Consider the following 56,510-nt stretch of genomic DNA (forward strand, 5'->3'; position numbering starts at 1 on the left):
ATAGGGATGCCCTTCCCACTTGTGAAAGCAGGATTGCCAGTATTCAAAGGTCCTGAGGTCATTCGGCGTCCCCCAGCCCAGATAGGCCTCCACTTCAAACAAGCGACAGTTCAGACCCAGGGCCAGCGCGTCATTGAGGCAGGCATCCAGATAAAATTCGCCGTTGACGCGGCCGTCCCGTTGCATCAGACGCTCCACGCAGCGCTTGACGTCCTGGGCGCGGCGAAAGGTGAAGGTCCCCAGCACCAGTGGATCCGTGGCCGGGTCGGCCAAGGGCACCTTCACGGACACCGAACGGACACGACCTGCCTCAGCCTCTATCCAGCCGAACATCTGGGGATGGCGGGCCGCATAGGGGTACCCTCGGATCGCCCAGACGATCACATCCACCTCAGGATCCGCACACAAGGCCTCGAACTGGCCGGCATCGTAGACCATGCCATGGTCGCAGGCGCCAAAGGTGATCGGCCCCTCGAGAGGACCTTGGGCGGCCTCGAGGGCTTCCAGCCCCAGCAGGGCCGAGCACGCCTGCCCTTCCGTCACCCCCGCGAGCGTTTCCAGATGCGCGCCGGGATACTGGCGCAACAGCTCAGCCGACACCGCTTCACAGCCTGGCATGTCGGCCCGCAGAACGAAGGCGTACCGGCGAGCCGGCGGCAGCGAGGCGGTGGCCTGCAAGACCATCGGGCGTCCCGACACCGGAATGAGGGGCTTGGGGAGCGGGTAGCCTTCGTCAGCAAAGCGTTGCCCCAAACCGGCCATCGGCACCACCACACTTCCCCGCGGCACACCCTGGCCGCGAGGTGAAGCCACCAGCGCGCGAAACGCCTCCGACCACGTCCGGTACTCAGCGACATCCTCCGGCGTTCCCCACTGCATGAAGTGTTGCAGGGGGTACACGGCCACGGGTTGACCGCTCGCGAGCAGGGGCTTGTAAGCCAGACTCACATAATACTCACCGGAAACGGCCAAACCCTGCGCCACGGTTTCCTGAAAGGCCTGACGCATCAAGGCCGCAGAGGCAAAGTAATAGGTTCCACTCGAGGCATATTCCGCCATGCGGTCGGAGGTAAAGGGCTGCTTCTCCTGGATGTCCTCGACCCAACCGTCCGATTCCCGCACGTAGGCATAGTTGGTGGTACCCAGCGAATGGGGGTGGAAGCCGCGATAAGCCGGGATCGCCCCGGCACACGCCGTCTCCTGCACGAACGCCTGGAAATGCGCCCAGTTCCAGTAACAGGTGAAGTCGCAGTAATTCACGACGACCGGCTGTTCAGGCTTCAGGAGGTGTTCCACCTGCTGCACGGCATGAACGGGGCCCCGTTTGTGGGGCGCGATCCCGATCACCCGCCCGGTCGGACACCATTGGCGCAAGGTCGCCTCGAGCCCATAGGTGGGGTCATCGAGGTGGTCCTGATTGCAAATGAAGAGGAAGTCCGTCTCGCCCGGGAACATCGCGATGACGTGCGCGATGATCGGCTTGCCTTCCAGCTCGATCAGGGGCTTGGGCCGCGCATAGCCCGCACGGCGAAAACGCTCGCCAAAGCCTGACATGGGGATCACGATTTGCACGCTGGGGACACCCTCTCGGATGAGGACAGAACGCCTCTCTGGGCAGCGGTCTCGAAGTTCTCGTGGTCTGACGGAAGGGGCGTCGTGGGTTTGCGGCCTCAGCCGCCCTGCGACGGCCCAAGCTTTCCCGGAAAAACGCTCACCCCAGTGTAGCGTAAGTCCGGAGAGAGCTTCCGGCAGAGGCAATCGCTTGCCGACGGAGCCGATGTGCTCTGCCACGCCAGCGATCGGCCAATCCCAGGACGCCTTCCGGGGAAGCGATCACCGGTTCCGGTAGCGGGTGCTCAGGTGATCGATGTGGAGCCGAATGCACAGCAGACGTGGAGGCGGGGTACATTCGCCCACAGCACATACTTCTATCGACATATACGTGAGGCCCCTCATGACCCATCGCCGCACGCTCCCCGCGCTCCTCCTCGCCACCGCCCTCGTAGGCTGCAGCACGACGTTCGCGGGCACCACCCCGACGCCGGGCACGGCGGCCGGGCCTCTTGGCGCCACCACCTCGGCCGCGTTGCCGGCCGGCGGCCCGCTGGTGGGCTCGGCCGTCCCGGGTGCGGGGGGGGCTGGTGGCGGGCAGGCCCCGGCGGCCGACGCCCCGCTGCCGCCGGAGCTCGCGGACCACACGTGGGGGCGGGTGCGGGGCTTCGCGCGGCTGATGGAAGGCGAGCCCTTCGGCGGCGCCACGATCAGCGGCTTCGACCTGGGGTCCAACGAGCCCGTCACGATCCGCGCCACGGCGGATCTCGAGACCGGCGCGGCCAGGCCGACACCCCCCGTGACGGACGCGGACGGGAACTTCGACCTCATCGTGCAGGACCCCGGCGTCGGGAAGGTCGTGCGGCTCGTGATGACGCGCGGGGAGGAGCGCCTGATCACGGTGACGGACCCCTGGCCCGCCGAGCCGTCCCGGGTGGGCTACCGGCTGCAGCTCCGCAGGTCCCGGGTCGAGAACCTGAACGGTCCGATCAAGGTCGCCAAGGACGAGAACGGCAAGCCGGTTTTTATTGGACGGGGCGCGTACAACGAGGGGATGGGGAATCAAGTCGCGGAATCAGTAGGGACCTTTCTCCGGCTCAGGCAGGTGTATGCGATGGCCGACCTCGAGCTCTCCCTCAACGGCCTGTCGGCAATGGGGGCCATGAAGCTGCAGTTGCAACGCCCCGAGCAGGAGATCCAGGCGGGCATTAGCCGGCTGAGGTGGTGGACGTTCGAGGACCTGGAGCAGACGTTCGAGAAGCTGAAGGCGGGTGGGTCACTCTCCGAGGCGGACAGGGGCTTCATCAAGACGACCATGCTCAGCGCCCCGGATGCGCGCGGCCTGCTGCGGGCGGACAAGGTGGAGGACTTCCGCAAAGCGATGTCGCTGCTCGGCAAATTCGGCAAGCGCGACGCGCTGGTGACCGAGGAGCTGAAGGTCCTCGCAGCGATGAACCTCGTCGGCCGCCTCAAAACCCCCATCGCCGTCGAAGCCAAGGACTTTCCGCTCGACCGGGTCGCCATCAGCCTCGCCGGGGTGCTGACCTTCACGGGGCAGACCAACCCCGTGCGGATCTGGGGACCCCTCATGAGCCACTTCATCCCGACGCCAACGCTCTCCAGCGGCGGCAGCCGGACCGCCACGAGCAGCGGACAGGGAGGCGGCACGGGCCTCACACCCTCCCCTTCGGTGAGCCTGCAAGGGGGCCAACGACTGGCCTTCTTGCGACAGCCGATCGGCGGGGCGCAGCTGGTGGTAACCCGTAGTGCTGCGGCTCCCGAAGAGACCATTCTGGTCGCCCTGACGGGGGGGACGCCTCAGGCCTCTGGCGTGCTGGACCTGATTCCTTCTTCTGGAAGTGGTTGGAACGTTGCTCAGACCTTGAGCGGCAGTCGGACCTTGTACGTTGCGAGCGGCAGCAGTGCTGGACTTGCCTTTTACGAACCTGATAGTCAGGCCAGTGGCCTCATTTTCCCCAATGGAGGCTATGCGCTGGCGGCCGACAGCACGCGTCTGTACGCTGCGAAAACCGGCTTTACCCAGCCTGTCCGCTGGATCAGTCAGGCCAATCATGCCGCGAGCAGCGTGCTGCAGGTGGCTGGCGCGAATTGGTTGATGACCAATCCGACCGCGATGACCGTGTTCGACCCGGCCGTGGATGGCGTGCCGGTCTCCTCGGCGTCACCCACTCTTTTTATCGGAACCGACCCCTCGAACGCCGGAGGTGCGATTTTCTCAGCCCAGGATGGCGCCGCCACCGCTGTCCGGCTGGCGAGCGGATTGGGCGTGATTGAAGGCCTGGCCTACGCCTCGCCCGTTCTATACGTCAACCGAGGAGGCAATCAAACCATCGTGGCCATCAACGTGAACACCGGGGCCTCCTCGGTGGTGGTATCGGCTTCCGGTGGCTCCAGCTTCGTGCAGGTTCCAGGACTGGGCTATCCCTTCGGGCTGACCTTGGATGACGATGGGGACCGCCTCTTCTTCCTGAAATCCACCGGGGTTCACGAGGTCGACCTCACTGGCTTTACCCGACCCTAGGCGTCACCCGTTGAAGCCTCACGCCTGCGACCGCGGCGGGGCCGGTTTGAACGTGGGCACAGCAGGCCTCTCACGGGTATGTGACCCCCATGACCACCGACGACCATGCCTGGAAGCAACTGCTCGACCCCCAGGGCCAGTTCCCTGCCGAGGCCCTGACGGGGCTGGAGCAGCGCGCCCGCGAGGCCCTGATGGCCTGCGGCGAGGTGGCGCTGGCGCAGACGGGCGAGGCCGCCGTCGACGGGCGCCGGCCGTTCGAGGCGGCGTTCTGGGCGCGGCTGCCGCGCTGGCGGACGCGGGACGTGTTCCAGGCCGACGTGCCCGTGGGGCTCGATTGGGGCGGCGAGGAGCTGGCCTTCCTCTCGCTCGTGGTGACGGAGGAGGCGCTGGAGGTGCGGCTGCCGGCGATCGCCTGGACCACGGGCTACGGCGGCCCTGCCCTGGTCGCGAGCCTGTGGCGCCGGGAGGCGTTCTCCCAGCTGCGCAGCGCTGCCCTGCGGGCGCTGCTGGCGCAGGGCTTCGAGGCCCTGCGCGCCCGGCACGTGCTCTGCAGCCGCTGCGGCGAAGGCTTCGGGCCGGGGCGCTGCCTCACGGTGGGGGCCGAGGTGGTCTGCCACGGGTGCGCGGAGCAAGACCTCGGCGTGGTGTTCTGAGGGCAGGCGCCCCGGCAGCCCCGGTCGGGCTCGCGGCCCCAATCCACCAAAAAGCCCCCCACCCGGAAAGCCAGGTGATCTGCGTGCGACACTTGAGGCCCTACGACCGGAATCAGGTAACCTGAATGAGGGGCCGCTGACCCCGGAGAGCGCCTACCTGCTGGCGTGCATCAAGGTTTGGGACGAGCAGCCGGAAAAGCCAGAAGCGGACATGCGCCAGGTCGGCCTCCAGCTGGCGGCTGATGCGGTCCGGGATGACAGCGGGCCTCGGTAGTTCAGTTGGATAGATGGTGTCCGCCCTTAGAATGATGTCGGGGATTCGAGACTCTCCCGGAGCGCCTGATGAGAAGCCGGTTTCCAGCGATGGCTGGAAACCGGCCTTTTCTTTCGGCATCCCTGGGGCATCCTTTGCGGTGCGGGTGACTTACCCTTGCTCGTCCTGAGAGACTAGCCTCAGCGCTGCCCGTGGGGTACACCAAGCCCGGCAGGCATTGACCGCCGGACGATGCGAGAAGCAGGAGGCACCTCGATGCGTGAGACTCAGCCAGAAGGTTCGGACGAGAGCGACGAGGTCGCGGACGCGGACAGCGTGCTGAAAAAGCTCAAAAAGGTTTGGGCCCAAGGCCTCACCGCGCCCTCACCTGAGGACGAAGGCCCGCTGTGGGTGGACCCCGACATGCCGGTCTGGGGGAACATCGACCCGGACGAGGTGAGCTGACCCAGCGGAGACCCTGCACCGGAGGACCGCAGCGATGAGCGAGCAGCCAACCTACCCGAAACCCGAAACAACGCTCACCCCAGTGTAGCGTAAGTCCGGAGAGAGCTTCCGGCAGAGGCAATCGCTTGCTGACGGAGCCGATGTGCTCTGCCACGCCAGCGATCGGCCAATCCCAGGACGTCTTCGGGGGAAGCGATCACCGGTTCCGGTAGCGGTTGCTCAGGTGATCGATGTGGAGCCGAATGCACAGCAGACGATGATGCAGGCAGCACGGTGGCCGTGGTGAAGCCTGACACCGGCGAGGTCCGTCACCCCTGCGGTCGTGGCGGGGCCGGGCGCCGATCGAGCCCACTGACCGTCGGCGTCGCCAGCGTCCACTCGAGGTCGTCCACGAGGTGAAGCAGGGCCGTCGCCTCCCAGACCCGGTTGCGCCGCCCGATCGAGACCTGCTTGAGGACCCCTGCCGCGCTCAGGTCGTTGAGGGCGCCGCGCACCGCCACCGCGCTCGCACCGACGAGGGCCTGGGCCGCCTCGGCGTTCAGCACGGGGTGGGCGGGCAGCAGCTGGATGAGGCGCTCAGCCGCGGAGTCGCTGCGGGGGTGGCCGAGGGCCTTCCGCCAGCGGCCCTGCAGCGCGAGCAGGTCGGCGTTGAGGCGCTTGGCGTGCTCGGTCGCGGCGTGGAGCGTGCGCAGGAAGGTCCGGCACCAGGCCAGCGCGTCGCCAGCCCGGAAGGCCGTCAGGCCTTCGACGTAACGCGTGGCGTTGGTAGCCAGCACCAGGCTCACGGGCGGCACGAAGTGGGGCGTCAGGCCGCGGCGACGCAGCACGGTGTGGATCAATGCGCGGCCGACCCGGCCGTTGCCGTCGGCGAACGGGTGGATCGTCTCGAACTGCGCGTGCGCCACCGCCGCCTGGACGATCGCGGGCAGGTCCTCGCGGGCCAGGAAGTCGCACAGGTCCGCCAGCAGGGGCTCCACCTCGCCCTCGGGCGGCGGGATGAACTCGGCGTGCGCCGGGCTGTGCGACGAGCCCCCGATCCAGTTCTGAGTCGTGCGGAGGCGGCCGGCAACCTCCCGGTCCTCGGTGCCTTCGAGCAGCTGGCGGTGGATGCGCAGCAGGTCCGCCACCTCGATGCGGACCGTCCGCGAGCCGAGCTGGATGGCGGCCTCCATCGCGGCGATGTTGCCCATCACCGAGCGGGCCAGCGCGTCGCCCTGCGCGGGCGCGAGTTCCGAGCGCGCGAGGCGCCGCTGCGAGAGCTGCAACCCCTCGATGCGGCTGGAGCCGATGCTCTCCGCCCTTAGCAGCTGACGGCTCAGGGCCTCGAGGCCGCTCACCACCACGAGGTCCTGCAGCTGGGCGACCGCCTGCACCGTCGCCTCCAGCTCCTGCGCCAGGTCCAGCGGCAGCGCCAGCGTGAAGCCCGCCACCGGGTCGGGGACGTAGGCCTCGTAACGGAAGCCGCGGGCCGCCCGGTGCTGCTCACCCAGGCTCAGGTCTGGCTCCCACCAGCGTGACTCGAAGCGCGGCATCGACAAGCTCTCCCCGGCAGCGCCGTGCGAGGTCCGAGGGGCGTAACCTTTCGCACAGGGCTCCATAAGAAACTATACCCGATAAGCCAATGTATAGAGGCCGATACGAAAGCCTGCCCCCGAGGGCTGCGCAGGACCGAGGGGTCCGCCACGCGCCTCCGTGGGGTATGAAGCGGGTGGCCCGTGCCCACAGGACAACAGCTGCCTATGCCCGCCTTGCACCAAGAAATCCACTTCGAGACCGAGATCTGCGCGCGGCCGAGCTGATGAACGCGATCATGGACGCGCTCCAGGAGCACACCGCCATGAGCAAGTAGGCCCTCGCCTCCGAGCAGGTCCGCGGCAAGCTGCTCGGCGTGCTGCTCGGGCAGGGGCAGCTCTGGGAGGAGCTGCGGGCGCGTTCTGGGGCGCCTGCGCCGGAGGGTCGGGTGATGGAACTGCCACGGGCCCCTTACAACGGAGCCCTAGCGGCCGAGGCCCCGGAGGCGTGGGCGGGGCGATCGCCGGAGGGCTGAGGCGCTCGCCCTCGGCACCCCGCCCGGCCGGATTTGTTACCCATAGTCATTATGAGCCAAAAAGCCCCCCACCCGGAAAGCCAGGTGGGGGGCCAAAGTGCCCGAGGCCGGAGTCGAACCGGCATGCCTTGCGGCGGTCGATTTTGAGTCGACTGCGTCTGCCATTCCGCCACTCGGGCAGCGGAAGCCGATTCTAGCGCATTCCCGGATGGGCGGCAAGCCGCCCGCCTGGCGCAGCGCCTCCGTCAGGTTTTGACGAAGAACAGCTCGCGATCGAGCTTGGGAAAGAACTCCCGCAGCACCGGATGCTGGTGCCAGACGCCGAGCAGGTTGGCGAGATACTCCATCTGCTCCGCGAGGGGCTCGAACTTGCCCCCCTTGCGCACGTCCGTCACCTGGTCTCGCAGATGACCGTAAAGTTCCACCGCACTACCGGCCAACTGCGCGGCGCGCGGATCATCTTTGAGACGCTGCGCGAGCAGGCGTTCTCGCCGCGATTGGGTGCTGAAGATATCCAGCAAGGCTGCCCCGATCGCAGGACGCTGCATGTCGACGGTGCGCTTGAGCGCCTCCATGCCGGGCGCCAGGTAGCGCAGCACCTGTTCCCCTTGCTGCAGCGTCGCCTGACGCAACTGCTGATGCCGCAGGGCGGCATCGCCGCCGGAGAGCAACTGGGTCCCCCGCGCCTGCAAATGTCCGGTGGCGGCCCTCGCCTGAGGCGACGGCGCGGCCTCCGGAGGCGGAAACATCTGGGCGAGCAGCGAGTCCTGGCGGAACTCGACGTGCAAATTGGTCAGGGGATAAAACTTGCGCTTGACCTCCTCCAGGGTATGCGGGCCCGCCACCCCTTCGCGCATCTGCACGCGCGCGTCGGTGACGGCCTGGCGGGCTTCATGAAACCGGAAAATCGCCACCTGGATCTGCTGCGCGACACTGGCATTGACCACCACCAGCTTCTCGAGATACGCAATGATCTTTTTGCCTTGGGGCGACACGGCGTGCTTGAACGCCCAGTTCTCGACGCCCGGAATCGGCAATCCGGCACTTTGAACCGAATGCACCAGCAACTCAACGCGCTGTTCGAGCACGTGGATGTGCTTGCCGACCCGGGCCACCGTGGTTTCCACCACGGACTGCATGGCAGGGTCGTCCCATTGCAAGGCGTCACTCTGGCGCCCCCCCCCTGGCGAGGGCTTGCGCAGAGGCTGGGTGCCTGAGGGCAGCGCCTGGGTGTTCAGCTTGAGCTGATCACCGCTGCGTTTGGATTTGTCCTCGCTCACGATCGGTTCCCGGCTGGCGTGTCCCCAGGATCAGGGGAGGGGCTCCCCGTCAGGTCCTGCTCCCGCTTCATACCCGCTGACAGGTCCTCTGCCTCAGGGCGGCCAGGCGCCCCCGACGTGCCCAGGATCACGCACCTGGTGTGTCGGGGGTCCTCGCCGGGCCGCCCCGATCGCGCGCACCATGGGAAACCCTGAAAGGTGTTTTGCCCGCATGTCCCACCCGCGTCCCATCCGCCCAGGCAAGAGCTGGCGCTCCCTGGAATCCAACCTGCCCGTCCGGCCCCCTGGGCCTCCCCGGACAGCATCGTCCCGTCCGCCTCATCATTTTGCCTGGATGGCCAGCTGGCTACCAGCCGGGCAACAGCCCGAAAACGCGCTCACGGGTTAAAAATCAAGGTTCCCAGGCTGCGATTCACCGCCCCGACGTGGCCCGGCAACGCCAGCGCCTCCCCCCCGTAGGTAATGGCATACAGGCGAGACGCCTGGAAAAACAGCCAGGTGTCGGCTGCCCAGCTCCCTTGCCGCTGGGCCACCTTCACCGTCTGGACGCCAAAACGGGCTTCAACCCGAGCACCGGGGCCATAGGTCGCGGCTTCCAACATCAGGAACTGGCGCGCGCGCGCCGCCCGCTGATCCGCGCGATAGCGTTCCAGTTCGGGCACCTCCCGCCAGACCATCAACAAGGTGGGCGGCTGCTCACTGGTCCGGCGATCGCCCGCCGCGGGAGGCGGCCCGAACAGGGCGCGAAACTCCCCGTGGTCATCTCCTTCATCGAGCAAGATGAACCCCACGGGGGGCACGAATTCGAAGGTGCCGTCCATGCCCTTGAAGTATCCGGGGCGGGCGTTTCGCGCCCGCGGGCGCGTGCCGGAACTGGCCGGCTGAGCCGCCAACCAGGGGGTGCGCGGGGGCGGCGTGGCGGTCGCGCGGATCACCCGCCGCGGGTTCGGCGCAGACAGCAGAGGCTCCGGCGGAAGCACGAGGCCCCCCGCGGACGCCCCCGCTGGTCCTGCCGGGGGTAACGCGGCGCTGACGGGAACAGGCGGGCTGGTAGGGGTCGGGCTGGCTGGCTGGGGGCGCGAGAACGCAGCGGTCGGTGCCGCTGAAGGCAGGGCCACCCGGGCGGCCGAGGGAAGCGAGGAGGCCGCGACGCTCGCTGGGGGCGACCCGGGGCTGGTGGTCGGGGAGGAGTCGGACGGCGGCGGAGGCGCTGACATCCGCAGGCTTGGAGCGGGTGAAGATGACCCGGCCGGCAGCGGCGACCCGGGCAGCAGAGGAGCGAATTTCCCCAGAGGCCTCGCGACGCCTCGGGGCGACTCCAAGGACGGGGAGGCGACGACCGGGGGGGCGGACCGCGCCATGGCGGGCGCCTGGGGCCCGGAGCGGGGGGGCACCACCTGAGCCGAAGGCGAAGGCGAGGCAAGCGTCACTCCCAGCGAAGGGGTCGCGCGCGGCAGCCCCGCGCGCGGATCCGATTCGAGCGGCGGCGGGGAGGGAGGCGGACTCAGCCTGTCGTTCGACCCGGGTAGCGGGAGCCGTCCGGCCGCCACGTCACCAAAGGAGGCCAGCCACATCTCCGCATCCCGTCCAAAAGGCCCCTGAGGGTCGAGTTCCTGGACCCGATGCCAGGCGACGGCTGACTCTGCATATTGCCCCAGGCGCCACGTCACCAGCGCGATGTAATAGTGGGCCTCGCGATCGCCAGGCCGGATCTCCACGAGCTGCCGCAAGCGTTGCAAGGCACTCTCGTAGTGAGCGCTACGATAGTCCGAACGAATCTCCTGCCAGGCCGGGTCATCGCTGGCGCGGGCGGAGCGTCCGAAGAAGGAAAGGGCCAGCACGAGGGCACAGGTGGCCACGCAGACGCGCCGAGGCATCCGGATCAACATGCCCCTATGTTACGCAGTGTCTTGCCTGCACGCAATTCGCGCAAGGCCGAAGAGGGGAAGGTTCGCCAGGGTAGATAAGGAAGGCGTGCCCGCGGGAAGGAGGCCAGGGCCAGCCTGCCCGCGCATGAAGCGCCCCCGGAAGGAGTCCCGTGCCGGCCCACCCGCGTCTGTACTGGCAAACCCGTGCGACCTCGAACGCGAGTTCCGAGGCCCTGCGCCAGGCCCTCGGCCTTCCGCCGTTGCTGGCCACGGTGCTGGCTGCCCGCGGCTGGCAGCCGGGCGCAGCCGTCGACGCCTTTCTGGCGGAGGCGGAGGAAGCGGAACCTGACTACACGGCCCTGCCCGGAATGGCCTTGGCCGTCGCTCGGCTGCGCGAGGCGATTCTGGCGGAGGAGTCGATCACGGTCTGCGGCGATTACGACATCGACGGGATCACGGCCACGGCCCTGTTGCTTCAAGCGTTGCGGCAACACGGCGCGCGGGTCGATTATCACCTGCCCCAACGCAACACGGACGGTTACGGCCTCACCACGGCGGCGCTCGACGCGCTGGCCGCGGCGGGTTCTCAAGTGCTGGTGACCGTGGACAGCGGCACCACGGCCCTGGAGGAACTGGCCCACGCGCGCGCGCTCGGGCTTGCCGTGATCGTGACGGACCATCACCTTCCGGGGCCTCGACTGCCGCCAGCCGTGGCCATCGTCAACCCCCATCTGGCAGACGCCCCTGGTGTGCTGGCCCCCCTCTCGGGCGTGGGGCTGGCCTATGCCCTCGCGCGCGCGCTCGACGCGGCGCACCCGGTGGACGGCGCCGACGCCAGGGACCTGCAAGACCTGGTGGTGCTGGGCACCTTGAGCGACCAGGCGCCCCTGTCGCAGGAAAATCGGCGGCTGGTGAAGCTCGGACTCGAACGCATTCGTCGCGCGCCGCGTCCGGGCATCGCGGCGCTGGCACGGGTGGCGAAGTGCAACCTCAAACAACGCTACATCGCCGAGCAGCTGTCCCAACGCGTGATCCCCCGACTGAATGCGGCGGGTCGCATGGCGCACCCGCGCCTGGCGCTCGAATTGCTGTTGAATGAGGACGAAGCCAGCTCCAGCGAAATGGCGCAACATCTGGAGCGACTCAACCACGAGCGCCGCACGCTCTCGCTGGTGATCGAAAGTGAGGTGCAGGCGTTGATCTCCTTGAACGAATTGCCCCGCGGGCCGGCCGTGGTGCTGCACAATGCGCACTGGCACCACGGCGTGCTGGGCATCGTCGCGTCGCGGGTGGCGGGTCGAGAAAATCGGCCGACCCTGCTGCTGGCCCCCGAAAATGGTGGCACCTGGCGTGGCTCCGGGCGCAGCCCGGCTCATTTCGATCTGCACGCCGCCCTGAGCCGCGTTCAGCAGCACGTGGTGCGTTTCGGCGGACACGGTCAGGCCGTCGGCGTCAGTGTTCGCGAGGCGGACATGGCGGCGTTCGTGACGGCGCTTCAGGCCGAGGTTCAGGCCATGATGGGGGATGCGGCCTACGCCCCGAAAGTCTGGAAAGTGGATGCGGAGGTGCCGCTCGGCTGGCTCAGTTACGAGACCGTCGCCGAACTGGATCGCCTGGAGCCGACCGGGCCGGAAAACCCCGCACCGCTCTTCGTGGCCAGACACCTGAGGGTCGTCCGACAGGAGCGTCGAGGCCCGGAGAACGAGCATCTGTGGCTCGAACTCGCCGATGACACGGGCACGCTGCCGGCGATCGCCTTTGGGCGCGGCGGCCAGTACCCGCTCGAAACGCCCCACCTCGACGCCGTGTTCGTGCCCCTGGCCGAACGCTGGCAGGGGCGCAACCGTCTGACCCTCAAGATTCTCGATCTCTGCCCTTCCCCCAACCAAGCTGGATGAAAGGAGTGGCCATGCCCACCCCCACCTCGCTCGATCTCGAGACCTACGTGCGCGACATTCCGGATTTTCCGCAACCCGGCATTGTCTTCAAGGACATCTCGCCCTTGCTCAGGGATGCCGAGGCCTTCCAGAGCGCCATCGACCGGCTGGTCGCGCATTACCGCCCCCTGGCGATCGACTACGTGGTCGGCATCGAAAGCCGGGGCTTTCTGGTGGGGGCGCCCCTGGCCTATCACCTGGGCAAGGGCTTCATCCCGGTGCGCAAGCCCGGGAAACTCCCCTATCAGACCGAAAAGATCGACTACACGCTGGAATATGGGTCGGGCTCGCTGGAGATCCACGCCGATGCCCTGAAAGCGGGGCATCGGGTCCTGATCATCGATGATCTGCTGGCCACCGGCGGCACCGTGGCGGCCACGCGGGCGCTGATCGAGCGGATGGGGGGCCAGGTGGCGGCGGCTGGTTTCCTGATCGAGCTGGCCTTTCTGGCCGGGCGCGACAGACTCCCCGGCCTGGACGTCCATGCGTTGCTGACTTACTGAAGGCGAAAAAAGGCCGATTTTCCAGCCGGCCGGCCTGGGCCGTGGGGCATCCCGGCGATCGCACCGCCCCCGTTCCGGCATCGAATCAGGCTTGCTGGGGAAGAATAGGGTGTGACCATCCAGTCTGATACGATGGAATCGATGACGCCCCCCGACGCAGCGAGAGGCAAGCGGGCAAGCGCCTCTCGCCGCCACGCCAGGCGGCCGTCCGACGCGGGACGACCCCCTACCCCCAGCGCTGTGGGTCCAGGCGAGGCAACCAGGCCCAGACACGGCGACCCCCATGGCGCAAAAGTCTTCGGTCGATACTGACGGCCTGTTCAAAGCCATTGGCACCTACCTCCCAGCGGAGGACCAGGGCCTGGTCCGGCGTGCCTTCGCGCTAGCGGAACAGCTCCACGCGGGCCAAACCCGCAAATCGGGTGAGCCCTACGTCATGCACCCGGTCGAGGTGGCCAAGATTCTGGCGGGCCTCGAAGCAGATGGCGCCACCGTGGCGGCCGGGCTGCTGCACGATGTGCTCGAAGATTGCCACATCGACGCCGAAGAACTGCGCAAACAGTTCGGTTCCGAAGTGTGTCGGCTGGTCGAAGGCGTCACCAAGCTCGGCAAGATTTCCTTCTCCAGCAAGGAAGAACGGCAGGCGGAGAATTTCCGCCGCATGTTCCTGGCGATGGGCAACGACATCCGGGTAATCCTGCTGAAGCTGGCGGACCGCCTGCACAACATGCGCACGCTGGCGCACATGAAGGAAGAAAAGCAGCACGAGATTGCCCGCGAAACGCTGGAAATCTTCGCGCCGCTGGCGCATCGTCTCGGTCTCGGACGTATCAAGGCCGAGCTGGAAGATTGGTCCCTGCGCTACCTTCACCCGGAGGAGTACTACAAGCTGGCCCAGCTGGTGGCGGCCAAACGCGAGGAACGCGAGGCGATCATCGCGCGCATCGTGGGCGACCTGCAGGGAGAACTCAGCAAGCTGGAGATTCCCTGCAAGCTGTCGGGGCGCCCCAAGCACTTCTACAGCATCTGGCAGAAGATGGTGCAGCAGAAGAAAGAGTTCACGGACCTCTATGACATCACGGCCGTGCGCGTGCTGGTGGACTCGCTGAAGGAGTGTTACGAGACATTGGGCGTGGTCCACTCGCTCTGGAAGCCCATTCCAGGCCGCTTCAAGGACTACATCGCCATGCCGAAGTCCAACATGTACCAGTCGCTGCACACCGCGGTGATCGGTCCCAAGGGCAGCCCGGTCGAGATCCAGATCCGCACCTTCGAGATGCACCGCGTGGCCGAATACGGCATTGCCGCGCACTGGCGCTACAAGGAAGGCAGCCGCGCGATCGGAGACGCGGACCAGAAGCTCACGTGGTTGCGCCAGATGCTCGACTGGCAAAACGACCTGAAAGACGCGCACGAATACCTCAACACGGTCAAGGAGGACCTGTTCGCCGACGAGGTCTTCGTGTTCAGCCCCCGCGGGGACGTGATCGATCTGCCGCGCGGCGCCACCCCGATCGACTTTGCCTACCGGATTCACACCGACGTCGGGCACCGCTGCGTGGGCGCAAAGGTCAACGGACGGATCGTCACGCTGGACACCCATCTGCGCAACGGGGACATCGTCGAGGTGATCAACAGCAAGACGCCCCACCCCAGCCGCGACTGGCTCAAGATTGCCGCCACCACCTCGGCCAAGAACCGCATCCGGCAGTGGTACAAGAAGGAGCACCGCGACGAGAACATCCAGCTGGGCCGGGAGGGCCTTGAGCGCGAAGTGGGCCGTGCCGGCCTGGAACAGCTGCTCAAGAGCGATCGGGCGCTCGAGACGGCCCAGAAGTTCAACATGACCACCGTGGATGACATGCTCGCGGCGATCGGCTACGGCGAACTGGGCGTGACCCAGGTGCTCAACCGGCTGAAGCCGGAGGCCCCGCCGCCCAACCTCCCCCCCGAAGCGCCCAAAGAAGCACCGCGGCAGAAAGGAGGCGGCAAGGAAAAGAACACCATCCTGATCGACGGCAGCGACTCGATGCTGGTCAACCTGGCCCGCTGCTGCATGCCTCTGCCTGGCGAACCCGTGCGCGGGGCCGTCACGCGTGGGCGAGGCATCACGGTGCATGCCGCCGAGTGTCCGAACCTGGCACAGGTCGATCCGGGTCGGATCGTGCAAGTCGAGTGGGCGCCTTCCGCCTCCGGCAGCACCTACCCGGTGGAGATCGAGATTGAATTGATGGATCGCGTGGGCCTGCTCAAAGATGTTTCCGCCAAGATCGCGGACATCAAAACCAACATCCGGGCGGCCCGCATCCGCACCTTGCGAAACAAATCTGCGATCATCAACCTGGTCATCGACATCAGCGACATGAACCACCTGCAGCGGGTGCTGGCGACCGTCTCCAAAATCAGCGACGTGGTGCGGGCCAACCGGGTCACCAAGATGCGCCAGCCGCCCAGCCGCTCCCCCAAGGCGACTCCGTGATGACAACCATCCTGCTGGTCTCGACCAACCCTGGCAAGCTCGATGAGCTCCGCAGTCTCTTTGAGACGGACGAGAAGGCCGAGTCACGCTGGCAGTTCGCGCTGACCCCTTACCCGCTGGAAGTAGACGAAACCGGCGCAACCTTCATCGAAAATGCAACACTCAAAGCACAAGCGGGAGCCAAAACCTTCAATCAACCTTGCCTGGCGGATGACTCTGGTCTTTGCGTGGAAGCACTCGGCGGGAGACCCGGGATACACTCTGCGCGCTATGCCGCCACCCCCGAAGCCCGCATTGCCCGTCTGCTGGATGAACTGGCGGGCACGTCCCAACGGCAGGCCGCCTTCGTCTGCGCCATGGCGCTGGCCTGGCCGGATGGGCGCCTGATCACGGTCGAAGGCCGCTGCGAGGGGACCATCCTGATAGCGCCCTGCGGCACCGGGGGCTTCGGCTATGACCCGATTTTTTTTCATGCCCCCTCCGGGCGAACCTTCGCGGAGTTGTCCAAGGCCGAGAAGAACCGTTTCAGCCACCGGGCCCAGGCGGCCGCCGCCCTGAAAACGGCCCTGGCAGGCTCCGCCATCGGATAGCGTCGCTCAGGATGAACCCGGCCAGCCTCGCGACCCTGAAGGCCGATCGCTGCGTCGATCGTCGTGCCGGAAGTCCGCACGCGCCCGAGCGCCGCGATGAGGTACTGGCGCGTGAAAGCAAGCGCGCGGATTCGCCGGAATCGCCTGACCTACCGGTTTTATTTTAATGTAAAGTTAATCTGAAAAACCTCCGAAATTAAGCACCCTCGGGCCCAGGCCTCCCGATAGTGATGATAGGACGACGCTGTGTCGCCCGGTTGTTCACCTGACGTGACCCCTCGGAGGCCACCATGACCACCCCGATCGCTGCACGCACCACGGTCGCCCCCGTGTCTCTGCCGCCCCGCTCCGCTCGTCCGGCGGACCCCCACGGCGGGACGGCGACGGTCAACACGACGGATACCTATGCCAAGCAGAACGCCGCGCATTACAACGGCCGCTATCCGGGCTATCCGGCGCAGCCCGGATACGGCTACCCGGCGCCCCCGGTCTATGGTTACCCGACCCAGCCCGGCTACGGCTACCCGGGATATCCCGGCTATCCTGGATATCCGATGGATCTCGGGCAGAGCTTCGAGCAACTGTTCCGCGGCTTGAAGGAACTGTTCCGGTAACCGGCTAGCGTGACGGTTCATCGGCCGACCGCCCCACCAAGGGGCGGTTTTGCGCTGAAGCGTCGAGTCCAGCGCGAGGCGCGGGGCGCCCCGAGGCTCCGCCATAACACGCTTATTTAGCCTGGTGTTAACCAAAATATTATGATAGGCTGGAGGGTGAGGGGTCGTGTGATCCCGACCCGAGGATCGACCAGGTGGCTGTTCTGCCCCGCTCCACGCCCCTTTTGCTGATGGCCCTCGTGGGCCTGACAGCGTGTGGTCTTCCCCCGCGAGCCGATTCTCCCGCCACGGTATCGCCGCGCCTGGCGACCCGCGTGCGCGGCCTCACCAAGGCACTGCCGAGTCTCGATCGCCCCGTGAGTGCCTGTCGGGTGCTGGCCTTCGCCCACCAGCAGGCGCTGGCGTTCGACGAGGCCGCTCGCTTCCAGTCCCTGGCGGGCACGCACATCACGGCCCTGGGTGTTCCTGGCCCGGGTGGCCACTGGACCCTGCGGTATCTGAGCGCTCCCAGCGGCAGCCCCTCCCCCAGCCAAGCAGGGGCCTCCTATCGCGCCATCACCTTGCGGATCCATGAGTCCGGCCAGGCAGAACTTGAAGCCGCCTGGCTGGACGGTTTGCCGCTGGGCTTGGCCCTGTTCGACAGCCCGATTCCTCGCATCGATAGTCAATCGGCGATCGCCCACGCCCGCACGCTGCGCCCCACGCAACCCCTTGATGCCCACTTCCGCCTCACGCTCGCGGGCAGCCTGAATGCGCACCACTTCCGCGAGCTGGCCTGGCATGTGCAGACCCTGCGGCAGGACGGCTTGGAGCCGCCCGTCGTCTTCAACGCCAGCACGGGCGATAGCCTGCGCTGATCACGCGGGCCCCTCCCGCCCGCGCGAGCCAGACGGGGCAATCCCATCCGCCTGCCAGAGCAAATAGCGGACGACATCCGTCTGACTGAGCAACCCCACCAGGCGTTCGTGCTCCAGCACCGGTAAACGCCCCGTGCCCGCGCCGGCGAGCAGCGGCAAGGCCTGTTTGGCCGCCATGTGCGGGTGCAGGGCAGGCAGCGCCGCCAAGGGGGACATGACGTCGGCCACCCGCACCTCGGGCCAGCGCGCTCGGGGCACCTGCAGCACGGCATCGCGGTCCAGCAGGCCCAGCGGGGTTTGCCCGGCCACCACGGGATAACTGTTGAACGGATACGGCAAGAAATACGTCTCCACGGCCTCGCGCAGGCTGAGGTCCGGAGCGACGGTCAGGGGCGTGGCGTTCATCAGCCGGGCCACCGAGATGTGGTCCAGGGCGCGTGACACGAGCACCTCCGCATAGGCCGCCTGTGCCGCCTGATCGATCAGCCAGCCGAGGGTGACGAGCCAGGCACCGGCCAGCCATTCGCCTCCCAGCAAGCGAAAGAAGCCGATCGCCATCAACAGCCAGGCAAAGGCTCGGCCCACCCCGGAAGCCCAGCGCGTCGCACGCACCAGGTCACCGCTGGCCCCCCACAGCGCCGCGCGCAGGACCCGCCCCCCGTCCATCGGAAAACCGGGCAGCAGGTTGAAAGCGGCCAGAGTTACATTGGCCACGGCCAGCCAGAAACTCCCCTCGACCAGGGCCGCAGGGGCCGGCCAGGCGGCACAGAGCGCGGAGACGGCGAGCCAGACGATGGCCAGCACCACGCTGAGCACGGGCCCGGCCACGGCAATCCAGAACTCTTCCCGCGGCGTGCGCATCTCGGCCAGCGCCTCGGAGACGCCGCCGAACAGGAACAGGCGAATGCGGGCCACGGGCAGGCCGAAGTGACGGCTGACCAGCGCGTGGGCCAGCTCGTGCAGCACGAGCCCCGCAAAGAAACACAGCGCCAGCAGCCCACCAAACACCATGGACAGGGCCGTCGGCCAATTCGGCTGCCAGCCTGGCACGGCGTGCAGGCCCAGTCCCAGCGACACCAGGGCGAAAATGAACAGCCAGCTCGGGCTCAACCAGATGGGAATGCCCGCCAGCCGCCCCAGACACCAACCACGCTCACCATCCATCGCATCACGTCCTCACCGGCGAGCATGAGCTGCGATGGGCGGACGTGACAACACTCAGGCAGCGTCAGCGCCGCCCTCGATACATCCGGGTGGGGAGTCGCCGCGCTCAGATGGGGCGCAGGTCGAGCGTCACGTCGGGCGTATGGGGCACTTCCGGCGCGCGCAAGGTCAAGCCACGCACCAGCCGGGCAAGCAAACCGCGGGCCCCCACTGCGGCGGAACGGGTGGGCGAGAGGGCCGCGAGTTGCGCTTGCATGGCCGCCCGCTCGGCACGCAGCGTCACCACCTCTTGCTCCAACCGCGCCAGGCGACGCGCCGCCTCGGCATGTTCGTGTTGCAAGGCGTTCCACAAGGGCCGCACGACCGACATCACTTCCGTGACCCGCTCGTTGGACAGCGACACCCGAGCGGGTTCGGTGACCGGCTGCGGATTGGCCGGCAGCAGGGGCTCGATAAAGCGACGGATGGTGGCATAGGAGTGTTCCTCCTCGCGCATCATCTTGATGGTTTCGAGAATTCCCAGCGCATCAGCCGGGAAGTAGCGCGTCCCGTCCGATTCCACCCAGGAAGGCACGGGCAAGCGAACGGCCCAATTCTTCACCTGCGACGACTTGATGCCCAGACATTGGGCAACCTGATCGCTGGTCAAGGTGGTCGTGTCTGACATCGAGCCCTCCGAAGCGAGGCAAGGAAAGGTGGGGACGGCGGTGAAAAGTTCCGCGCCTCAATCTAACATAACATACCCGTCCAGGCCCAGCGTGTGTGCCACGCACCAAACGCCTCAGGCCTGCAGCCAAGGGCCGCGCTACAGGCCCGCGTCCTCGGGGGGCACATAGAGTTGCAGCGTGAATTCACGACCTGCCAAAAAGGCGTGCCCGATGCGCGTGCCCACATTGAACGTGGGGGTCCAGACCTGGTCCACGCTCCCCTCCGCAGGCTCTCCCTGCGCCGCCAGACGCGCCCTCAGCATTCCCAGCCACCAGTCGAGACGCGCCCCCGAGGCCGTGCCGGGACCAGGCGGCATGTAAGTCGCCACGAATCGGTCAATCACGCGCACACTCGACTGCCGACGCATCCAGGCTTCGGTATGACCCGAGACGTCCTCGACAAACGCGGTCAGCGGCAGCGCGGGCCAGGCCCCCGACGGCGAGGTCCTCCGGCTGGCCCCCCGGGCACGCGCCAGGTCTGTCACCAGTTGAAGCTGGCTCCCGGTGTCCGGCAACGCCTCCAACTGCAGACGCACCAGGCCGTCCGAGGTTCGACAACGGTACAACCCGGGCCCTGCAGGCGACAATTCGATGCCCAGACGCGACGACACTTGCCGGGCATGGCGGGTCAAGCGAGCAGGATCCGGGGCCGGAGGGCGTTCAGCGGGAGACGTCGCCGAGACGGGCTGACTCGCCTCGCGCTCGCGGCTGACGTTCAGGAACAAGCCGGCCACAGCCGCTGCCGCACGCGCGCCCCAGGAAGGGGGAGGGGAGGTGGGTCGGACGAGGGGACGAGGACGGGCCGCCCCCTGCCCGGACGCCTGCGGAGGGGGCGACATCGAACGGCGCGTGGGCATGAAACCAGGCTCAAGGTCCCGCTCGCCTGCCACCTGGCCTGGGGACCCCGCCGCCTGAACCTGTTCAGGAGGCGGGGGTGAAGCCGGCATGACCTGGCGGCCGTGGTCCTGAGGGGCCCGATGCGCCGGGCCGGGGGGTGGGTGCGCCTCGTGTGACGCCCCCTCGGCTGGGTCCGCGTGACTCCCCGCAGGCGCCGGTTCGCCCCGATGGTCCGACGGGGGCGCCGGCGCCACGTGTGGTGCGGACGCCTTGGCGTGCTGCCCCGGTTCCCCGGATGGGAGCAGCGAATGAGGCGCGCGCGACGCATGGGGTGATGGAGAGGCGGCTCGGAGGCTCGCGACCCGCGTGCCCCACCAGCCCTGAAGAACGCTCCAGGCGCGCAACAAGGGGCGCTCAGCAACGGGAGGAGGCGTGGAACGGCCCCTTGGTGGGGCCGAGGCGTGAGAGCGAAAGCCAGGTGGCAGCGAACCGTGAGCAGGCTGGGGCGTGTGAGGCGCTTGGACGGCCTGATGAGCAACGGCTGGGTGGCCGGCCTCCGCCGCCGCGTGACCACCGGCCGAATGGCCACCCTCCGCCGCCGCGTGACCACCGGCCGAATGGCCACCCTCCGCCGCGTGCGCGCGAGCGTCCTTGGGGGGAGAACCCGCCCCGTGGGAAGCCGCCTCCCCCCCATGCTCGGCCACCGCAGCCACCGCAGGACCGGCGGCCTCCAGCGCCGCTCGACTTTCGTAATGGTCGTAGGCCATGACGCCGATCAGCAGCAGGGGCAGCGGCAACATGGCCCCAACCAGCGTGAGAACCGCCCGCCGATGCGCGAGAGCCTCCGGAGACACGATTCGATGCGAACGTACCGTCCCGATCGTCCAGCCTGCGCCCCGCTTCTTGCGCCGTTTGACCAGGGCCTTCCGGCTCAGGGCAGGAGAAGGTGCGGGGGAGGCGGGCGACGCCTCCGGCGGAGCATCCTGATTTTCCTCACTCACGGGGGTCCACTCAAAGCATAGGGGCAACGGTCAACGCCCCCATCATACCCAAGGAGCACGGGTCGGCCGCCCAGTAATCAATATAACAATTATTATCTTAAACAACCCAAGCCAGGCACCCGCGCTGAAGGCGCAAGGGCGCCCGGCAGGCCTTGTTCCGGCGGAGCCTGGCAGGACAGCCGAAGGCCGGGTCCGCCGGGGCAAGTGGCTCGTGGTAAACTAAGCCCCACTGGCCCACACACCACAGGTGACCCTGCCACCGACCAGGGCCGAGAGAGGACCGTGATGCCCCTGACCCGAGACACCATCTTGGCCTGGCCCAAGGCGGATCTGCACTGCCATCTCGATGGGTCCCTGCGCCTGGATACGCTGATTGAACTGGCGCGCGCCCAAGGCAAAGCCGCCGAACTCCCGACGGACGATCGGGACGAACTGCAACGGATCCTCGAAGCGATCGACGATTCGCATTCCCTGGCCGATTACCTGGTCTGGTTCAAATACACGATCATGGTGATGCAGGATGCCGCCAGCCTGCGTCGCGTGGCCTATGAACTGGTCGAGGACGCCGCGCGGGAAAACGTGCTCTACATCGAGGTCAGATATGCCCCCATCGAGCACATGCGGGGTGGACTTAGCCTCCAAGCCGTCAACGAAGCGGTCCTCTCCGGCCTACGCGATGCGGAGAGAGACACAGGCACCAAGGCGCGGGTCATCATCTGCGGATTGCGGGACCGTTTCGAGTCGGAGTCCTTCCGTCTGGCAGAGCTGGCCGTTGCGTATAAAAACGAGGGTGTCGTGGCCTTCGATTTGGCAGGCGGCGAGGCTGGAAACCCAGCCAAGCTGCACGTCCACGCCTTCGCCCACGCACGCGACAAGAATCTGAACATCACCTGCCACGCAGGGGAGGCTTGGGGCCCGGAGAGTATCCATCAAGCGATCAGTGACTGCGGCGCACATCGCATCGGTCATGGTGTCACGCTGAGAGATGACAAGGATCTCCTCCAGTACGTCATCGACCATCGCATCCCGCTGGAGATGTGCCCTACCAGTAACGTGCAAACCCGAGTCGTTCCCAGCTTCGCGGAGCATCCCATCCAGTTCTATGCGCGGCATCAGGTGCGCCTGACGGTCAACACCGACAACCGGTTGTTCTCCAGGACCACCAGCACGGAGGAACTCTGGCGCTTGCACCAGCACCTCGGCTTTGACGAGAAAACCTTGAAGTGGATCGTGCTCAACGGCTTCAAGAGCGCCTTCCTGCCATATGCGGAACGCCAGGAGCTGATGAACCGGGTCTTGCCAGTCCTGGATGTGAGTCGCTACACCTTGGAACCTCCTGCGCACTGAGCCATGGCCTGGGTCCTGATTCTCACGTGTGCGGTCTCGGCCCTGGTGGGTGCCACCGCCGTGCGACTACTGGTTGGCAATAAATTAGCACAGAGAGAACATACGCGGAACGTAGAATCCGAGCGGCTTATCTCCTGGCTATCAGGGCGTCAGCCGGGAATCTGGGATCACGACGAATTGCGCAATCGGGTGGGTGAGGTGGCCTCTCGCTACTGGTCAGCCGACACGCCTGCTGCGCTGCGCCAGCTTCAGCAATGGGTGCATCCGTCGATGGTGGAGGCGCAACTGGCTCGCTGGCCGGAGGGGGCCCAGCGACGCGACGGGAGGGTCGAACTGATCACGCCGCCCGCCTTCGTCCATGTGGTGGAAGGCGCTCCGTCCGGCGATCGCCTGATTGCCCGCTTGGAAGCGCGCATCGCCCAGGACTTTTTCGATGCCCAGGGTCGCTGCATCCGCACCGAACGTCACCCGCCCGAGTTTTCTTACCACCACTGGCGCCACATCGATGGCCAGGGATGGCAACTGGAGGGCATCACGGCGCACTTTCCGCGCGGGGAGGCGCCCCCCTCTTCAGTGGCATGCGGATTGGCCGCGGTCGCGCAGGAGGATGCCTGAAACCTGAACGACCATTCAGTCAGGGAAGCGTTCTCAAGACCCTTTTTAGACGCCCCTGATTATCTGACCCGTTTCCCTACCCCAGATGGCCATTCGCCGTGTTATCCGGAGAGAACCCCAGCCTGGATTGCCAGATTCCGCGCCGTGGCGCGAAATCTCCGCAAACACACCCTTCCATATAATCAACATTATCTGGTTCTCGTCGTTTCCGAGATTTCTCCCAGGCAGGGCAGGGGGCCTGAAGCTCAGCGAGCGCCACGCGTGGTCGTGCGCCAAGCACCAAGGCCTTCCGGAATCCAATCGCTTGCGCCGGCGGCACGGGAAGAAGCCTGCGCGGTGCGCGCAGGCCGGAGAGAATCGCGTTCGCCTTATTTCAGGCCAACGGGCGGTCGTTATCGACGTCGTCCACGCCGGCGATCAAGGGGGCTTGCCCCGTGACCATCAGGCTGACCGTGCCCTGTGGATGCTCGATGGTCAGGCTGCCATCCGCGCCCTGACGAATGGAGGCCGGCTTGCCATCCGGATCGCGCAAGGTCAGTTCTCCGGGCTTGGAGGCGATCACCTTCAGTTTGCCGCCAAACACCTTCTGGCGAGGTTGACCATCCGCCCCCAGCTCGTTCAGGTTGATCATCACGGTGCCGTCCTTGCGGGTCTCCGCGCGCAGCCCGTAGGTGCGCCGGAACATCCCGAACATGGCCGACCCCTTGGCGATCAGGTCGAGCACCTGGGGGGTGGATTCGCGGATGGCCGCGGTGCCGTCAATGTCGAAGCCCATCACCGAGGTGCCCGGCGCCAGCCGGAGGCGGGTGCCCGCCGGCAAACCGGTCAGAGGAATCGTCGGCTTGCCCGGGGTCGGTGCGGCCGGCAGGGACGTGACGCCCGGCTGAGGTGCGGCGGTGGGCGCAGGCTGAGCCGCCGCCGGAACTGCGGGCGCAGGCCCCGCGACGGGGGGCGAGAGCGGCCAGGAGGGCGCCGGTGGTGCCGCCTGTGGCCACATCTGGGGCACCGGCTGCTGAGGCATCCACGTGCCAGGCTGTGGGGATGGCCAGCCAAATGACGGCGCGGGAGAAGGAATCTGAGGGGTGACAGCCGGAGCCGGCATCGGCGCAGGGAGATAGACCTGCGGCGGTGGAACCGGCAGCGGCGGAGGGGGCGGAGGAGGCGCGGCCGCAGGCAGCGGGGCCGGCATGCCCGGCCAGCCCGGGACAGCCGACTGGCTGGCCTGCTGCAGCAGCAACGACAGCTGCGCCTCCAAGGCGACCAGTTCCGCCAACGCTTGCTGCAGTTGCGCCACCATGCGTGGGTCCGCCTGGTTCGGGACGCCCGGCTGGGCCGATGGCGCCTGCCAGGCCGGACTCATGGCCGGCGCGGGGGCGGCGTTCCAGGTCGGCTGGGGCCAACCCGGCTGGGCCACCGGCACGCCATAGGGCGACGGCGCCGTGGCCACGGCAGGAGCCGCCTGCGGCGGGGGAGCGGAGAAGGCCAGCTGGTCGGGCGTATAGACAGGCGCGGGGGCAGTTGGCCAGGGCGCGGGGGCGCCCGGGGCACTCGCCACGGCAGGGCGCGACAGGGACTGGAAGAAGTTGGCGATGGCGTGAATGCCCATGGCGGCGTGTCCTCGGTTGGTGTGGCGGATGCAGTCGGTGCAGGAGGGTTATCGCCTTCGCGGGGCCGCAGTCGCTATAAATCAGATTAAGTTCCTCTGAAGAAAGCACTAAAAAAGCGAGGCGCGTCTCAGAGGTGGCCGCGTCGCTCAGTCGCCGAGCACGCCTTTCAAGCCCCGGCTGATCAGACCGGGAATGCCGGTGGCCGACCAGAGCGATTGCGCCAGGCCATAGCCCAGCAAGCCCCCGAGGAGGCCCACCACGGCGGCCATCACGCCCGTCACGCTGAAGGCTCCGACCAGCAGGCCAGCCAGGACCGCCGCGCCGGCCCCGCCCACGAAGGCTCCCACGGTGTCGTTGGTGAAGCGTGACACGGCGGTGCCCGCCCCGACCCGGCCCTGCATCAGGTCCAGGCCGTTCGCCACCCCCGAGGCGATCGCCTGCACCAGGGCAGCCCGCTGCATCAAGGGCATGGCCTTGTTCAGACTCCCCGCCAGGCTGCGCAGCGCAGGCGCCTTCAAGCCGGTATAGATGGCATTGTAAAGGCTGGTCAGGCCGCGGACGTCGACCACCAGGCCCCCTCTGGGTGAATCGTCACTGGCACGCAGAGAGGGCGACCCGAGCCGCGCATCCACCGGCATGGGGGAGGCAGGCATCGGCCCGGGAGGCATCGGCAGCACCGCAGCCGGCGGCAGCGGCACGGGCGGCAAGGGTGGCGCAGCCAGGGGAGTAGGGGCCAGCTGGGTCATCCGCGCGTCCTCCGATTGTGCCGCTGGGGCATCACGATGGGGGGTCCGTCTCCATGGTCGGCGCGATCAGGGCCGCGCTTGCCCTGTGGTGGTCGCCAGAGAGATAAGGACTCATTAATAGACGAGAAAGATTGTTTTAAAGCGGGAGCATGGTGGCAGTCCTCGCTTGCTCGGACTACCATGGGACGTGCGCCATACCCTCCTCGGCTTTGGGATTGCCTCTCTGCTATGGTCTACGGCCCCTGCGCCAGGCCAGGGGGCACCCGCGCAAGTGAGTGAGGTCGACACCGCCTACATGGACGACCTGCACGACCCGGCTCGTGCCCGGCGATTGCCGCTCAAGGCCTATTTCCCTCGGGGAAGCCGAAGCACGCATCCCCTGGTGATCTTCAGCCACGGATACGCGACCAATCGCCTGATCAACACGGTTGCCCGCGAGGCTTTCAGGCATCTCGGGACTCACCTGGCAGCCCGCGGCTACGTGGTGATTCACCTGCAGCACCCCGATCGCGTCCCGGGCATCCCCGAAGCGGAGCGTCCCCGTGACGTGAGCTTCTTGCTGGATGCCCTGGCCGCCCAACGCTTTCCCCTGCCGGGCTTTGGAGGCCAGATCGACCTGCGACGCGTGGGGCACGCGGGGCACTCGGCAGGCGCCCACACCGCCTTTGCCCTGGCGGGTGCCCGCATCGATCTGCCAGGGGGGCCCGGAACGAGCCTGCTGGATCCGCGCATCCGGGCGATCGCACCGATCTCGGCGCGCGGCAGCGGAGAAGTCGGTGGTCCGCGCGGGGTCTCCACCCCAGCAGATGCCTGGCGCAGCGTCCAAACCCCGGTGTTCATGACCGTGGGAGAAGCGGAACTCGGCTTCGATGCCTTTGGCCAGCCTCGCCCGCCAAGCTGGCGTCTGGAACCGTGGGAAGCATTGCCGAATGGTGACAAATACCTCGCGGTGCTCCCGGAAGCCGGGCACTCAGACTTCGACCATCACGGCAGACTCCCCGCCAGTGCGATTCGCACGCGCAGCATGGCCTATGTGCGGGAAAACATCGCCGCCTTTTTCGACGTGTATCTCAAGGGAGAAGATGCCTTGCGGGTCAAATTGGGGGAATTCGCCCGGCCTACCGGCGCCCGCGTGGCGCAGAAATAGCCCCCACGCATCGCGAACCTCCTCTGGGCGGGCAGCGCCCAGACGTCCGGGGGGCCCGCCCCCGCTGGTCCCTCAGCGCGTCACGATCACTTCCTTGAGCTGTGACGTCCCATTGTCCACCACGTACAGACGCCCATCGGGCGAGACCGCGACGCCCATCGGGTTGCGGACCGAATCCCGTTGAAGACCGGAGCCGACCCCCGCCAGAATATGGGCCCGGCCATCGCGGGTGATCAGGCGAACGCGCCCCTCGATCACGGGCACATCGGCCAGCACATCCGTGTTACCGCCCATCTGGGCCGCGCCCTCAGCGGCCCGCGTTCCCACCTCTCCGATGTAGAGGCGCCCTTCGCTGTCGCAGGCCAGACCAACCGGCAAGAGCAGTGAAGCGGCCGTGGCGGCGACATCCGACTCCGTTTCGGCGCTGCCGTCTCGGACCTTGCCCAAGGTAGCGAGCAACCCTGAGCCCGCATAGTGCGTGATCACGCCAGCGGGGTCGATGCGCCAGACCCGGGCCGAGGCCGGCTCGGCCAGAAACAAGTTGCCGTCCTTGTCATATGCGAGGCCAGCCAGACGGGAGAGGGCCACGTCACGGGCCTGCTTGCCATTGCGGGGATCCCCCGCCAAGGTCTGCAGCGGATTGGGCCAGCTACCCGTGAAGGAGCCCGCCAGCCACGTCAGGGTGCCGTCCGGCTCGATCCGCCAGATCTGAGCGCGTTCAATCGAGGTGCTGCCCGCAGAAAACACCGGGCGACCTTGGCGGTCGACGGTCACAGAGAGCAGGTCGGCGAATTTGACCTGGCTGGCCAGCAGGGGGATGCCCTCGGCGGGAGGTGCCTTCAGTTCCGTGTTACCAGCCCCCGTCAGGACAGTCAAACGTCCGTCGGGCGTACGTTTGCGCAGGCGCCGTCCGTACGCCTCGCAGATGAACACATCATCCCCATAGGCCGCCACGCTGGTAGGTCCATCGAGACGCTCCGAGGTGGGGGGCTCAGCGCTGGTCGGGTCCACGGCCGCCACCTCGCCACCGGCGATCAGCGAAAGTTGTCCGTTTTCGAGACGCCGTACGGTGTTCCCGCCAATCTCCGTGAGGACAATCCGACCGCTGGAATCCACCGCAATCCCGCCCGGGAGGTTCAGCACCGACTCAACAGCCAAGGACTTGCCCGGCGGCGCCAGTGATCCGGCCCAGATGGACACCTTGCCGCCTTCGATGGCCCGCACCAGACCATTCTGGCTATCCGCGACCAGGATCGTCTCTCCCAGGCGCGCCAGGCCGGCTGGCAGCTTGAACCGCGCCTTCTCGATCAGCACGGTCTCACGGTCCAAACCGGCCGTGTCGGCCCCCGCAAAAACACTCACCTGTCCTTTCCGGGTGACAAGCCGAAGACGCTGGGGGCCGACCCCATCCGAACTTCCATCCGAGATGAGGGCATTCCCGTCCGGGAGGGCCAGTAAGCCACACGGCCAGCTGGCAGCCACGCGATAGACCCCCTCCCATGGCTCGCCAGCCGCACGGCGCAACCACAGGACTCCATCACTCCCGACCGCCCACAACGCCCCGTCTGGGGCCTCATCCAGGCAGCGGAAATAGAAACTGCTCGTGCCCGGCCAGGGCACCGCCTCAGCGGTCGTCTTGTTGGTGGCGGGGTCGTAACGCAGCAGGCGAGGGGATCTCCGCTTCGCCTCATCCGGCAATCCAACCAGCAAGGTGCCATCCCGACTGGCCGCCAGCACGCGCGGAAGATCGCGAGTCGGGCGGAAGTCACGCGTGAGTTCAGCGATCGCCGGCAATTCCACGACCTCTTGCCCATCGAACGACAAGCGCAGTACGGCATTGCTCAGCAAGTCGGCCGCGTACAGCTGGTTCCCGACCACCGCCAGGTCCGACAGATACTTGGAGCCCCAGCGTCGCTCCGTGGGGCTGCAGGGTCCCAACAAGTTGGAGACGGAACCATCAGGCTTGTATCGCCGCAAGATACCCGTGTATCGCTCCGCCACGAACACCGAGCCGTCTGGCGCCGCCGCCAGCAAGACCGGTTGCTGCAGGGCCAGCTTGGTTCGTTCAACGCCATCGGTATTGCAGCTGCTGACGCCGGCCAGGGTCATGACCCGCCGCACCGCTTCAAGTGCCCCCTGAATCGGGCCGCTCTCCTTCTTCAGGCGCTCGGCCTCGCTGGCCAGCGTTTCCGGTTTCCAGTCGCCTTTCGCGCCGGCCCAGTCCTCTCCCAGCTTGTCCTTGATCACCTCCCGCGCCACGTCCGCCACCTGAGAGGTCAGGCGGTCCACGGCTTGCACCCGCTGGTCGGGCGTCTGGGTCGCCAGAATGGTGGTGTCGATCCAGCTCGACAGCAGGGTCGCCAGCGGGTCCACGGAGACCTTTTCGCGACTGGCCAGGTCCCGCGGGCGAAAGGCGGAGATCCCCAGATTGCCTTCTTCATCACCCGGCAGCGGGACAAAATACGACAGCCCACGGAAGGCCAGATAGCGCTCGAACAGAAAGCGGCCCTCGGCATCGGTCGTGGTCGTGATGGGCTGGCCGTCGGCTCCGACCACGAACCGCCCGGCCCCGTCGCGCACATAGACCGGGACGCCCGCCGCCGGCACCAGGCGCTCGGATTGCAGGCGATAGGCCGCTCCCTTGCCCAGCAAGCCGGCCGGCGCGCGCACCTCGCCCATCATGGCACCCACCTGACCATTCACCAGGTTCATGCCGCCCGCTGCGATCAGGTTCGAACCGCCCTGTTCGACCATGTTCATGCCACCTGCCGCGATCAGGTTCATCCCACCCGCGGCAATCAAGTTCGACCCGCTGCCTGCGGTCATGTTCATGCCACCCGCTGCGATCAGGTTCGAACCGCCACCTGCCGTCATGTTCATGCCGCCCGCCGCAATCAGGTTCGAACCGCCGCCTGCGGTCATGTTCATGCCGCCCGCCGCGATCAGGGTGGCTCCGTCCAGCCCGATCAGGGTGGCCCCATCCAACCCGATCAGGTGGGCCCCGTCCGGCGACACGCGCGCCTTGTCGCTCACTTCCAGGACCGTCCCCTGCTCCAGCCCCACCTTCTGCGATGGCTTGAGGGCGCGCTGGGGCTTGCCGTCCACGGCGCGAATGACGGCTGAGCCTGTTTCCGGCACCGGCGCGGACGCCAGCGGCTTGGCCACGCCGGCCCCCGCGTTGCGCGTGGCGCCGGGGCTTCGAGCAGGGGGCGCCTTCGTATTGGCGAGCTGACAGCCGCACAAGGCCAGCAGCAGCAAGCTCACTCCCCATCCGCCTCGCACCCTGGCCATCGGTCTCCCTCGTCGCAGCTGCCCCAGTGAGACATACCCAAAAGCGATCGCCGATTCTGTCTACCCTGCAAGCAGGCGCTGGCTGTTACACGCTGCAGTGGCGCGGGTATTCCTCGCACATCCGCTTCCTCATTTGTTGTACGGAAACGCCCGATGACGCACGAACGCTTGGCTGTCCTCGATTTCGGCAGCCAGTACACGCCCCTGATCGCCCGTCGCCTGCGGGAGCTGGGGGTCCTGGCCGAGATCTTTCCAGCCGACGTGTCGCCCGAGCGTCTGGTCGGTGCTGGTTTGAAGGGCGTGATTCTCTCCGGAGGCCCTGCCAGCGTCACCGAGCCGGACTCGCCGCGTCCGGCGGAGGGCCTGCTGGCCGTGGACGTTCCGGTGCTCGGCGTGTGTTACGGCATGCAGTTGCTCAACCAGCTCGGCGGAGGCCGCGTGGTGCCTGGCGCCACGCGCGAGTATGGCCGCGCCGAACTGACGGAGGCCAGCGGCCCGTTGTTTGATGGCCTGTCGGCTCACCCGACAGTCTGGATGAGCCACGGCGATCGCCTGGACGACCTGGCCCCTGGCTGGCGCGTGGCTGCCCGCACCAACCACGGGATCGTGGCGGCGATCGCCCACGAAACACTGCCGCGCCACGCCGTGCAATTCCATCCTGAGGTCACGCACACGCCGGAAGGGCGTCAGATCCTGTCGAACTTCGTCTTCGGGGTGTGCGGCTGCCGCGGAGACTGGAGTGTGCAAGCGTATATGGAGGAGAGCATCGCGGAGGTGCGCGCCCAGGTCGGCCAGGCTCCCGTGATCGTGCTGGTCTCGGGCGGCGTCGACTCCACCGTGACGGCCGCCCTGCTGGCCCGGGCCCTGCCTCCGGAACAGGTCTTTCCGATTCACATCGACTCAGGCCTGATGCGGGCCGGCGAGAGTGAGGCGGTGGCTACCTTCCTGCGCGAAGCGGGCCTGGTGAACCTGCGCGTGGTCCACGCCCAGCCACGCTTCCTGGAGGCCCTTTCGGGCGTTGCGGACCCTGAGGAGAAGCGGCGGCGCATCGGGGACGTGTTCATCGAGGTCCAGAACGCCGAACTGGCGCAACTGGGCTTCGATGCGGAATCCGCCTTCCTGGCGCAAGGCACGCTCTACACGGACATGATCGAATCAGGCGCTTCCGGTGCCCATACCGCCACCATCAAGACCCACCACAACGTGGGCACGCCGCTGGTTCGCGCCATGCGGGAAGCCGGCCGTCTGGTGGAACCCTGTCGGGGCATCTTCAAGGACGAGGTGCGGGCGCTGGGCCTGCTACTGGGGCTCCCGCGCGAACTGGTCATGCGCCATCCCTTTCCGGGGCCGGGCCTGGCCATCCGGGTGCTCGGGGCGATCACGCCGGAACGACTGGCGATCGTCCGGGAAGCAGACCGCATCTATCTCGAAGAGATCCGGCGAGCCGGTCTTTACGACGCCATCTGGCAGGCCTTCGCCGCGCTGCTGCCGGTCCACGCGGTGGGCGTGCAGGGCGATGGGCGCACGGTGGGCGAGGTGGTGGCCCTGCGGGCGGTGGACTCCGTCGACGGGATGACGGCAGACTTCCATCCGGTGCCCTTCGAGGTGCTGGGGCGCGCCGCCTCGCGCATCGTGAATGAGATCCGCGGCGTGACCCGGGTGGTCTTCGATGTGACCAGCAAGCCGCCCGCCACGATCGAGTGGGAATGACCCCGAAAGGAACACCGATGAACTCGCCATTTGCGCTGCCCCTGGACGAAGGGCTGACCTTCGACGACGTCCTGCTGGTGCCCGGTTATGCCGATTTCTTGCCGGAATCCGCCGACATGAGCACACGCCTCTGCCGGGGAATTCGCCTGGCCGTGCCCCTCGTGTCGGCCGCCATGGACACGGTGACCGAATCGGAGATGGCCTGCGCCATGGCAAGCCTGGGGGGCCTCGGCATCATCCACCGCAACATGACGATCGAACGCCAGGCGGCTGAGGTGGCCGCGGTCAAGGCCGAGGCGGGCGCGCCGAACGCCGCCGCCACTCGCGATGCCGCGGGACGCCTGCGCGTCGGCGCGGCCGTGGGCGCGGGCGACGGACCACAAGGCTTCCGGGCCCGGGCGGAAGCCCTGGTGGCGGCCGGCGCGGACGTGCTGTGCATCGACACTGCCCACGGCCACAGTCGCAACGTCGTGGAGGCCTTGCGGGCGCTGAAGGCCGCCTACCCGCAGGTGCCCGTGATCGTGGGGAACATTGCCACACCGGAGGCGGCCAGCTTGCTGATCGAAGCAGGCGCGGACGCGCTCAAGGTGGGCATCGGGCCTGGCAGCATCTGCACCACACGCGTGGTGGCAGGGGTCGGCGTGCCGCAGTTGTCGGCCATCCGGGCGGTGGTGTCGGTCAGCCGGGCCGCCGACGTACCGGTGATCGCGGACGGCGGGATTCGTTACAGCGGGGACATCACCAAGGCGATCGCCAGTGGCGCCGACACGGTGATGATCGGCAGCCTGTTCGCCCGTACGCTGGAATCACCGGGCGCCCAGGTCAATCTGAACGGACGCGCCTTCAAGGTTTATCGCGGCATGGGCTCACTGGGCGCGCTGCAGCATGAAGACAACGATCGCTATGGCAAGCAGCGCAGCGACGGCGGGGTCGTGCCGGAAGGCATTGAAGGCATGGTGCCGCTCGCGGGCAGCGTCCACGAAGTGGCGTTTCAGTTGCTCGGAGGCCTGACCAAGGGAATGGGTTACTGTGGCCTGGCCAGCATTCCCGCCCTGCAATCGGGAGCCCGCTTCATCCGCGTCACGGGCGCCAGCGTGCGGGAAAGCCATCCCCACGACGTGATGATCACCAAGGAAGCCCCCAATTACAGTCGCGCCCCGGCCTGATCGCGGCGCTCCGTCATCGCCGGCCCGCATCCATCTCATCGCGGCGATAAAGCCGCGCGGCGGACAGCCTCCCGCGTGGAAGGTCAGCTCCTTGCGGCTTCGCCGGAGGGGGAAGCAGGCAGCACCCAGTGGTCCCGTGCCGCGGGCAGCCGACCTGCCAGCCAGTGCCCGAGTTGCCAGTACAGGGGCGCCGCGCGTGCACACAGGCTCGGTGAGGCGATCGGCTCACCTGCCGTCACGGCCCGCACCACCTCGAAGGCTGGCTTCGGCGTGCCATCCGCCCGCACGAGGCCAAAATGATCCTCGAGGGCCAGAAGCCCCGTCCCGCCGTGGGGCTGACGCGAGTCGAGCAATTCGTACACATTGACCCACGTCGCGGAAGGCTGGCTCAGCCCTTCAGCGCCCAACGACTCGGCCACGTGGGGCAGGGCGGCGGCGTACCAGTCCGCCATGCGGGCCTCGCCGCGGGCCCCCTCCGGAAAGAAGCCCCAAGGGCCGAGCCTTGGCGCGTGGGGCGCGCTGGAATAGCCCAGTTCGCCAATGGCAATCTGCTTGCCGTACCAGGCGCTGGCCGGCTCCCGCACCCGGCGGGCCACCTCGTCGAGGCAGGCCCACTCGATCGGACCGGTGCCGGGATGCCAGGTGTCGGGATAGTGATCGAGGGCCACCATGTCGATGGCATCGCCGGCGCGCGTCAGCAGCTGATCGGTGAAGGCGAACCAGTCCAACCAGGAGGCTCCGCCTGGCCAGAACGGTAGCAGCGTCACCAGCGGATTACAGGCCACCGCCGCCGTATCGGGAAAGGTCTGCCGGGCCACGCGAAACATGGCCACCAGCAGGTCCCAGGCCACCTCGCGCGGCCATTGCCAGGCGCCGAACCGCGGGCCGTGAAACAGGACGGCATCGCCCTTGAGAGCCGCCAGGTAGTTGTTCGGCTCGTTCCAGACCTGAACCACCTCGAGGGCCCCCGGCAAGCGCGCGACCAGCAGGCGACAAAAGGCCTCCCAGGCCGCCACGAAGCGCTCCGGCTGGCGCGCCGCTTGGGCCATGGCCCAGCGCGGCGGGTGATACAACACGCCATAGAGGGCCAGACCCCGTGCGGCCGCGTCCTGAAAGAAGGCGCGGTACCAGTCGAGCGCCGCTTCCGAAACCGCCTCCGGCGTCGGCATGAGCCAGGCCCAGTCCACGTCGACGCGCAGGCCCTGCACCCCCAGGCGTTCGACCAGGGCCAGGGCATCGTCCTGGCGGCGCTGTAATTCGCGAATGTCCTGACGGGGACACAGGCGGAGCGGGTTCAGATTGATGGACCAGCGGATGGATGAAGAAGAGGTCACGCTGGCGACATACCCCCCGAAGAATGGCACCACGCGCTTCAAGCGGGCCTTTTATACCAGGTCAGAGCGGCTCGCTCCCGCCGCTCAGGCGTGCTAGAATCCCCGGCATGTGGCGCCCTTGGACCCTGATCGCAGGTGTGGCGATCGCCTGTTTGCCCCCGCTCAGCTCGCCGGCCTGGAGTCAGACGTCAGGGCCGGAGGCGCGTGAGCTGGCCCAGCGTCTGGAGCGCCTGATCGCCCGTTCTGCCCCACCCGAGGCGCACGTGGGCGTGAGCATTCGACGCCTGGGCAGCGGTCAGGTGATCTACGAACGCGAGGCGCAAAAGCTCTTCACGCCCGCCTCCGTGCAAAAAATTGCCACGGCCGGTGCGGCCCTCAGCTTGCTGGGGCTCAATCGCCGCTTCGTGACCCGCCTGCAGACGCCTGCCCCGCTCGAGCGAGGGGTATTGCAAGGGGATGTGTTCCTGCGTGGCGAAGGGGACCCGATGCTGGAACCCCAGGATCTGAGCCGTCTGGCCGCTCAGCTCAGTGCCGCCGGCGTCAAGGAGATCGACGGCGATGTGGTGGGAGACGCCAGCGTGTTCGCGCCGGAAAGCCGCGGTCCCGCCGGCTGGTCCTGGGACGACCTCGAAAATGGCTACGCCGCGACCGTGAGCGGTTTATCGCTGCACCGCAACGCGCTGGACGTGCTGGTCACCCCCGGCGGACGCGTCGGCGAGGGCGTGCGCTTGCGGCTGATGCCGCGCAGCACTTACATGCAGGTCCTCAATCGCGCCACCACCTTGCCGGCGGGCGAGCAGGGCATGCTGGGGATCGAATTGCAGCCGGGAGCGCCCACGGCCTGGGGCGAGATCTTGATGGTGCGAGGCGGCTTGCCGGCCGGCACCCAGGAGGAACGCAACCAGCTGGCCGTCCAGGAACCCGCCCGCCTCGCGACCCACGTCTTTCGCGAAGCCCTGATCCAGCAAGGGGTGAGGGTACGGGGCCAGGCCAAGCTGGGCACCACGCCGCCCGGCAGTCGGACCCTGGGCAGCGTGGAGTCGCCGCCCCTGGCCGACATCACCAGCGAGATGCTGCGCACCAGCGACAACCTGCTGGCCGAGACGCTCCTGCTGCAGCTGGGCGCCAAGGTCCGCGGCACGCCCGGCACCTGGGACAAGGGACTGGCTGAACTGCGCGCCTACCTGGACCAGGTCGGCTGGCAAGCCAATTCTTATCGGATCGCCGACGGATCGGGGCTGTCTCGCTACAATGCGTGGTCGCCCGCTCATCTGGCGCGTTTGCTGAACCATCTGCCGACCCAACGCCAGAGCTATCCCGCTGTCCTGGTCGGGCTGCCCATCTCCGGCATCAACGGCACCCTCGCGCAACGCCTGAACCAGCCGGCCCTGCGCGGACGCTTGCGCGCCAAAACCGGCACCATGAGCGGCGTATCCAGTTTGGCGGGCTACCTGGAAGCGCGCGACGGCCAGCAGGTGGTGCTGGCCATCATGACCAACGGGTTCGTGGGTTCTCCGAGCAAGCTGCGAGAACTCCAGGACCAGATCGTGGCCACCGTCGCCGATCCCGACACGCCGGAAGCTCCCTGACCGGGTTCGAAGCTCGGAGCGGGGCGACGCAAGGGTTCAGCGCGTGGTGGCCAGGGCCGCCATGAGCTCGGCCATCCCGTCGGAAATACGAGCGCCCTGACCCAACGAGGCTCCCCCCCCCCGCTTCCACGCGAAGGCGAAGCCCGCTGGCATCAGATTGAACTGCACACGACACAAGGCCAGCAACTGACCATCCGCGGCCGTCGTCACCTGGGTTTGATTCGCACGCCCCCCATCGAAGATGGCCACCGCGCCCTTGCCGACCACTTCGATGCCACGCTGGGGCGCGATCACCAGCGCGGTCCCAGCATCGACCCCCACCCCGATGAACTCCGGCTGAGCGGCCACGGCGGCCAGCAGACGACCCTGGCGCTGCTTTTCGCAATAGTGGTGGTCCACCACCAGGCGCTGCAAGAATCCCAGCCCCTGATCGAGCTTCACCAAGCCGGCCCGAGGATGGACATCCGCCAGTCCGTGGGCATCTTCGTTCCGTTCAGCACCGGCCGTCGGGGCAGGCGGCACCCAGTTTCCTGGCGACATCACGCGGGCCGCCAGCAACGCGGCCCCGCCGCTCACGCCAGCCAGACTGGCGCCCGCACGATAGGCCTGCAGCAGGTCTGACTCCAGGGCGCTGCCGCTGAGCAGGGCGTGCAGGCGATGCGGATCGTCCCCCACCAGCAAGATGCCCGTGCTATTCGCCACCCGGGCGCGCAGGGCCGCCTGCTCGAGCTGCTGCCGATCCTTGAGCACCAGCACCGACACATCCCGAGCACCCCAGGCCTGCAGAATGCGGCGGTAGGAGACCGCCCCGCGGGCACGTGGCAGGCTCTCCCCCGCCAGGATCGTGATGCGGGCATCCACGCCTCCGGCGTAGAAAGCGAAGCGCGCCATGACCTCCGCGTCGGGCGGGGTTCTGCGCTGCTCCCCGCCGATGAGGATCAACCGACCTTTGACCTTGGGCAAGCCTGGCTCTCCAATGGCTGACGGGCCATCCGGGCCGCGTTCCACCGCCCCAGCGGGCGGACTCGCCTGCCATCATAACAGGCCGGGGCCCCTTGGAACATCTCGCCCCAGCTGCCCCGAGGGGCTCATACCAGGCTCAATGCAAGAGGCGTACACGGTGCCAGGGCCAGACCCCCACCCGCGCCAATCCCGTCACACGAGCCTGAGGAACTGGACCGAACACCCGACTGTCGGTGCTGTTGCGTGGATCGTCGCCCATCACGAACAGGTGGTCCAGCGGCACGGTCCCGCCCGGCATGCCCAGCGCATTCCAGTCCGGCTCCTGGCCGGGCAGTTCCCCGGACGAGGCCGCGAGGAGAACCGGCCGATCGTCCACCCACAAACGGCCCTGACGCAGGGCCAAACGCTCGCCAGGCAGGGCCACGACGCGTTTCACCATCTCGCCGGCGAGATGGGCTTCCGGTGGCGCGGCAAAGACCACGATGTCCCCGTGCGCCAGGCCGCCCCAGCGTGGCGTGAACTTGTCGATCACGAGGCGATCGCCCACCTCCAACGTGGGTCGCATCGAAGGGGTCGGCACGAGGCGCACGTCCACCAGCCAGGCGCGACAGCCGTAACCGAGCAAGGCACCCGCCAGAAACAGCCAGATGCATTCCCGCACCCGGGCGCGCTCCTCGCCGGGCGGAGCCACCGCGGGCACGCGCCTCGGTGCCTGGTCAACGCCCCATGGCACGCAGGGTCTCATCCAGCGCCAGCAAGTGGGGCTGAAAGCGCGTATGGACGGCCACCTGTTCCTTGAGACGCTCGAACTGGTCTCGCGTGGCCTTGAGATCACGCGTCCGCTGCGCCCGAGCAAACAGTCCGTTCAGCGACTTGCCCAGGAGCAGTTCCGGGTCCCCGTCCCAGGCGCCCTCGGCGGCGCCGGCGGCGGCTCGGCCTTGATGCAATTCCAGCAGCAAGGCGTGGTAGGTGGTGCCGAAGTGTCCCGCGATCGTGCCGACGCGCTGCCAGCCCTCGTCTTCAGAAATGCGCACCGGTTGACGCCCTTGGCCGCTACGCCACTTCATCTCGGCGGCAGCCCTGAGGGGTTCGATCACGCCCGCGTGACGCGCCGAGAAGGTTTGGGTCTCCCCCAAGGCAAGCGGCTCTGGCTCCAGCACGCCATCGTTCCGACGGGCCACGTCGGGGTTAGGAGGGGCCGCCGGCGACCAGGCCGGCGACACGGCGGCCACAGGAGCTGCCTGGGGCGGGGTCGCTCCCGCTGACCCAGGCGGCATCGCATATCCAGGTGCCACTGGCGGCGCAGCGGGAACGTATGAGGCAGGCGGAGCCACGACAGGTTGAGGCGCCGGCACGACCGTCAGGCCATTCCGAAAATAATCTTCCAGCCGGATCGCCCGGCCGGCCAGGGCGTCTTCCAGCACGCCACGCGACACGCCCCCCGCCACGTGCGTGGCCAGCACCATCGGCGTGATGCCAAAGGCCGTGCTGACGCTGGGGTTGGCCCCACGGGACAGCAGCAAGGCCGCGGTGGGCGTGTGCCCCTGCTGCAACGCCCACATCAGCGGGGTGTAGCCCCACCGGTCCACCACGTTGGGCTGGGCATGACGGGCCAACAGGTATTCCACAACGGGCGCGCGCCCGAACTGGGCGGCCCAGGTCAACGCGGTGTAGCCCTCGGCATCCCGCGCGTTCAGGTCAGCCCCATTGGCAATCAGGGCCCGAACCTGGTTGACATCCCCGTGCGCCGCGGCGGCAGCCAGATCTGCGTTGAGCCGCTGGTTGGAGAAAGGGTTGCGGCTGCTGTCGGACACGGCCTGAAGGTAGGCCTGGTTGCTCATCAGCGCGGATGTGGGCTGCCACCAGGGCACATTCAGGGGCATCCCCTCCCAGCGCGGCTGGCTCCAGGCATCCGGCAGCGGCATGTAGCCGCCAGGCAGCAGTCGGGCAGGGCGCGCCGTGTGCGGTTGAATCCAGGCGCCCATGGGATAGTCCGCCAGGCCACGATTCCAGGCGGACATGGAGATCCAGGGCAAAGGCTTGCGGGCCTTGGTCAACCGCCATTCCGCGCCGCTCTGATAGTGCGTGTCCCACACATGGTCGTCCGGGAAATACGCCCAGGCCGGGGGCGCCAGCCACACCCAGGCTGCGCCGAGCACCATCACGCGAAGGGGCCACTGAACCATCGTGAAACAACCTCGTCAAGCTGACCGCTACCTGGCACCCCCAGACGTTTTTACCCACCGAGCGTGCCTCCGTCACATACCAGGCGGACGCGGTATCCTCCGATGCACGCGCCCCATTTCGAACAGGGGCCGGCCACGCCAACAAACCAGCGTGCCTTGCAGCGGGTCAGGCGCCAGCCTAGATTGGTGTCCCTGGAGGGCGCATGGTCACTCATCCGATCACCAGCCTGGTCGGCCTCATCTGGCTGGCCCAGCTCCCGTTCAAGCAGCCGCAAGCCTGGCTCCATCCGGCCATCGACGGCCGGGTCACGCGCACGGAGTGGGCCCTGGCAGGCTCCGTGTTTGCACCTGATCAGGCGCGTCCAGGCCTGCATGCGATCTTGTACGGATACAGCGGCGATCGCCTGTGTTTCGCCTTGTTGCACGACCCGGCCCCCCTCCAGGCCAGCATCATCCTCTCCGGGCCCCTGGGCGTTCAACGTGTGGAGCGCATTGAAAGCGGGAGTTTCGCGCTGGTGCCCACCGCTCCCGACTCAAGGCAGGATGCGCTGCAGGCCGCCGAGGGGCGTGGCGTGACCGAGTTCGCCGTGACCTGGCAAGCGCTGGGGGCCCACCCCGGCGATCGCCTCCGTTTATTCGTTCAGAGCGCCGTGACCTCATTCCCCAGTCCGGCCCTCGAATTGTGCGTCCCGCGCGCCCCCGCGGGGGAGCGTCCAACGGAAAATCAAGATCCTGAAACCCATCGCCCCTGCCCTTGACAAGCGCCGGACACAGGGCTAATGTGTTTATATATTCAAACATTTGAATATATGAAACCACCAATGGTTCTCCCCGCCGGCCGGAGGATGCCATGCCCGCCAGACGATTCGTCGCCAAGGAAGTCAGCACCCTGCTGGGCGTGCTCGCGCACCCGGCGCGACTGCTGATCATTGAAGAGCTGGGCTTACAGGAATGCGACGTGAAAGGGCTGGCAGAGATTCTGCAGCTGCCATCATCGGGTGTGAGCCAGCACCTGGCCCTGTTGCGCGCCCATCGTCTGGTCGCGGAGCGTCGAGACGGCCGCCGCGTCCTCTATCGCCTGCAACGTCCGGAACTCGCCAGCTGGCTGACGGATGGCCTGGAGTTCCTGGCCGAATCGGATGAGGACCACGGAGTGAGGCGCCAGCTGGTCGACGCCGCTCGGGCCCACTGGCAAGGGGTGGCCACCGATGGCTGAGGCCCTTCGCTGGCTGCGAGCCACCAGCTGGCTGCTGTGCGCGCTGGTGATGCTGGGCACGGGCTGCAACACCTGGCCGCCCGGGCAGCGCGTCCCCCTGGCCGCCGTGGAACTGATGGGCGAGGAAGAAGCCGCGCCGGGAGTCAGAGAACCCTCTGCCCTGGTCATGGTGGCGCGCAAGCGCGCAGCGGACCCCTGCCGCTCCAGGCGGGTCCCCCCGGCCCAGGCCTGGGCCCCCGCCCCTGACCTGATTCCTGTACCGCCCCCGCTGCGCGCGGCCACCGCGCGGGCCCCCCCTCCTGCCTGCAGCTGACCCTCGCAACCGGACGGCCCTCCTGACGCGGCCCGCCGGTCTCCCCTCGTCGTTGCAGGGCCCGCCCAGCGGGCCATGATTTGGAGGTTTCCACCATGGAAAAATTGATTCGCGGTGTCCACACCTTTCAGCAAGAAGTGTTCAGCACCCAGCAGGATCTGTTCTCGCGCCTGGCCCGGCACCAGGCGCCCGAAACGTTGTTCATCACCTGTGCCGACTCCCGCATCGTGCCCAATATGCTCACCATGACGGACCCCGGCGAACTGTTCATCCTGCGCAACGCGGGCAACATCGTGCCCCCGCACGGGGCGGCGCGGGGCGGGGAGGGCGCGACGGTCGAGTATGCCGTGTCGGCACTCGGCGTCAAGGACATCATCGTCTGCGGGCACTCGCAGTGTGGGGCCATGAAGGGCCTGCTGAACCCGAAGTCGACCGAGAGCCTGCCGGCGGTTCACGACTGGCTGGGCCACGCCGCGGCGACGCGTCGCATCGTGGAGGAGAACTATGCCGACGTGGTGGACGAAGAACAGCGCCTGAAGGCCTGCATCAAGGAAAACGTGCTGGTCCAGCTGGAAAACCTGCGCACGCTGCCCTCGGTGGCCGCGCGGCTGGCCCGCGGTGATCTGCACCTGCACGCCTGGGTCTACGAGATCGAAACGGGGCAGGTCTTCGCCTACAACCCGGGCGATCGCCTGTTCCATCCGCTCTCGCTGGAGGTGCCCACCATTCGCGAGCCCCGCGCGGCTGGCCGTGTGATTTGAGGCGCCCGTCCATGACCACCCAACCTTTTTCGGTCCACTGGCGGGACGCGCTGCCCAAAGACGCGCTGGCCTCGCTGGTGGTGTTTCTCGTGGCCTTGCCCCTCTGCATGGGCGTGGCGATCGCCTCGGGGGTGCCGCCCGCTGCAGGCCTCATCACCGGCATCATCGGCGGCATCGTGGTCGGTCTGCTGGCCGGCAGCCCCTTGCAAGTCAGCGGGCCTGCCGCCGGGCTGACCGTGCTGGTCTTTGAAATCGTGCAACAGCACGGCCTCGCCATGCTCGGCGTGATCGTGCTGGCAGCCGGTGTGCTGCAAGCCGGCGCAGGCGCCCTGAGGATCGGCCGCTGGTTCTCCGCCATCTCCCCGGCGGTCGTGAACGGGATGCTAGCCGGCATCGGCGCGCTGATCATCGCGGCCCAGGTACACGTGATGGTCGATGACGGCCCGCGCGGCAGCGGGCTGGCCAACCTGGTGGCCATCCCCGAAGCCATCTGGAAGGGCATCGTGCCACTCGACGGCAGTTCCCATCACCAGGCCGCGGCCGTCGGCGTGGCCACGATGCTGGTCATGCTGGCCTGGGGCTATGTCCCGAAATCCCTGCGCCAGGTCCCGCCCGCGCTCGTGGGTGTGGTATTTGCCACCAGCGTGGCCGCCTGGTTCAAGCTGCCAATCAAGTACGTCGACCTGCCCGAGAACCTCTGGGGCTCGATCCAGTTCGTCGGCCTGAGCCAGCTCGGCACGCTGCTGCAGGGCCCGATTCTGGCCTCGGTGGTGGCGGTGGCGGTGATCGCCAGCGCGGAGAGCCTGCTCACGGCCACCGCCGTGGACCGCTTGCACAGTGGCCCGCGGCACGACCCGGACCGCGAATTGCTGGCCCAAGGGCTCGGCAACGCGCTGTGCGGCATGCTCGGCGCCTTGCCGATGACCGGGGTGATCGTGCGTTCCTCGGCCAACGTCCAGGCTGGGGCGCAAACCCGCGTCTCGACCATCCTGCACGGCACCTGGATCCTGCTGTTCGTGGCACTGGCGCCCTGGCTGCTGGAGCGCGTGCCGCTGACGGCCCTGGCGGCCTTGCTGGTCTACACCGGCTTCAAGCTGGTCTCGCCCGCCACCGTGAAAACGCTGGCCGCCCACGGGCGCAGCGAGGTGGCTGTTTACTTCGTGACGCTCGGGGCGATCGTCGCCACCAACCTGCTGGAGGGCATCCTGATCGGCCTGGGCGTGGCCCTGGTGCGCCAGTTGTGGGTGCTGTCTCACCTGGAGGTGACGGTGGAGGCGGACCCGTCCGGCGACGGCTTGCGCGTTCGCCTGCAGGGGGCGGCCACCTTTCTGGCGATTCCACAACTCCAGAAGGCACTGGCCACGATTCCAGCGGGCACGCGGGTGGTGATCGACGGCGCCGAATTGCGCCACATTGACCACGCCTGCCTGGAATTCTTCGGTGGCTGGGAGCAATCGCATGCACCAACCGGCGGCAAGGTGGAATTCGATTGGGACGGATTGCGGCGCCTGCAGTCGCTCAGTCGCCCGAGTGCCACGCCGCAGGCGGTTGCGACCGGCAAGCTGGGATAAGCGCGTTCGCGGATCCTGATCAGGGCCTGCACGTTCGCGTGCAGGCCCTTTTTTGCGTGGGTATCATGCGACCGTGCCTTGCGTCGAGAATCGTCCAGTTCACCCGTCCGCGGGGCCTGCCACGCTCACGGACCCCGCCCCTGCGTCGCTGCCTCGCACGGCCTTGACGGCCTTCCTGCTGACGCTGGCGATGACTGTGGCCCCCCCGGCCTGGGCCTGGCAAACGTCGCCATCCGCCAGCGACGGCCGCCAGGAAGAGGCCATCCAGACCCGTGTCAAGCAAGCCGGCGCCCGGCTGGGCGACGCGGCCTTTCAGCGGCTGTTGAAGGGCTTGAATGTTCAGCATCGCGGCCACTGGTTGCGTCGCAGTGGCTGGGTGGTGGCGACCCACATTCATCCTGCGCCAGCCGAGCTGGTGACGGTGCATGTCTCGAATCGCCACGACCGGCCAGGCGTGACCTGGACCGCCTACATGCGCGAAGGCTACGGGCTGGCCCCTGGCGATCACCTGGAATGGGAAGGGCGCATCCGACGGATCGATCCGACCGGCGACGTTCGCCTGGAACGGGAACGCATCGTGCAATGGACGCCGAATCAGCGCTCACGCTACCTCGACTTCAGCGATCCGATGAACTGGCGGGGCTACCCGCAACCGGTCAGCTGGATCACGCGCGGCTTGGCCGCGCGCCCCCTGTTGCGGCAGGTCGAAGCGGTGGTTCCGCCCGATGCCCTGCAAGACTATGTCGCTCGCGAGGCCTTTGTCCGGCTCTGGGTCAGCCCGGCCGGTCACGTCTCCCGCGCCGCCATCGTGCAATCCAGCGGCCGCATGGACGTCGATCGCGCCGTGCTGGAGGCCGTGGGAGCCTGGCGCTTCGCCCCCTGGCCACACGGGGGACCTGGCTACGACCAGGTGGATGACGTCTGGGTTCCGATTCAGACGCGCTGAAATCCTGCCGAGCAGTTGGGCGTCCAAATATTTGACGCATCAAACTATTCTGGCGAGAATATATCCGCTTCATCGGTCCGCGGGGTCCAGGGCCCGAGGTAGCCCCGGAGGTCATGCCGTCCCATGCGCGCTCGTTTTCTCTCACTGGCTCTTCTGGCCACGCTCGGCATCCACACGGTGGCCTGCCACTCCGGCTCGCCGGACGCTCAGGCCTCGCCCTCTCCGGCGCCCTCGGGAGCCGCCCGAGGCGGCTTTTTCGCCTTTTTCAAAAAGGCCTCGGCGCCGCCCAGTGAAGCGCCCGCCGTCCTGACGGTGGAAACCCAGGCGGTCACCAAGCGCCAGCTCCCACAGCAACTGGAAGTGACGGGGTCGGTGACGGCCTGGGAACCCATGCCGGTCAGTGCAGCGGCCAGCGGGTTACGCGTGACGGAGATCCGGGCGGAAGAAGGCCAGCTGGTTGAAAAGGGTCAGCTGCTCGCGCGCCTGGATGACGCGACGCTGCGGGCCCAGGTGGCGGCAGCGGAGGCCCGCGCCAGCATCGCAGGCGCTCAGCTGGAAAAAATGCGGCACCCGACGCGCCGGCAGGATCTGCTGGCCGCTGAGGCCGCCGTGGTGCAAGCAGAGGCCGCTGCCCGCCAGGCCCAAGACGCCTACCAGCGCACCCAGGAACTGGCCCAGGAAGGCGCCGTCACCCCCATGGAGCTGATTGGCCGCCAGACGGCGGCCGAGTCCGCCCGGGCCGCCGCGGACCAGGCCCGGGCGCGGCTGTCGCTGGCGCGCGAGGGCTCGCGCGGCGAAGACCTGATCATCGCAGCCGGCCAGGCCGCCGAGGCGCGGGCCACGCTGGCCCAGATGCAGGCCTTGCTGGCGCAGACCCAGGTCCGGGCGCCCGAAGCGGGTCGCATCATCAAAAAGGACGTGCGGCTCGGCGACGTCTCAGCGCCCGGCAAGGCCTTCTTCCAGATCGTGCGAGCCGGTCGCCTCGAAGTGGAAGCGCAGATTCCAGAGACCGATCTGGACCGGGTCAAGCCGGGGCAAACCGCGGTGGTGAGTTCGGACGCCCGGACCGACTGGAAAGCAATCGGCCACGTGCGCGAGATCAGCCCGGCGATTGACCCGGGCAATCGCCAGGCCACGGTTCAGCTGGACATCCCGGCCAGTGCGGGCCTGCGCGTCGGCATGTTCGTGCGGGCGACGCTGGAACTGGGCAAGGTCGCCTCTCTGGCGGTGCCGGCGTCGGCCGTGGTCACCAAGGAATCGGGCAGCGAGGTGTTCGTGCTGGACGGCAAGTACGCCCGAAGCCGAACGGTCGTGCCGGGCCTGCGGGCTGACGGCTGGGTCGCCATCACCTCGGGCTTGGAAGCGGGAGAACAGGTCGTGACCTCGGGCGTCGGTTTCCTCAAGGACGGCGACAAGGTCGACCTGCCGCCCGCCCGAACCTCCCACGGGCCGGCCGCTGCGGGCCCGCTCCGCAAGGCCTCTCGCTGACCCACGATCCGACCTCGCCTGCCTGAGGCGAGGTCAAGGAGCCGCGCGTGAACATCTCGGCCTGGGCCATCAAGCGCCCGATCCCCGTCATCCTGCTGTTCCTCTTTCTGACCATCCTCGGGCTGGGCAGCTACTTCCGACTGGGCATCAACGACAACCCGGATGTCGATTTTCCCTTGATCGTGGTCGGCATCACCCAGGCGGGCGCCTCGCCCGCCGAACTCGAAACCGAGGTCACGCGCAAGGTCGAGGACGCCCTGGTGGGCATCTCGGGCCTCGATCACACCACCTCGACCGTGACCGAAGGACTCTCGACCACCGTCTGCGAATTCAAGATCGGCACCAAAACCGATGTCGCCATGAACGACGTGCGCGACGCCATCACCAAGATTCGCCAGACCCTGCCGGCCGACATCAACGAACCCTCGATCACCCACCCCAATTTCAGCGGTGAGCCCTTCATCACCTACACCGTCGCCTCCACGCGACGCCCGGTGGCGGAAATCTCCCGCATGATCGACGAGGAGATCACGCGTGCGCTGCTGGCCGTGCCGGGCGTCAGCCAGGTGCGCCGCAGCGGCGGCCTCACCCGCGAGGTTCGCATCGATCTGGTGCCGGCCCGCCTGCGCGCAGTGGGCCTGACGGTGGAGACCGTCAACGCGCAACTGCGCAGCCTGAACCTCAACCTGCCGGGCGGGCGGGCCGAGGCCGGCAGCCAGGAACAGTCGATTCGGACCCTGGGCTCGGCCCCCAGCGTCGAGACGCTGCGGTCCTTCCCGATCACCCTGGCCAACGGTCAGACCGTGCCCCTGTCGACCCTCGGCACGGTGACTGACGGCTATGCCGAGGTGCGCCAGAAGGCCTTCCTGGATGGACAGCCCTGTGTGGCCTTCTCGGTGGTCCGCTCGCAGGGCTCCGCGCTGGTTCAGACCGAAGAGGCCACCCGCAAGGCGGTGGAAGCCCTGCGCGAAAGCCTGCCGTCGGACGTCAAGGTCGAACTGGTGCGCACCATGGCCGACTACACGCGCGCGGCCCACACCGCCACCATGGACGCCCTGTACCTGGGCTCGGCCCTCGCGATGATCGTGATTTTCATCTTCCTGCGCAATGGTCCTGCGCTGTTCATCTCGGCGCTGGCCATCCCCCTGTCCGTGATTGCCACCTTCTGGGTCATGAAGGGGCTGGGCTATACCCTGAACGGCATGACCACGCTGGCCCTGACCCTGGTGGTGGGCATCCTGGTGGACGACGCGATCGTCGACCTCGAGAACATCTACCGCCACATCGGCATGGGCAAGTCCCCCATGAGGGCGGCCCTGGAAGCCACCGATGAGATCGGCCTGGCCATCATCGCCACCACGATGACGATCGTGGCGGTGTTCATTCCCGTCGGTTTCATGGGCGGCATCCCGGGGCAGTTTTTCCGCTCGTTCGGCATCACCGTCACGGTGGCGGTAATGTTCTCCTTGCTGGTGGCCCGCACCCTGACGCCCATGCTGGCCGCCCACCTGCTGCCGGCCAACCTGGCAGAAGCCGAGGACCACTCGCGCCTGCGGGCCCCCTACCTGCGCCTGCTTGACTGGGCGCTGTCGCACCGCTGGCTGACGCTGAGCGGGGCCGTGGGGATCTTTGTGCTCTCGATGATGCTGGTGCCGATCATCCCGAAGGGCTTCATCAAGCTGGGCGACATCGGTCAGGCCATGGTGCAGATCTCCCTGCCGGCCGGGGCCAGCATCCAGGAAACCGAACGGGTCGTGCACGCGGTCGAGCAGGCCCTGCGCGCCCGTCCCGAGACCAAGCTGATCTTCTCCACCGTCGGCACAGCCAGCAATTCGGCCGGTGGTTCGCTGGTGCAGACCGGCACCAGCGTGACCAAGGCGACGGTCAACGTGGTGCTGGTGCCCAAGTCGGAACGGGCCCTCTCGCTGGATGCCTACCAGGAGGCCTTGCGCCCGGAACTGGCCAGGATTCCAGGTGCCCGCGTGGTCTTCGCCCAATTCGGCGCCACCGGCTCGGCCAAGCCCGTCAACGTGCTGTTGCGCGGCGCGGACGGCCGCCTGCTGGAGCGCGTGGGCGAGCAGTTGCTCAAGGACATGCGTGCCCTGCCGGAACTGCGGGATGTCACCAGCAGCACGGCCGAGCTGAAACCGGAAATTCGGATCCAGCCGGACCTGGTGCGCGCGGCGGAACAGGGCGTCTCGGTGGCGTCGATTGGCCGCCTGGTGCGGCTGGCCACGCAGGGCGATGCTGACTTCAACCTGGCCAAGTTCAACGCCGGCAACCGGCAGCTGAACATCCGCATCCAGCTGGTGCCGGAGGCACGTCAGGACCTGGCGGCGATCGGCGACCTGCTGATTCCAGGACGAGCGGGCATGGTGCCCTTGCGCTCCGTCGCGGACATCTCGTTCGGCACCGGACCGGTCCAGATCGACCGCTACGACCGCGCCCGCCAGGTCACCTTCACCGCTAACCTGACGGCCGGCAACCTGGGAGATGCGCTGGCCAAGATCCAGAGCCTGCCCACGCTGAAAAATCTGCCGGCCGGCATCAACCAGGGCACCGTGGGAGAGTCCAAGGTCATGGTCGACATTTTCACCGAGACCGTGATCGCCCTGGGCGCCGGCATCATGTTCATTTACGCCGTGCTGGTGCTGCTATTCGGTGGCTTCCTGCAACCGCTGACGATCATGATGGCGCTGCCACTCTCGATCGGCGGTGCCATGGCCGGATTGCTGGTTTTCGGCAAGGAACTGGGCCTGTACGCCCTGATCGGGGTGATCATGCTGATGGGCCTGGTCACCAAGAACTCGATCCTGCTGGTCGAATACGCCTTGATGGCGAGAAGCCAGGGGGCCACCCGACGCGAGGCCCTCATGAACGCGGGGCGCGATCGCCTGAGACCGATCCTGATGACCACCATCGCCATGATCGCCGGTATGTTGCCGATCGCCCTGGAAATGGGCACCGGCACCGAAAGTCTCTCGCCCATGGCGGTGGCGGTGATCGGCGGGCTGGTGACCTCGACCGTCTTCACCTTGGTGGTGATCCCGGCCGTCTTTACCCTGCTCGACGACGTCCAGCGCCTGTTCTGGCGACGCCTCGGACGGCGCCTGCCGGGCCCCGACGAACGGGTCGGCGCCCCCGCCGAAGCCAGCGTCGGATAGGCGCGGGCAACGCGGCCCCACGCGGCCGGCGCCTCCCGTGGCACGGCCAGCAGGGCCAGGTCCGTCCACCTGATCACGCGGGCCTTCGGCGCGCGTGGGCTGCGTCTTGGCGATTTCAGAGACGCTTGCTCAGAAAATCACGCAAGTTTGACAGGCCATGGGACTATTATTAAAATAAAGTTAATTACAGATTGATGAATGTTTAAGCGCCCGCACCCGAGAGCGCCGGGCGCCAGGGAGATAAAGATGAGCACCATTCGTACCCTCATGATCAGCCTGCTGCTGAGTGCCTCCGCGGTCCTGCCCGCCGGTTGCGCCAAGGCCCCTGTGGCCTCGGCCCCTCAAGGCGTCGCGAGCGTGGAGCTGGACGCCTCGCGCGCCTACTCCATCGAAAACCTGCTGGGCATCGGCCCCGTCTACGGCCGCAAGCTGCGGGAAGCCGGCATCACCAGCACCAGCAAGCTGAAGGCCGCCACCGAAACCCGCTACGAACGCCAGCGGCTGGCCGCTCAGGCCGACGTGCCCTACAAGCTGGTGATGGCGTGGTCCCAGAAGGTCGCCCTGATGGAAATTCCCGGCATCGGGCCGCGCCAGAGCAACCTGCTGGCCGCCGTCGGTGTCGAGTCGGTGGAGGAGTTGGCCCGGCGATCGCCGGAGAACCTGCACGAGCGCCTGGCTGTCGCCAACACCTTCAAGCCACGCTTCGTCGAGAACACCCCGTCGCGCGAGACCGTCGAAAAGTGGGTAACCGCCGCTCGGCGCGAAGCCCGTCGCCACAGCGCGGAGTAGCCCTTGCGGGGGCGATCCCTGCGGAATCCAGACCTCACGGCCGGACTGCCTGATCGCAGCGTCCGGCCGTGGTCGTGATCCCGGGGTGGCGTGGCGGCCTCAAAATCCGATCGCGCCGCCGGCAGGCGGCCGACCACCGCAGCGACACCACGGCAGGGTGATGGCGCAAGCACCACTTGGTTAAGAATGGAAAAAGCTTTCTCCCGATGACGCAGCCGCGTGGAACGCCTCCCCGATAACCAACTCGGACCGAGACGGATGGTGGGAGGCGTGACGAAGTTGCCCCATTCAAATGAGACCCCCCGGCGGCAGAAGCCTCTGCTGGGTCTGATCATGCTGCGCGAAGGCCTGCTGGACGAGGGGCGCCTTGCCAGCGCGATCGAACGCTGGCGCACCCATCGCGCCGCCGGACGCCCCGTGCCGTTCGGGCAGGTGGTGCTGGAACTGGGTTACTGCGGCTGGCGCGAACTGACGCCCTGCCTGGCACTGCAGCGCAAGCTGGCCACCTCCCCCTCCCCGCACAAACCCCTGGGCCACCTGCTGCTGGAACTCGCGCTCCTGTCGCCCCGCCAGATCGTGGTGGCACTGCAACTGCAACGCGCCACGGGCAAGCGCCTCGGGGAATTGCTGGTGGAAGAGGAGGTCCTGCGGGAACCCCAGCTGGAAGTGCTATTGCGCCTGCAAGCCCGGGCCGCGTGAGCGCGACAGGTCTGGGCGCCTGAAGGGTCACCACCTCGCTCCCTGGCGGCGTGTTCGGCTTGGACGTGTGGCCAGTTCGCACGTGTCCGGGTGACGGCCATCAAAAGCGACACGGCCGCTGCAAGGCGGCTTGCAGAGCGGGCAGAAACGCCACGTGCGGCACCAGCACCTGACCGAAGCGGTCGTAGTGCGGGTTGTAGAGCTGGCTATCGAGCAGGGCAAAGTTCCGTTCGCGCAGGTGCGCGACCAGGTGCACCAGGCAGATCTTGGAGGCGTCGGTGGCCCGACTGAACATCGATTCGCCGAAGAAGACCCCGCCCAGCGCGAGTCCGTACAGCCCGCCCACCAGGTCGTCATCCCGCCAGGCCTCGACGCTATGGGCCAGGCCCCGAGCGTGCAGGGCGCAAAAGACCGACTGAATCTCAGGTGATAGCCAGGTCGCGGGGCGATCGGCGCAGGCCGCGATGACCCGCGGGAAGGCCGTGTCGAACCGGATCTGATAGGGCGCGCGGCGCATGACCTTGGCCAGCGAGCGTGGCACGCGGAACGTGTCGAGCGGGAGCAACGCACGTTGCTGAGGGCGATACCAGCCCAGCTCTCCCGCCTCGTCGGCCATCGGGAAGAGACCTTGCGCGTAGGCCAGCAGGATCGTGTCGGGGGTGATCACGAGGCTTCACCGCCATCCGCCTGAGCCAGGCGTCTCTGGGGCATTCTCTGCTGGCCAGCAGGCCCCCTTCGCCCCGGGACGAAACGACACCGGTTTGTTACCATGCGGATCTCAGGCAGCGTGAGGTCCCCCCGAACCCGGCCGAGCCCGCTCGCCGCCGCGAGGACGCCCACCGATGCCCTCTTCTACCCTGGCTCCGGACGCAAGCCTCATCTCCCCCTTTCGACCCGCCTGGGGGCTGGCCCAGCCGGATCTCCAGACCATCTTGCCGGAGGTGCTGCCGCGCCCGGACCGGCGGCGATCGCCCTGGTGGCGGGCCCAGCAGCGCCTGACGTTGCCTCTGAGCGATGGGGACCACCTGCTGGGCTGGCTGCACCCCCTGGCGCCCCACGCCCCGGGCGAGGCGCCCCTGGTGATTCACTTCCACGGTCTGGGATCGTCGGCGGACAGCGGCACCATGCGCAGCTTGAGCCACAAAGCTCACCTCGCTGGTTTCCACAGCCTGCGCGTGAACTGGCGCGGCGCCGGCGGCAGTGAGGATCTCGGCACGGGCGTGACCAGCGGCGTGGGTTATGCCGACGTGGCCGACGTGGTCCGTCACATGCACGAGCAAGGCCACGGTCCGATTTACCTGACCGGCTTCTCGCTGGGTGGCGCGATCGTGCTAAACGCGCTGGCGCGGCTCACGCCCACGCCCGACGTGGCCGGCGCTGTCTGCATCTCCGCGCCACTCGACTTCGCGGCGGCAGCCGCCGCCCTGCGAGAGCCGCGCAATCGCTTTTACGACGCCCGCTTCGTCTGGCTGCTGAAGGAGACCCTGCGGCGCTTCGTGGCGCAGGGACGCGGGGGCCTTCGCCACCGCGAAGCCTTGAAACATTTCCCGGCCATCCGCCACGTGTCTGATTTCGATCACCTCATCACGGCCCCCGCGGTGGGCCTGCCGGATGCGGCGGCCTACTACGCCGCCGCCAGCCCAGGTCCGCACCTGGCCCGGCTCACCGTGCCAACCTGGCTGATCACGGCCGACGATGATCCGTTCGTGCCGCTGGCCGCGCAGCGCCACGCCTTGAACGCCCTCCCGGAGCACCCCACGCTGCACGTCACCATCACGGACGGGGGCGGACACGTGGGCCTGGTGGGGCAGCGGCCACAGCCAGCCCTCCCCTGGGAGGATCATTTCTGGCTGGAAAACGCCACCGTGCGACGCCTGATGGCCTGGGAACAGGCGCGGCGCAGCGCGAGCGGTGCTTGAACCGGTTGGCGGCGGATGCTTTCCTCCGGCCGCCGAAACCCCGCTCGTTTGCTTGCTTGCCCCCCGTGGGTTTGCTAGAGTGACAGGCGATCGGGGCGTCGTCACGGCCTCCCGAGGCCATCGCATCGGCGCGAAAGCAGGCAACCTTGCGTTTCACCAGCTTGTCCCATCCCACGATGGGGCTCCATATCCTCTCCACCACCAAGTTCAAGACCAACACGCTGGTCCTGAACATTCGCTGTCCGCTGGAAGCAGGTCGGGTCACCCGGCGCGCGCTGTTGCCCTACGTGCTCACGCGCGGCACGGCCCAGCATCCCAGCGTGCGCCAGATGCAGGCCCAGCTGGACCGGATGTACGGCTCTTACCTGAACGCCGACGTGTTCAAGCTGGGCGAAAATCAGATCGTTCAATTCCGTCTGGAACTGCCCAATGGCAAGTACATTCCAGGGAAACCGGAACTGCTGAAGGACGCCATCGCCTTTTTTCACGGCGTGCTGACCGACCCCGTGCGGGAAGGGGGCCTGCTCAAAAGCAGTTTCGTGGAACTGGAGAAGGAGGCCCTGCGCAAGCGCGTGGAAGGCCTCTTCAACCACAAGACGCACTATGCCCGCATCCGCTGCGTGGAGGAGATGTTCCGCGACGAGCCCTACCACCTGTTCTCCGGGGGCCGCATCGAGGACCTGCCGGCGATCGACCCGGCCGCTCTGGAAGCCGAATTCCAGGCCATGCTGGCGGAGAGCCCGATGGATATGTTCGTGCTGGGTGACGTCAACCCCCAGGCGGTCGAGGAAGAGTTGCAGCGGGTCTTCCACTTCAACGGCCTGCGCCCGAGCGCGCCGGCCTGTCCGCCGTGGGCACCGGTGATCGGCCACGCCCCGACTCAGCCGCGCCAGCTCACGGAACACACCGACGTCAACCAGGGGCAACTGGTGCTGGGCTTGCGCACGCCGGTGCGGATCGAATCCGACGACTACTACGCCATGAAGATGTACAACGGCTTGCTGGGCGCCTTCTCGCACTCCAAGCTGTTCATGACGCTGCGCGAGAAGGAGAGCCTGGCCTACGCCACCAGTTCGCGCTACGACGCCCACAAGGGCGCGCTGTTCATCCAGGCCGGCATCGACATCGCCCATGAGGCCCGTGCCCTGAAGGTGATCGAAGCGCAACTGGAAGCCCTGCAACAGGGGGCCATCACGGACGAGGAGCTGCACCAGACGCGGGCCATGCTGCTGAACACCTACCGCGAGGCGAACGACAGCCCCGGCGCGTTGATCAACCTGGCCTTCGAGGCCATCGTGGCCGGCCAGGCCCGCCCGGTCGAGGAACTGGCCGCCGCCCTGCCCGTCATCGGGCGAGCCGAGATTCAGGCCGTGGCCAACAAGCTGAGCCTGGACACCGTCTACTTCCTGCGCGATCCCCTGCCCGACGCGATCGCCACCGCCAGCTAGGAGCCCGCCATGCAAACCCGTGCGTTCGAGACCCTCCAGGAGCGGATCTTCGAGGAAACCCTGCCCAACGGACTGACCGTCCAGCTGGTGCCCAAGCCCGGCTATGCCAAGACCTATGCCGTCTTCACGACCCGCTACGGCTCGATCGACAACCATTTTCAGCTCGCCGACGGACCTGAGCATCGCGTGACGGATGGCATCGCCCACTTCTTGGAACACAAGCTGTTCGAAGAGGAGTGGGGCGACATCTTCCACACCTTCTCGACCCAGGGGGCCTCGGCCAATGCCTTCACCAGCCACACCCGCACGGCCTACCTGTTTTCGGCCACCGACGAGATTGAAACCAACCTCGAGACCCTGCTCGACTTCGTGCAGCGGCCGCATCTGACGCCGGAGAACGTCGAGAAGGAAAAGGGCATCATCGAGCAGGAAATTCGCATGTACGACGACATGCCCTTCTGGCGCGCCTACCGCCACCTGCTCGAGAACCTGTTCGTGGAAAGCCCTGTGCGCATCGACATCGCGGGCACGGTCGAGTCGATCGGCCGGATCGATCGCGAGGCCCTGATGACCTGTTACGAGACCTTCTACCACCCGAGCAACATGCGGCTGTGCGTGGTGGGCGACTTCGACGCCGAGACCATGATGCAGCGCATCCGGGACAATCAGGCCCGCAAGGCCTACGCGCCGCCCCGGCCGATCGTGCGCCATCGGGTGGCGGAACCGGCCACGGTGGCCCGCCAGCAGCACCGCGTGAAGCTGGCGGTGTCGCGCCCGCTGGTCGTGCTGGGCTGGAAGGACAAGCAGGCCATCCCCGAGGCCGAACACCTGCATCGGGAACTGCTCATGGGGCTGATTCAGGATGTCGTGTTCGGGCGCTCCTCGGTGCTGTTCCAGGACCTGCTCGACCGCGGCCTGATTGATGACGCGCTCTCCTACGATTACGAGGTGGGCGACGGCTACGGTTTCTCGTACCTCGGGGCCGAAACGGACGACCCGCAGGCCCTGACAGAGGCCGTGCAAGCGGCGCTGGAAGCCTTCGTGCGCGACGGCATCCCGGAGGATGAATTCGTGCGCGCCGGCCACAAGCAGATCGGCGACTACCTCTACACGCTGAACAGCCCCGAGGCGATCGCCAACCAGGTCACCGAGGCCGCCTTCCAGAACGCGGACTATTTCGCCGTTCCGGACATGCTCGCCGCCATGACCCGCGAGCAGGCCAACGTGCTGCTGCAGGAGCATTTCGACCCGGCCCAGTGCGTCTCCTCGGTGGTGCTGCCGCAGGACGAGGACGCGGCCGTCCCCGCCTGACCGGCCTCAGCCAACAGGCCCCCGCGATCGTGTCGCGAGGGCCCGTACCGGGGGCAGAGCGCCAGGCTCAGTTGTTCACGCTCACGCGCATGACCCACTTCAGGACCAGGCCGTTGTCCCCCAGCGTGAGGTTGAGCGTCCTGGGGCTCGACCAGCCGCTGTTGACACGCATGGTTTCCACGTCGTCCCACCAGCCGAAGGCATCCTTCTGCCAGTAGCCGTAGCCCGTGACGGCGTGGCCCCCGCCGTTGGTGTTTGGCGTGTCATAGAAGCCCAGCATGGGGGGTTTGCCGTCGTTGATGGCGGACTTCAGGTGCTTGAACATGGAGAACTCGGAGTAGTCGGACATGTAGCGCATCGCCACGCCGACGGTGAGGCCCCGGTCGTTGTCGCCCCATTTCTGCCCATCCGGTTCGTCGTACCACATGGTGCCGCCGCTGCTGCCGCTGCAGGTGGTCTTCACGTAGCCGTTGATCTTTTCCATCATGGCCCGCGTGTTGGCATTGTCGCTGGTGTTTCCGGAGGAAGCCCCCGCGATGGTGTCGATGCCACGTCCTTCCCAGTAACCATAGACCATGCCCCAGGCGGTGGGACCACAGCCGACCGCACAGCCGTTGTAGCTGTGTTGCGTGTACTGCGGCACCCCGGTGAGGTTCTTGGAATAGTAGTCCGTGCCCCAGAAATTGAGGCCGTAGCGCTTGGGCGGCGCCGCGCCCGTTTCCGCCGCCGTCCAGAGCCGCTTGATCAGCTCGCGCTGCCCGGGCAGTTCCATCAAGTCTCGCTTGCCGCCGCGGAAGGCGTCGAAGGAGAAGTCATCAACCGCCAACTTGGCGAATTTGCGGTCGGCCCCATCCTCGAGTGCCCAGGAGAAGGTCGAAAAACGGTAGAACACGGGTACCTTGGGCTCACGCTTGTGCGTCTGGCGGAACGACTCGAGCAAGCTGGCACGATGGCCCTGGCCCTCGCTGCTGGACTCGGGAACCGGCACCATTTCCTTGGAGGTGTTGACCACGATGTGGCCGGCAGGGCCCCCCTTGGCCTCGACCAGGAACTCGTACGCGCCGGGCGCGGTCGGATTGAAGCCATCCCGCAAGGCGAGCGGCTCGCCCGCTGCCAGGCGCGCCCCTTCCGCCCAGAGCCCGTTGGGCCCGATGTGGGAGGTCAGGTAACGCTCGGCCACCGCGCGGGCCAGTTTGACGTCGATCAGCTTGAGGCTGGGATCCGGCCGGAACAGGCGTACGTTGGGATTGCCGGCCAGCTGCGGCAGCATGGCGCCCGGCTTGGGCAAGGGGTCTACCGGCAAGTCTTCCTCACCGACCGGCTTGACGGTGGGCGGCGTGGTCGGCGAGCCAGGCAGAGGCAGCGGATCTTTCGGTTTGCTGGTGGACGATTCCAATGGTTTGACGATCTCGGGCTTGAGGATCCCGGAATCCAGCGGCTTGATGGCCGGCGGCTCGGTCTTGGCATTGCCCTTGGTCAGGGTGATGGCCTCCGGCAGCGTCACCGTGAAGTTCGGCTTGTTGTCGACCATCACAGGCACGATCACCGGCTTGAACCCACCGGCCGCGATGGTCAGCCTGTACTCACCGGGCAGGATCCGGTCGAGCGTGAAGTTGCCGGTGGCATCGGTGAACTGGCTGTCGGTCACGGGTGGGTCGAGCTGGGCCACGGCGCCGTCGACCGGGTTGCCGGCCTCGTCCTTGACCAGGCCGGACACCTTGCCGAAGTAGGCCACCGTGCTGGTCAGCTTGGTGATGCCGAGGTCCTGCGGGGCGCCGGCCGTGACCGTCACGCTGCGGCGTGGCGGCACCTGATAGAAAGGCCGATAGACCTGCA

45 protein-coding genes and 1 tRNA gene are annotated in these 56,510 nt (G+C 67.4%); 28 read left to right on the forward strand and 18 right to left on the reverse strand.

The genetic code is table 11. The annotated features are described in order from the left end of the window. Positions 1 to 1,572, reverse strand: a 1,572-nt coding sequence (locus VKP62_11655) for a sugar phosphate nucleotidyltransferase (GenBank protein MEB3197847.1), incomplete at its 3' end; no start/stop codon positions are given. A 382-nt stretch (positions 1,573 to 1,954) separates the two neighbouring features. Between VKP62_11655 and VKP62_11660 the strand changes: the two genes are divergently transcribed. Further along, complete coding sequence (locus VKP62_11660; GenBank protein MEB3197848.1) at positions 1,955 to 4,093, forward strand: hypothetical protein; 2,139 nt, start codon at positions 1,955 to 1,957, stop codon at positions 4,091 to 4,093. 89 nt (positions 4,094 to 4,182) lie between these two features. After that, a complete protein-coding gene (locus VKP62_11665; GenBank protein ID MEB3197849.1) occupies positions 4,183 to 4,746 on the forward strand; it encodes a hypothetical protein in 564 nt (187 codons plus the stop codon). A 112-nt stretch (positions 4,747 to 4,858) separates the two neighbouring features. Here VKP62_11665 and VKP62_11670 read toward each other — a convergent pair whose 3' ends face one another. Then, the gene (locus tag VKP62_11670; GenBank protein ID MEB3197850.1) at positions 4,859 to 5,140 is read right to left on the reverse strand and encodes a hypothetical protein; all 282 of its coding nucleotides are present in this window, start codon (positions 5,138 to 5,140) and stop codon (positions 4,859 to 4,861) included. 135 nt (positions 5,141 to 5,275) lie between these two features. Between VKP62_11670 and VKP62_11675 the strand changes: the two genes are divergently transcribed. Continuing rightward, positions 5,276 to 5,464, forward strand: coding sequence for a hypothetical protein (locus tag VKP62_11675; protein MEB3197851.1), 189 nt, complete (start codon positions 5,276 to 5,278; stop codon positions 5,462 to 5,464). 308 nt (positions 5,465 to 5,772) lie between these two features. Here VKP62_11675 and VKP62_11680 read toward each other — a convergent pair whose 3' ends face one another. The 4 genes from VKP62_11680 to VKP62_11695 all read right to left on the reverse strand — a co-directional run bounded on the left by VKP62_11680 (position 5,773) and on the right by VKP62_11695 (position 10,668). Beyond that, positions 5,773 to 6,996, reverse strand: coding sequence for a Fic family protein (locus VKP62_11680; GenBank protein MEB3197852.1), 1,224 nt, complete (start codon positions 6,994 to 6,996; stop codon positions 5,773 to 5,775). 613 nt (positions 6,997 to 7,609) lie between these two features. Next, positions 7,610 to 7,690, reverse strand: a tRNA-Leu gene (locus VKP62_11685). Positions 7,691 to 7,756: 66 nt separating this feature from the next. Beyond that, a complete protein-coding gene (locus VKP62_11690; GenBank protein MEB3197853.1) occupies positions 7,757 to 8,791 on the reverse strand; it encodes a hypothetical protein in 1,035 nt (344 codons plus the stop codon). 377 nt (positions 8,792 to 9,168) lie between these two features. Then, on the reverse strand, positions 9,169 to 10,668 hold the full coding sequence (locus tag VKP62_11695) for a hypothetical protein (GenBank protein MEB3197854.1): 1,500 nt from the start codon (positions 10,666 to 10,668) through the stop codon (positions 9,169 to 9,171). A 161-nt stretch (positions 10,669 to 10,829) separates the two neighbouring features. Here VKP62_11695 and recJ point away from each other — a divergent pair, with 161 nt between their 5' ends. The 6 genes from recJ to VKP62_11725 all read left to right on the forward strand — a co-directional run bounded on the left by recJ (position 10,830) and on the right by VKP62_11725 (position 17,639). Further along, positions 10,830 to 12,557, forward strand: coding sequence for a single-stranded-DNA-specific exonuclease RecJ (recJ, locus tag VKP62_11700; protein MEB3197855.1), 1,728 nt, complete (start codon positions 10,830 to 10,832; stop codon positions 12,555 to 12,557). A gap of 11 nt (positions 12,558 to 12,568) precedes the next feature. Further along, positions 12,569 to 13,099 (forward strand): adenine phosphoribosyltransferase, encoded by a 531-nt coding sequence (locus tag VKP62_11705; protein ID MEB3197856.1) that lies wholly within the window; start codon positions 12,569 to 12,571, stop codon positions 13,097 to 13,099. Between the two features lie 283 nt (positions 13,100 to 13,382). Continuing rightward, complete coding sequence (locus VKP62_11710) at positions 13,383 to 15,578, forward strand: bifunctional (p)ppGpp synthetase/guanosine-3',5'-bis(diphosphate) 3'-pyrophosphohydrolase (GenBank protein MEB3197857.1); 2,196 nt, start codon at positions 13,383 to 13,385, stop codon at positions 15,576 to 15,578. Next, a complete protein-coding gene (rdgB, locus tag VKP62_11715; GenBank protein MEB3197858.1) occupies positions 15,578 to 16,168 on the forward strand; it encodes an RdgB/HAM1 family non-canonical purine NTP pyrophosphatase in 591 nt (196 codons plus the stop codon). Before VKP62_11710 ends, rdgB begins: the two co-directional genes overlap by 1 nt. 290 nt (positions 16,169 to 16,458) lie before the next feature. Next, a complete protein-coding gene (locus VKP62_11720) occupies positions 16,459 to 16,782 on the forward strand; it encodes a hypothetical protein (protein ID MEB3197859.1) in 324 nt (107 codons plus the stop codon). Positions 16,783 to 16,976: 194 nt separating this feature from the next. Continuing rightward, positions 16,977 to 17,639, forward strand: coding sequence for a hypothetical protein (locus VKP62_11725; GenBank protein MEB3197860.1), 663 nt, complete (start codon positions 16,977 to 16,979; stop codon positions 17,637 to 17,639). On the opposite strand, the gene VKP62_11730 is transcribed toward VKP62_11725, so the two are convergent. The 3 genes from VKP62_11730 to VKP62_11740 all read right to left on the reverse strand — a co-directional run bounded on the left by VKP62_11730 (position 17,640) and on the right by VKP62_11740 (position 21,348). Beyond that, a complete protein-coding gene (locus VKP62_11730; protein MEB3197861.1) occupies positions 17,640 to 18,803 on the reverse strand; it encodes a site-2 protease family protein in 1,164 nt (387 codons plus the stop codon). 106 nt (positions 18,804 to 18,909) lie between these two features. Next, complete coding sequence (locus tag VKP62_11735; protein MEB3197862.1) at positions 18,910 to 19,470, reverse strand: MerR family transcriptional regulator; 561 nt, start codon at positions 19,468 to 19,470, stop codon at positions 18,910 to 18,912. Positions 19,471 to 19,608: 138 nt separating this feature from the next. Further along, positions 19,609 to 21,348: a hypothetical protein gene (locus tag VKP62_11740; GenBank protein ID MEB3197863.1), complete on the reverse strand. Its 1,740-nt coding sequence runs from the start codon at positions 21,346 to 21,348 to the stop codon at positions 19,609 to 19,611. Positions 21,349 to 21,633: 285 nt separating this feature from the next. On the opposite strand from VKP62_11740, the gene add reads away from it, so the two are divergent. Then, positions 21,634 to 22,695: an adenosine deaminase gene (add, locus tag VKP62_11745; GenBank protein MEB3197864.1), complete on the forward strand. Its 1,062-nt coding sequence runs from the start codon at positions 21,634 to 21,636 to the stop codon at positions 22,693 to 22,695. Positions 22,696 to 22,872: 177 nt separating this feature from the next. Next, complete coding sequence (locus VKP62_11750) at positions 22,873 to 23,310, forward strand: hypothetical protein (GenBank protein MEB3197865.1); 438 nt, start codon at positions 22,873 to 22,875, stop codon at positions 23,308 to 23,310. Positions 23,311 to 23,683: 373 nt separating this feature from the next. Here the strand turns inward: VKP62_11750 and VKP62_11755 are convergent, their stop codons facing one another. Both VKP62_11755 and VKP62_11760 read right to left on the reverse strand, forming a co-directional pair. Next, complete coding sequence (locus tag VKP62_11755; protein ID MEB3197866.1) at positions 23,684 to 24,916, reverse strand: hypothetical protein; 1,233 nt, start codon at positions 24,914 to 24,916, stop codon at positions 23,684 to 23,686. A gap of 147 nt (positions 24,917 to 25,063) precedes the next feature. After that, positions 25,064 to 25,663 (reverse strand): hypothetical protein, encoded by a 600-nt coding sequence (locus tag VKP62_11760; GenBank protein ID MEB3197867.1) that lies wholly within the window; start codon positions 25,661 to 25,663, stop codon positions 25,064 to 25,066. A gap of 271 nt (positions 25,664 to 25,934) precedes the next feature. Here VKP62_11760 and VKP62_11765 point away from each other — a divergent pair, with 271 nt between their 5' ends. Next, positions 25,935 to 26,810 (forward strand): hypothetical protein, encoded by an 876-nt coding sequence (locus VKP62_11765; GenBank protein ID MEB3197868.1) that lies wholly within the window; start codon positions 25,935 to 25,937, stop codon positions 26,808 to 26,810. Between the two features lie 72 nt (positions 26,811 to 26,882). On the opposite strand, the gene VKP62_11770 is transcribed toward VKP62_11765, so the two are convergent. Continuing rightward, positions 26,883 to 30,074, reverse strand: a complete 3,192-nt coding sequence (locus VKP62_11770) for a hypothetical protein (GenBank protein MEB3197869.1) — start codon at positions 30,072 to 30,074, stop codon at positions 26,883 to 26,885. Positions 30,075 to 30,254: 180 nt separating this feature from the next. Here VKP62_11770 and guaA point away from each other — a divergent pair, with 180 nt between their 5' ends. Together guaA and VKP62_11780 are read left to right on the forward strand one after the other, a co-directional pair. After that, positions 30,255 to 31,811, forward strand: a complete 1,557-nt coding sequence (gene guaA / locus VKP62_11775; protein MEB3197870.1) for a glutamine-hydrolyzing GMP synthase — start codon at positions 30,255 to 30,257, stop codon at positions 31,809 to 31,811. Positions 31,812 to 31,828: 17 nt separating this feature from the next. Beyond that, the gene (locus tag VKP62_11780; GenBank protein ID MEB3197871.1) at positions 31,829 to 32,977 is read left to right on the forward strand and encodes an IMP dehydrogenase; all 1,149 of its coding nucleotides are present in this window, start codon (positions 31,829 to 31,831) and stop codon (positions 32,975 to 32,977) included. 83 nt (positions 32,978 to 33,060) lie between these two features. Here the strand turns inward: VKP62_11780 and VKP62_11785 are convergent, their stop codons facing one another. After that, positions 33,061 to 34,311, reverse strand: coding sequence for a family 1 glycosylhydrolase (locus VKP62_11785; GenBank protein ID MEB3197872.1), 1,251 nt, complete (start codon positions 34,309 to 34,311; stop codon positions 33,061 to 33,063). A gap of 107 nt (positions 34,312 to 34,418) precedes the next feature. Between VKP62_11785 and dacB the strand changes: the two genes are divergently transcribed. Further along, entirely contained in the window at positions 34,419 to 35,900 is a 1,482-nt protein-coding gene (dacB, locus tag VKP62_11790) for a D-alanyl-D-alanine carboxypeptidase/D-alanyl-D-alanine-endopeptidase (GenBank protein ID MEB3197873.1), read from the forward strand. A gap of 36 nt (positions 35,901 to 35,936) precedes the next feature. On the opposite strand, the gene VKP62_11795 is transcribed toward dacB, so the two are convergent. The 3 genes from VKP62_11795 to VKP62_11805 form a co-directional block, all read right to left on the reverse strand. After that, positions 35,937 to 36,863: a cyanophycinase gene (locus tag VKP62_11795; GenBank protein MEB3197874.1), complete on the reverse strand. Its 927-nt coding sequence runs from the start codon at positions 36,861 to 36,863 to the stop codon at positions 35,937 to 35,939. Positions 36,864 to 36,999: 136 nt separating this feature from the next. Then, positions 37,000 to 37,596 carry a signal peptidase I gene (gene lepB, locus VKP62_11800; protein MEB3197875.1) on the reverse strand — a complete coding sequence of 199 codons (597 nt, stop codon included), beginning with the start codon at positions 37,594 to 37,596 and terminating at the stop codon, positions 37,000 to 37,002. Continuing rightward, positions 37,580 to 39,049 (reverse strand): ankyrin repeat domain-containing protein, encoded by a 1,470-nt coding sequence (locus VKP62_11805; protein MEB3197876.1) that lies wholly within the window; start codon positions 39,047 to 39,049, stop codon positions 37,580 to 37,582. Before VKP62_11805 ends, lepB begins: the two co-directional genes overlap by 17 nt. 203 nt (positions 39,050 to 39,252) lie before the next feature. Here VKP62_11805 and VKP62_11810 point away from each other — a divergent pair, with 203 nt between their 5' ends. The 10 genes from VKP62_11810 to VKP62_11855 all read left to right on the forward strand — a co-directional run bounded on the left by VKP62_11810 (position 39,253) and on the right by VKP62_11855 (position 49,996). After that, entirely contained in the window at positions 39,253 to 39,807 is a 555-nt protein-coding gene (locus tag VKP62_11810) for a hypothetical protein (protein ID MEB3197877.1), read from the forward strand. A gap of 92 nt (positions 39,808 to 39,899) precedes the next feature. Next, positions 39,900 to 40,265, forward strand: a complete 366-nt coding sequence (locus VKP62_11815; protein MEB3197878.1) for a metalloregulator ArsR/SmtB family transcription factor — start codon at positions 39,900 to 39,902, stop codon at positions 40,263 to 40,265. Next, the gene (locus tag VKP62_11820; GenBank protein ID MEB3197879.1) at positions 40,258 to 40,578 is read left to right on the forward strand and encodes a hypothetical protein; all 321 of its coding nucleotides are present in this window, start codon (positions 40,258 to 40,260) and stop codon (positions 40,576 to 40,578) included. Before VKP62_11815 ends, VKP62_11820 begins: the two co-directional genes overlap by 8 nt. A 95-nt stretch (positions 40,579 to 40,673) precedes the next feature. Then, positions 40,674 to 41,339, forward strand: a complete 666-nt coding sequence (locus tag VKP62_11825) for a carbonic anhydrase (protein MEB3197880.1) — start codon at positions 40,674 to 40,676, stop codon at positions 41,337 to 41,339. Between the two features lie 11 nt (positions 41,340 to 41,350). Then, entirely contained in the window at positions 41,351 to 42,910 is a 1,560-nt protein-coding gene (locus VKP62_11830) for a SulP family inorganic anion transporter (protein MEB3197881.1), read from the forward strand. A gap of 73 nt (positions 42,911 to 42,983) precedes the next feature. After that, the gene (locus tag VKP62_11835) at positions 42,984 to 43,856 is read left to right on the forward strand and encodes an energy transducer TonB (GenBank protein MEB3197882.1); all 873 of its coding nucleotides are present in this window, start codon (positions 42,984 to 42,986) and stop codon (positions 43,854 to 43,856) included. A 123-nt stretch (positions 43,857 to 43,979) separates the two neighbouring features. Further along, a complete protein-coding gene (locus VKP62_11840; protein ID MEB3197883.1) occupies positions 43,980 to 45,344 on the forward strand; it encodes an efflux RND transporter periplasmic adaptor subunit in 1,365 nt (454 codons plus the stop codon). A gap of 47 nt (positions 45,345 to 45,391) precedes the next feature. Then, a complete protein-coding gene (locus tag VKP62_11845; protein ID MEB3197884.1) occupies positions 45,392 to 48,508 on the forward strand; it encodes an efflux RND transporter permease subunit in 3,117 nt (1,038 codons plus the stop codon). A gap of 246 nt (positions 48,509 to 48,754) precedes the next feature. After that, positions 48,755 to 49,297, forward strand: a complete 543-nt coding sequence (locus tag VKP62_11850) for a DUF4332 domain-containing protein (GenBank protein ID MEB3197885.1) — start codon at positions 48,755 to 48,757, stop codon at positions 49,295 to 49,297. A gap of 279 nt (positions 49,298 to 49,576) precedes the next feature. Next, complete coding sequence (locus VKP62_11855; GenBank protein ID MEB3197886.1) at positions 49,577 to 49,996, forward strand: hypothetical protein; 420 nt, start codon at positions 49,577 to 49,579, stop codon at positions 49,994 to 49,996. A 100-nt stretch (positions 49,997 to 50,096) separates the two neighbouring features. Here VKP62_11855 and aat read toward each other — a convergent pair whose 3' ends face one another. After that, positions 50,097 to 50,663 (reverse strand): leucyl/phenylalanyl-tRNA--protein transferase, encoded by a 567-nt coding sequence (aat, locus tag VKP62_11860; GenBank protein MEB3197887.1) that lies wholly within the window; start codon positions 50,661 to 50,663, stop codon positions 50,097 to 50,099. A 175-nt stretch (positions 50,664 to 50,838) separates the two neighbouring features. Between aat and VKP62_11865 the strand changes: the two genes are divergently transcribed. The 3 genes from VKP62_11865 (at position 50,839) to VKP62_11875 (ending at position 54,674) form a co-directional block, all read left to right on the forward strand. Beyond that, complete coding sequence (locus VKP62_11865) at positions 50,839 to 51,915, forward strand: alpha/beta fold hydrolase (protein ID MEB3197888.1); 1,077 nt, start codon at positions 50,839 to 50,841, stop codon at positions 51,913 to 51,915. Between the two features lie 146 nt (positions 51,916 to 52,061). After that, complete coding sequence (locus VKP62_11870; protein ID MEB3197889.1) at positions 52,062 to 53,363, forward strand: pitrilysin family protein; 1,302 nt, start codon at positions 52,062 to 52,064, stop codon at positions 53,361 to 53,363. 9 nt (positions 53,364 to 53,372) lie between these two features. Next, the gene (locus tag VKP62_11875) at positions 53,373 to 54,674 is read left to right on the forward strand and encodes a pitrilysin family protein (GenBank protein ID MEB3197890.1); all 1,302 of its coding nucleotides are present in this window, start codon (positions 53,373 to 53,375) and stop codon (positions 54,672 to 54,674) included. A gap of 67 nt (positions 54,675 to 54,741) precedes the next feature. On the opposite strand, the gene VKP62_11880 is transcribed toward VKP62_11875, so the two are convergent. Further along, a partial coding sequence (locus tag VKP62_11880; protein MEB3197891.1) for a carboxypeptidase regulatory-like domain-containing protein occupies positions 54,742 to 56,510 on the reverse strand: 1,769 nt, incomplete at its 5' end.

It is taken from the genome of Candidatus Sericytochromatia bacterium (assembly GCA_035285325.1).
In the GTDB taxonomy this organism is placed as follows: Bacteria; Cyanobacteriota; Sericytochromatia; order S15B-MN24; family JAQBPE01; genus JAYKJB01.

Bases quoted from the DNA above. Each gene is read 5' to 3' on its own strand.
- VKP62_11660 (MEB3197848.1), top strand. From the start codon at position 1,955: ATGACCCATCGCCGCACGCTCCCCGCGCTCCTCCTCGCCACCGCCCTC.
- VKP62_11665 (MEB3197849.1), top strand. From the start codon at position 4,183: ATGACCACCGACGACCATGCCTGGAAGCAACTGCTCGACCCCCAGGGC.
- VKP62_11670 (MEB3197850.1), bottom strand. From the start codon at position 5,140: ATGCCGAAAGAAAAGGCCGGTTTCCAGCCATCGCTGGAAACCGGCTTC.
- VKP62_11675 (MEB3197851.1), top strand. From the start codon at position 5,276: ATGCGTGAGACTCAGCCAGAAGGTTCGGACGAGAGCGACGAGGTCGCG.
- VKP62_11680 (MEB3197852.1), bottom strand. From the start codon at position 6,996: ATGCCGCGCTTCGAGTCACGCTGGTGGGAGCCAGACCTGAGCCTGGGT.
- VKP62_11695 (MEB3197854.1), bottom strand. From the start codon at position 10,668: ATGCCTCGGCGCGTCTGCGTGGCCACCTGTGCCCTCGTGCTGGCCCTT.
- VKP62_11705 (MEB3197856.1), top strand. From the start codon at position 12,569: ATGCCCACCCCCACCTCGCTCGATCTCGAGACCTACGTGCGCGACATT.
- VKP62_11710 (MEB3197857.1), top strand. From the start codon at position 13,383: ATGGCGCAAAAGTCTTCGGTCGATACTGACGGCCTGTTCAAAGCCATT.
- rdgB (MEB3197858.1), top strand. From the start codon at position 15,578: ATGACAACCATCCTGCTGGTCTCGACCAACCCTGGCAAGCTCGATGAG.
- VKP62_11720 (MEB3197859.1), top strand. From the start codon at position 16,459: ATGACCACCCCGATCGCTGCACGCACCACGGTCGCCCCCGTGTCTCTG.
- VKP62_11730 (MEB3197861.1), bottom strand. From the start codon at position 18,803: ATGGATGGTGAGCGTGGTTGGTGTCTGGGGCGGCTGGCGGGCATTCCC.
- VKP62_11735 (MEB3197862.1), bottom strand. From the start codon at position 19,470: ATGTCAGACACGACCACCTTGACCAGCGATCAGGTTGCCCAATGTCTG.
- add (MEB3197864.1), top strand. From the start codon at position 21,634: ATGCCCCTGACCCGAGACACCATCTTGGCCTGGCCCAAGGCGGATCTG.
- VKP62_11755 (MEB3197866.1), bottom strand. From the start codon at position 24,916: ATGGGCATTCACGCCATCGCCAACTTCTTCCAGTCCCTGTCGCGCCCT.
- VKP62_11760 (MEB3197867.1), bottom strand. From the start codon at position 25,663: ATGACCCAGCTGGCCCCTACTCCCCTGGCTGCGCCACCCTTGCCGCCC.
- guaA (MEB3197870.1), top strand. From the start codon at position 30,255: ATGACGCACGAACGCTTGGCTGTCCTCGATTTCGGCAGCCAGTACACG.
- VKP62_11780 (MEB3197871.1), top strand. From the start codon at position 31,829: ATGAACTCGCCATTTGCGCTGCCCCTGGACGAAGGGCTGACCTTCGAC.
- dacB (MEB3197873.1), top strand. From the start codon at position 34,419: ATGTGGCGCCCTTGGACCCTGATCGCAGGTGTGGCGATCGCCTGTTTG.
- VKP62_11805 (MEB3197876.1), bottom strand. From the start codon at position 39,049: ATGGTTCAGTGGCCCCTTCGCGTGATGGTGCTCGGCGCAGCCTGGGTG.
- VKP62_11810 (MEB3197877.1), top strand. From the start codon at position 39,253: ATGGTCACTCATCCGATCACCAGCCTGGTCGGCCTCATCTGGCTGGCC.
- VKP62_11815 (MEB3197878.1), top strand. From the start codon at position 39,900: ATGCCCGCCAGACGATTCGTCGCCAAGGAAGTCAGCACCCTGCTGGGC.
- VKP62_11820 (MEB3197879.1), top strand. From the start codon at position 40,258: ATGGCTGAGGCCCTTCGCTGGCTGCGAGCCACCAGCTGGCTGCTGTGC.
- VKP62_11825 (MEB3197880.1), top strand. From the start codon at position 40,674: ATGGAAAAATTGATTCGCGGTGTCCACACCTTTCAGCAAGAAGTGTTC.
- VKP62_11830 (MEB3197881.1), top strand. From the start codon at position 41,351: ATGACCACCCAACCTTTTTCGGTCCACTGGCGGGACGCGCTGCCCAAA.
- VKP62_11840 (MEB3197883.1), top strand. From the start codon at position 43,980: ATGCGCGCTCGTTTTCTCTCACTGGCTCTTCTGGCCACGCTCGGCATC.
- VKP62_11850 (MEB3197885.1), top strand. From the start codon at position 48,755: ATGAGCACCATTCGTACCCTCATGATCAGCCTGCTGCTGAGTGCCTCC.
- VKP62_11865 (MEB3197888.1), top strand. From the start codon at position 50,839: ATGCCCTCTTCTACCCTGGCTCCGGACGCAAGCCTCATCTCCCCCTTT.
- VKP62_11875 (MEB3197890.1), top strand. From the start codon at position 53,373: ATGCAAACCCGTGCGTTCGAGACCCTCCAGGAGCGGATCTTCGAGGAA.